Consider the following 57,435-nt stretch of genomic DNA (forward strand, 5'->3'; position numbering starts at 1 on the left):
CCAGAAGCACCGCAACGGCCGACGCGGCGCTCCGCAAGGGACGCACACCTGGAGCTTCTGCCCGATATTTCATGACAAGAGATCTCATGGCGGAAGGTGTATCGTCACGCCGCGCCGTCCGGCGGATCCTGCGCGTGCTCCGTCCCGGCCACGACATCCCCCTGCCCGCACCCGGCACCACCACACCCGTCAAAACCCCACCCGGCCTCTCCTTCAAACACATCACCCCACCACCCCCACAACAACAGATGCCACACCCACAAACCACCCCGGCACGCCCCGCCACCGACCTGCCCGGCCCGGTCGACCCGTCCCACTACCGACTCCCGGCACCGACCACCCACTGAACACCCCTCAGACCGGCGTCCGTGCGCCCCGCTTCGCCCTTTCTCGCCCCGCTTTCCCCTCACCCAGCCGATCCGGAGAAACTCTGGTGCCCGTACTGACCCGTCCTCGACGGACCGTCCCGTCGAAGAAGCTGCGCATCGTCCTGCTCGCCCTCGCCGGACTCGGCCTCATCGGTGCCACGGCGTTCATGGTCCTGTCGAAACAGGAAGGACCGCGCCCCGTCACCCTCGATGAGGCCCAGCGGCTGGCACTGGCCCGCTTCACCATGTACGAGGCCGGAACCGTGAAGGTCGATGCCACCGTCAAGGGCGGCGGGGGCACCACGACGGTGCACGGCCTGGTCGACTACCGCGCGCGGCACGCCGTCGGCCGGTACGCCGCGACCCGGGCCGGCGGCACGGAGTCCGGGATGATCGCCTGGGACGCCACCGGACTCGCTGTCCTCTCCGACCCCGACCCTGCTCCTGCCTCCGCCTCCGCGCACGGCGCCGACGGCGTGGCGGCGATCGTGAAGGCGGCCGCCGCCGCGAAACCGCGCTCCTGGTCGCCCCGCGCCTATACCGGGGACCCGCTCGACAGCGCGCTGCGCCTGATGATGTCGCTGGCGGCCGACCGCCCCGAAAACCCCCAACTGCTGACCCAGTCGGGCCCGCAGCACCTGCGCGAGGAGACTCTCGGCGGCACCGCCTACGCGGTCTTCTCCGGCCCCAGGCGCAGCGGCGGCGCCCGTGACAGCCGCTCACCACTGACGTACTGGGTCGACGGGGAAGGGCGGCTCGGCCGCATGGAGGCCCGCATCGCATCGTTGCCGGATCCGGCCCGCATGGACTTCGCCCCCGCGCCGGCCGGCCTGCGCGTCCCCACCCGGCCCTGGCCGGAAGGCCCCAGGCCCCCGCAGTCCTGAGCCGTCGCGGGATGCGGGCCGGCCCGTCGCGCGGGACCGGCCGACGGGCCACTGCGCGGGACCGGCCGAAAGACCGTCGCTCGGGGCCGGCCGAAAGACCACTGCACGGCCGTGAAGGGATCACGGCCGTGCGGTGACGAGTGGCGTCCGCACGCGACGGCGTCTGCGCGTGACGCGTTCTCCCACCGTGCGGCGGCCGGGAAGAGCCCGGCCCGGCCCCGGGGTCAGTCCAGTTGCTCCGGGCCGAGAGCCGGAATGCCGTCGGAGCCGAACCCTTCTCCCACCAACTGGTCGTCGTTCTTCGCGGCGGTGCTCTTCAAGGCGCGAATGGGCTGCTTGCGGCCGTAGATGTAGAGCCGGTCCCCGATCTCCAGCAGATCGAACAGCCGCTTCGCGTCCTTCACGTACATGTTGACGCAGCCGGCGGAGCCGGACTGGAACAGGTCCACTTCGGTGCCGTGGAGCGCCTGGCCGCCGTTGAAGAACTGGGAGTAGGGCATGGGCGCGTTGTCGTAGATCGTGGAGAAGAAGGTCTTGTTCTTCTGGTAGACGCGCTGCCATCCGGTGCGCGTCTCAAGTCCGGGCCGGCCGCTGCGGATGGGGACGGGCGCGAAGATCACCTTGTCCTCCTTCTGCACCCACAGGATCTGCCGCGACAGGTCGACGCAGGTCACGCGGTAGGACTTGACCGGGCACTCCTTGGCCGCGTTGGGGTTCTCGCGCACCTCGAACACCAGCAGCATCCGGTACGTGCGCAGGTCGGCCGCGCCGTTGACGGGCGTGGTGCCGATGCGCTCCTGCAGTTCCTTGATGGCGAGGCAGTCCTCCCCGGACATCCTGCCGTCCTGCGGGAGCCCGAGCTTCTTCTCCAACTGCCACTGGTAGGGGCCGGTCTCCGCGTCGCATTCGGCCGCGGGGGGTTCGCCCTCGGGTGCCGATGCGGCGTGCGACGCGGGGGCGGCGTACAGGCCGACCGCGGAGCCTCCGGTGGCGAGGACGAGGAGGGCGCACACGGAACGGAGTTCCGTTGCGAATCCAACGGTCACGTCATCTCCCTGATAGTCGGTTGCCGGTCGCGGTGGCACCGTGTCCGGATTCCCTTTTCAACTATCCGTGACGGTCCCTCATCCGCCACGCGGAGTACGCCGTTGGGGGCCCGATGAATTCCGGTCAAGGGGCGGCGGGAGGTCGGCGGTTGGCAAAGAGCCCCGCGAGGGGATGTCCGGCGGGCCCGTCTCCGGAACTCCGGACAATTACCGGATCATTGAGGGGCGGTCCGGGGTTCGCGATATCGAAATGCCCCGTCGCGGGGCGAAAACGCTCCGGGGTCGGGACCGGGCGTCCGAGTCGTGCGGCGGAGCGCGGGGTGGCACCCGAAATGCGAGGTGAGCCGTGCTGTGGACACCGGTGGCCGGAGGTGGAGAGAGGGCGCTCCTACCTCATGCGGCGAGGTGTCAGTACTCCGGGGCGCGGGGAAAAGCAGTCGTACGGTTTTCCGTCGCGTCACGGAACCCGGACTGATCTGCGACGCTTCGGCAACCGGTGGAACTTCGGAACTGTTTCGGTGCATCGGCCTATCGGGTTCTTCTCTCTCCTTCCCTCGGGGCTTGATTGAGTGGCGATTTATTTTCCGCTTATATACGGCACCTATCCGTTGTTTCGTGGAACCACAGAAGGGCTGACGTGTGACAACGAAGAAGGGCAGAGCGGCTGCCAGAGCCGGAGGGTTGGCAGCGCTGTCGGCGAGCGTCGCGGTCACCGCCGTGCTGCCCGCCGCCTCGGCGGCGGTCGCCGACGCCGGGGACGGCAGCCTGACGGTACGTGTCGTGCGCGAGGTGAACGCGAACGGCAAGTGGGACGACGTCCTGGAGCCCGGACTGGGCGGAGTGAAGGTGGTGCTCACCGACACCGCGGGCGCCTCCGTGACCGGCACCACCGAAGCGGACGGCACGGTCCGTCTGGTGCCGGGTGATCGGCTCGCGGGCGGCAAGTACCGTGTCGAGGTCAAGAACCCCGAGCCGGGAATCCTCTTCCCGGGGTTCGCGCTGCCCAAGGACGACCTGGGCGACCCGAGGACCCTGTCGTCCGATGTCGAGTTCGTCGACCTGGCCGGCGGCCGGAACGCCGAGGTGACCACCTCGTTCTGGAACCCCGGCGACTACTGCCAGAAGAACGCCGACCTGGTCACCGCCTGCATCAAGAGCGACGTACCGGGAATGAGCGACCCGGCGACGGCGCGGACCCTGGTCTCCCACCCCTACAACGCGCGCGGCAACGACGCGGAGACCACGGACCTCTCCACCAAGGCCCAGACCGGGTCGCTGTGGGGCATCGGCTACAGCAAGCAGAAGAAGTGGATCTTCTCGTCCGCCTTCGCCAAGCGCGGTGCGAACTACGGGCCCGGAGGCCCCGGCGCGATCTACCTGAGCGACCGGAGCACGGGAGAACTGAGCCGGTTCACCACCGTGCCGGACGCCGGCAGCACCCCGCACGACGCCGACACCGACATGGACCTCGCCTTCCGCACCGTGGTGGGCAAGGAGTCGCTGGGCGACGTCGACGTGAGCGAGGACGGCGAGGACCTGTACGTCGTCAACCTCAAGGACAAGAAGCTCTACCGCTACGACGCCACCGGGAAGACCGCGTCCGCGCCCAGGGCGTCGTACCCGATTCCCGACCCGGGGTGCTCCTCCGCGGGCGACTGGCGCCCCTTCGGCCTCGGCATCCAGGACGGCACCGTCTACGTCGGCGGTGTCTGCTCCGGTGAGTCCACGCAGAACCGTGACGACCTGCGGGCGGTCATCCAGACCTTCGCCCCGGCCTCCGGCAGCTTCACCGGCACGGTGATGAACGAGAAGCTCACCTACCCCCGCGGCCGGGCGAACCTCCCCGGCCCCTGCTACGGCGACAAGTGGTACCCGTGGCGCACCACCGTCCCGAACACCCAGGACGGAGCGGACTGCAAGTCGGCCCAGGAGATGGCCAGGGAGGTGCCGAACCCGACGCCGCTGCTGTCGGACATCGTGGTGGACACCGACGGCGAGCTGATCCTCGGCTTCCGCGACCGCTACGCCGACCAGTACGGCAGCTACATCGTGTACGAGGCGGGCAGCCCGCGCACCGTGCAGACCTTCGCGGGCGGTGACCTCAACCGCGCGTGCAAGAAGGGCGGCACGTTCGTCCTGGACGCCAACGGCGGCTGCGCCGACAACGCCACCCCCGCCAACAGCGGGAACCAGGCGGAGGACGTCAAGGAGTTCTACCCCGGTGAATTCCGGCTGGGCGGCTACCACCAGGAGGCGGCCCTCGGCGGTGTGACGCTGTCCAAGGTCGAGGAGACCGTCGCCGCCGCGGTGTACGACCCGGTCGACGTCGTCCACACCTCGGGCACGGGCTTCTTCGACCGTGCGGACGGCACCGTCGCCGCGGGCATGGGCAACCAGCTGACCAACTCGTTCGGCAAGGCCGGCGGCCTGGGCGACCTCGAAGTGCTGTGCGACGAGGCGCCGTTCCAGATCGGCAACCGCGTCTGGTACGACAACGGCAAGAACATGAAGGACGGCCGGCAGGACCCGGACGAGAAGCCGGTCGCGGGTGCCACGGTCAACCTCTACGACCGCGCGGGCAAGAAGATCGCGACGACGAAGACCAACGCGCGGGGCGAGTACTACTTCGACTCCACACTGGTCAAGAACGTCGAGCCCGAGGACTGGGGCGCCGGCCGCGAGTACGTGGTACGGATGGACAACCCGGCCGACTACGAGCCGGGAGGTCCGCTCGACGGCTGGATGCCCACCCAGTTCGACCAGGGCGACACGGCGGCCAACTCCAAGGGCAGGACCGGTCCGGGCGAGGACGCGTACCCCTTCTACGGCTTCTCCGCGGGCGGCCCCGGCGAGAACGACCACGACATCGACTTCGGTTTCGTCGAGCCGACGCGCATCGTCCTCACCAAGAAGGACAGCCGCACCGGTGAGGCGGTGCTCGGCGCCGTCTTCCAGCTGTGGCGGGAGAGCAACGGCAGGCCCGGCCTCCAGCGCACCGGCCCCGACCGCGACACCCGGGCCGACGCCGGCTGCGCGACCGACTCCCGCGGCACGTGCACGTTCACACGCATCCAGGTCGGCTCCTACTACCTGGTCGAGACCGATGTGCCCGAGGGGTACCTGAAGCCCGAGAACCCCGTCACCCCGCTGGAGGTCACCACGCGCAACTGCAAGAACAACCCGCTCGAGGTCACCCTCACCAACAAGCCCGGTGAGCCCGGAAAGAAGAACGGGCAGCGGTAGACCCACGCGGTCCGGAAGGCCCGGAGCACGACCCGACCCTCCCGGCAGGCACAACCCGCCGACGGACCGCAGGCACCGACGCCGGCCCCCGGAGCACGAGCTCCGGGGGCCGGCGCCGTCCGGGGACCGGGTGGTTCCCGCGCGTTTTCGGGGCAGCGCCCCTTCGGCCGGCCGTCACATCGCCCCGGAGCCGCGCCGCCCCTTCGCGGTACTCCTTCACGGGGCGGTGGGGGCGTCGTCGGGCGGGGTGTCCATCAAGGCCGGCGGAGCGGGTGCTCCGGAGCCCGCCCGTCACCGTTCGGCCCCCGACGCGGGGGAACGGTTCCAGTTGTTTCCCGCCTGCCTGCCCGCCCGCCCGCTCGTTCCGGACGGCGTGGTCGAACCCCCTTGAGGTGTGCCGCGGTTGAGGCGACCGCCGCTATTCTTCTACAGTTGTGTAGAAGGTGCGGGGAGGGGTGCGTGCGCGCTCTGGTTCCCCGTGCCCGTCCATTGCTTCTGGGAGGGTGTCATGGCTTCGATCGACCTGGACAAGGTGCTGGACAAGGCGTGGGCGGACAAGAGCCTGCCCGAGATCCTCGCGGCTCCGGTCGCCGCGCTCAAGGGGGTGTCCGACCGGGACGGCGAACTCCTCCAGGAGGCGTTCGGGGTCAAGACGGTCTCCGACCTCGCGGAACTGAAGTACGCGCGCTGGGCCCAGGCGCTCGCCGCGCTCGACGTCGCCCCGAAGTAGTCCGGCCGGCCGTCATCGGTGCCCTTCGCCTCCGCGGGGGCGTCGATGCGGTCGAGGGCCGGTCGGCGGACACGCGCCGGAAAGGCCACGATCCTTTTGTCCTCCGAGGTGTCGACCGTGCCGATCGATGAAACCGTGTGGGAAACCGCCCTGCTCGACGGCGGGCCCGCTGACGGCGTGCGCGTCCGTGTGGCGGGACGGCCCGATGTGATTCAGGTGACCCGTCCGTGCGAGGTGGAGCCCCCGCACGGTCATGTGCGTGCGGCTGCTTTCTATGTCTACCGGCGGAGCGGTCATGAGCCCGAGGGGCTGCGCTACGGCTTCGATCCGGCGAGCCCCTGAGACCGATGGGGCTGTCGCGCCGCGGTGCGGGCGCTCTGCGGTCAGGGGGCGCTCCGGCAGGGAGCGATTGCCGGGGCGGGCTGCGCGGAGAGCTGTTCGGCCACGAGCCGTATCACGGTGAGGGTGGCGGGGGCTTCGATGAAGTAGACCTGGCGCCGCCCGTCCCTGCGGGCACCGACGAGCCCGGCTCTCTTGAGGGCGGCAAGGTGCTGACTGATGGTGGAGGGTGCCCCGCCGACCTGGTCCAAGAGGTCCGTCACGTTGGTTTCCCCCTGTGCCAGGGCCTGAAGGATGCGCAGGCGCGCCGGGGAGGCCAGGAGTCCGAAGGTCGCGGCTGTCTGCTCCAGGGTCTTGTCGGGTGCACCCCCGAGAGCGCCTCTGTCGTCCGCCGTCACCTGCTCGTCCCCCTCTCCGGCCGACGGCGGCGCGCGCTGTCCGGATCTGCGCGCGCTGCTCGGCTCCGGCTCGTTCCGGGGCGGTCCTCCCGCCCCGTGCTTCTACATGAATGTAGATGACCTGAGGGTATACGGCCCGAAGTGCCGAACCGCACACGCGAGGTGAAGGGGCGGACGCAGGCGCCGGCCGCGCGAAGTGCGCCTTCCGTTTCGTGAGCGGGGCGGATCGGCGTGCTGTGGCCGATCGCCGCTTCGGAGCGGTTCACGGCCCGTTCCTGACCGGCCGGTCGGGGCGAGGGGGCGTTCCCCTCGCCCCGACGGGTCAGATGGGGGTGGCGGCCTGCAGGATGAGGACGAGGGTGAGCGCCGCGTTCGCCGACGACAGCGCCGACACGGCCGCGCCCGCCGCGGCTCCCCAGGCGGCCAGCCCGACGGTGGTGAACACCGGCGGCCAGATCCGCGTGGTGGGAGCCGGTCCGAGCAGGGCCGCCACCCGCCGCGGCACCGGCCCCGCGGCGGCGAAGTGGGCGAGCGTCGCCACGGGCGCGCCCTGGGAGAACAGGGCGGACTTGCCGACCGCCACGGCCACGGTTCGGCGGCTGCCGACCGCGAGTGCCGCCTCCTCGTCCGCCCATCGCTCCGCGGAGTAGGCGACGGCGGTGCGCAGCGGGCGCAGGAACGGGTTCGCGCGCGCCGCGAGTTGCACGGTGAGCAGGAAACGGTGGTGGCGGCGGGCCAGATGGGCCCGCTCGTGGGCGAACAGGGCCCGTCGCTCGGGTCCGTTCAGCCCGGCCAGCATCCCGGTGGTGACGACGATCCTGTTCCGCCTGCCGGGCAGGGCGTAGGCGTACGGGACGTGGTCGGGGAGCACCGCCACGGATGTGCTGGGCAGGCCGGACAGGGCGTGCTCGGCCCGTCGCCGCACCCGGTGGTGCCGCCACACGGCCTGCGCGCACGCGGCGAGCACGGCGAGCAGGGCCGGAATGGCGGCGCGGCCGGCCACCTCGTCGTAGGGAACGGCTTTGCGCACCTCCGGGTCCGACCAGCCGTCCGGGAGCGGGTTGCCGGGCAACTGCGCGGTGCCGACCACCATCAGCAGGGCCAGGCACAGCGTGCTGCACACCGCGAGCACGGCTGCGGCGCCCGTCAGCAACCAGGTCGCGGTCCTGGGGTGCAGGTGTTGCTCGGCGAGGCGCGCGATCGGCCATGCCGTCAAGGGCAGTACCAGAGGAAGGAAGACGAAGACCCCCATGCGGCTACTCTTCCTCCTCCGTCGACGGTTTCGCCAGCAGGTCTCGCAGCAGCCGCTCGTCGCCGGGCGAGAGCGCGGTCACGAAACTTGCCAGCACGGCTTCGCGGTCCGCCCCGGAGTCCAGGACCTTCCGCATCCGCAGGGCGGCGAGACCGGCCTCGTCGGCGACCGCCGTCCATTTGAAGGAGCGGCCGGCGCGCTCGCGCACCACCGCGCCCTTGACCTGCAGCCGGGTGAGGATGGTCATCACCGTGGTGTAGGCAAGACCCGCACCGAGGCGTTCCTGGACCCAGGCCGCGGTGACCGGCTCGGGTGCCTGGCGCAGCGCGGCAAGCACCTGCGTCTCCAGTTCCCCCTGGCCGCGTCGGCGCGTCGTGTGCTCGCTGTTGTGGTCCGTCATGCCGTCGGTCTCCCGCCTCCCTGCCCCGCCTGCCGCTGGGGCCGGTTCATCGTACTGACCTGCCACCTGCCCGTCCCCCGCCGTTTCCCCGGCCTCCACCACGGCCGTACGAACTCGGTCGGCGCCCACCGGGCCCGGTGCTCCGCCGGGTGCGCCCGACGCGCCTGCCCCCGAGCTCGTCGGGGCCCTGCGGGGGCGGACGTGCGGCGACGGCCCGTCCCGCTTCCCGCCCGCCCGTCATTCCTCGTCCGGCATCGGGGAGGGGCCGAGGCGTCGCGCGTCCTCGCGATTCCTTCCACTCCCATCATTATCTACATCGTTGTAGATTTCCCTCTTCGGTCCCGCCGCCCTCTCTCCGGGGCGCGGGTATGTCCCGCCCGGAACTTCTACAGTGTTGTAGATTTTGCGGGGACTGGTGATGCGGCATCGAGCCGGCACGCCTCGGCTCTGGAGGAGGAGCACGGTGGGAGTCACACTGACCAAGGGGCAGCGGATCGGCCTGGACAAGGGCGACGGCGGGAAGCTGGACGTGGTGCGCATGGGACTGGGCTGGCAGGCCGCGCCCCGCAAGGGTTTCCTCGCCAGGTTCGCCGCCAAGGAGATCGACCTCGACGCGTCCGCGGTGCTCTTCGCCGGCCGGGAGCCCGTGGACGTCGTCTTCTTCCAGCATCTGGTCAGCGACGACGGTTCGGTCCGCCACACCGGCGACAACCTCGTCGGGGGTGTGGGGCAGGGCGATGACGACGAGTCGATCCTCGTGGATCTGCCACGCCTTCCTGCCCACGTCGACCAGATCGTCTTCACGGTCAACTGCTTCACCGGCCAGACCTTCGCGGAGGTGGAGAACGCCTTCTGCCGCCTCGTCGACGAGAACAGCGGCCAGGAGCTCGCCCGCTACACCCTCTCCGGCGGAGGGGCCCACACCGCTCAGGTCATGGCCAAGGTCCACCGCGTGGGCGGCGGATGGGTCATGTCCGCCATCGGGGAATCGGTCAACGGCCGTACGTTCCAGGACTTGATGCCGGCCATCGCCGGTCACCTCTGACCTGACCGCCTCGTCACCTGCCATCCGGAAGGAAGAAGACGGACGCCCATGCTCGGCATCAGCGAACTCGCCATCCTGCTCATCGTCGTCATACTGATCTTCGGCGCCAAAAAGCTGCCCGAACTCGCCCGTTCCATGGGCAAGTCGGCCCGCATCCTCAAGAGCGAGGCCAAGGCGATGAAGTCCGATCAGGCATCGGACCCTTCTGCCGCGGCGGGTGCGCCGTCCCCCGGACCTGCCGGCCCGCAGGTCATCGGGGCCGCCCCCGGCGACATCACCGGCCCTCCCGCTCCGCGGCCCGACAGCGACATCCCCCGGACCTGAACCCGCTCGCGCCCCGCCCCGCGCACGCACCGGCGAGGATGCGGCGAAGGACGTGATTGACCCGGGCCGGGGCGCCGGGCGTCAGTCCTGGTCCGTCGCGGACAGGGCTTCGGTGACCATGCGGGTGGCGAAGTCGCGGTCGTCGGTGAGCCGGTTGATGTGCTCCGCGAGCAGCAGGGCCGTGGCCTCCAGCGGGCTCATCTCGCTTTCCGTCCAGTCCCCGTACTGCTTGCGCCACAGGTTGGGGCTCAGGCCGGTGCCGGCCGCGACGACCAGGCCGGTCATGGTGGGAATCGCTTCGGGAGGGATGCTCCTGGGCATCATGCGCATCGAGGCCACGAAGCCCGGCACCACGTACTCGATGGCATCCTTGTCGTGCTTCTCGTAGGTCACCCGCAACCACCGCATGAAGACGTAGACGAGGGTGCACATGCCGTCCACCACGTCATCGACTTCCTCGGGGCCCAGCGACGCGGCGAACCGGTCCGTCAATCGCTGCTGTTCCGAGTCGGTTCCGGCCCGGTTGTCGTGGACGGCTTTGAGCCGGGAGTCGATCGCCATGATCGCCATGCCCACATCGCCGACCGGGGCATGAGCGGGGTCGCAGGGTGATGGCATGGGTTCCTCCCGTGGTGACCGTGGGCGACGCGACGTGTCCTTACGGTAGCCGCCGATGGGGTGGAGCGGAGCGCTGCCCATGGGGCGGCCGTCGTGCAGAGGAGGGAGGAGGGGGCGGAAGCCGGTCGGCACGGTCGCCCCCGGCGGGACACCGCCGGAAGCCGGACAGCACGCCGCGGGGGGAAGCCGGGACCGTCGGTACCGGGCGCGAGGGCGTGTGCGAAGCCGGTGCGGCAGCCCGCCGTCACACGGTCCCGGAGCCGCGCCGCCCCTTGTAGTTGATCTTCATGGTGTCCATGTCCGTCACCGTGGAGCGCAGTTCGCCGTGACCGCAGCCGCGCTCCCGGAGGTGGGTCTCCGCACGGTCCTCGGCGATGGCCCCCGCCATCTCCTCGCCGTCCGCGGCGGCGGACACGACCACGTAGCGGAAGCTGAAGTGCTTGAGCACCCGGTCGTACGCGAGCGAGCCCTCCTCGGTGAACTGCATGGCGCTCAGCCCGTGCTCGTCCACCTCGGCCAGCAGCCGGGCACGCGCCTCGTCCGTCAGGCCGTCCCAGGTGCCCCGGACGATCACTCGGTAGGTGTGCTGCGCGCTCATCGTGTTCCGCCCCGCGTTCTTTTCCCGTACGTGCCGCATCGGCCACCGCTCGTGGACCGTGAAGGGCCAAGGGTACGGCGGCACGGGGCCGGGCGCGCCCGGATTGTCGCCGCGCGGGGCGGGCCGGGGCGGTGCGCCGCCCGTTCCCTTTGCGGAAGTCTGACGGTGGAGCCCCTGGCCGGGGCGTTGTCCAGCGTGTTCCATGGTCATCGGGGCGCCCGGACCCGCGGCGGCCCGCGCGAGGGAGCGAGGTTGCCTTGGCCACGACCGTACGACGTGCCGTACTGACTCTGCCCGCCGCACCACTGGGCCCGGAGAATCCGCTGCCCGCCCTGCGGCCGCTCGACCGGACACATGCCGTCGACGAACGCACCCGGGCCGCGCTGCCGCGCGACATGGCGCGCCAGATCGGCTGCGCGCAGCCGGCCACCGTGCTGCCGACGCGCGTCCTGGACGGTTACGGGCGCGAGCGCGTCCCCACCGACCTGGACGCGATCGTCATCGAGAACGACCGGCTGCGGGCCACCGTCCTGCCCGGCCTCGGCGGTCGCGTCCACTCCCTCCACCACAAGCCGACCGGTCGCGAACTCCTCTACACCAACCCCGTGCTGCAACCGGCCGACTTCGCGCTCAACGGCGCCTGGTTCTCCGGCGGCATCGAGTGGAACATCGGTGCCACGGGCCACAGCACCCTGTCCTGCGCCCCGCTGCACGCCGCCCGGGTGCCCGCGCCCGACGGCGGCGAGATGGTCCGCCTCTGGGAGTGGGAACGGCTGCGCGACCTGCCGTTCCAGGTGGACCTGTGGCTGCCCGACGACTCCGACTTCCTCCACGTCGGCGTACGGATACGCAATCCGCACGAGCACACCGCACCCGTCTACTGGTGGTCCAACACCGCCGTGCCCGAGGGCGGGCGCACCCGCGTCCTGGCCCCCGCCGACGAGGCGTGGCACTTCGGGTACGAGCGTGCCCTGACCCGGGTCCCGGTCCCGGTGTCCGGCTCCGTCGACCGTACGTACCCGACGCGCGGCGAGTTCCCCGCCGACTACTTCTACGAGGTGCCCGACGGGGCCCGCCGCTGGATCGCCTCCCTCGACGGGGACGGCCACGGACTCGTCCAGACGTCGACCGATCTGCTGCGCGGCCGGAAACTGTTCCTCTGGGGCGGCGGCACGGGCGGCCGGCGCTGGCAGGAATGGCTCACCGAACCCGGCACCGCCGGCTACGCCGAGATCCAGGCCGGCCTCGCCCGCACCCAGCTGGAACACGTCCCCCTCGAACCGGGGGAGGAGTTCAGCTGGCTGGAGGCGTACGGGCCGCTGTCCGCGGACCCCCGAGCCGTGCACGGCGACGACTGGGCGGCGGCCCGTACGGAGACGGAACGGCGGCTGGACCGGGCGCTGCCGCGCGCCGACGTCGATGCCGCGTACGCCGCCTGGCGCCCGTTCGCCGACACCGAACCCGGCGAGTCGCTCGCCACCGGTTCCGGCTGGGGCGCCCTGGAGGTCCGGCGCGGCGGGTACGAACTGCCCGGCACCCCGTTCGCCGACACCACCCTCGGCGAACCGCAGCGCCCCTGGCTGGAGTTGCTGGACCAGGGCGCCTTCCCCGAACCGCTCGGGGCGAGGCCGCCGGGCCCCTCCCTGGTCTCCCCGCACTGGCGCGACATGCTGGAGACGGCGCCCGCCGACCCCCTCACCGAGTACCACCTCGGCGTCGCCCAGTGGCACGCGGGCGACCGCGCCCAGGCCGTGCGCAGCTGGGAACGCGGTCTGGCGCTCGCCCCGTCCCGCTGGCCGCTGCTGCGGTGCCTGGCCGTCGCGGCCGGGGAGGGCGGCCAGCGGGACCGGGCCGCGGACCTCTGCGCCGAGGCCTTCGACGACCTGCGCGCGCGGCGCCACGGCGACGGGGAGGGGACGGCCGCCGAGGCGGCGCTGGGCCGCGAGGCGGTGGAGGCACTGCTGGCGGCCGGACGTCCCGGAGGGGCCAGGACCGTGTGGGCCGCGCTGAGCCCGGAGATCCGGCGGCGCGGCCGCTTCCGCCTGCTGGAGGCCCGGTTGCTGCTCGCCGAGGGGGACCGGGCGGGCGCCCGGTCCGTCTTCGAGGAGGGCTTCGAGGTCGCGGACCTGCGGGAGGGCGCGGAGATCCTCGGCGAGGTGTGGGCCCTGATCACGGACGACCCGCTGCCGGACAGGTACGACTACCGGATGCGTCCGACGAGTTGACGCCCCGTCCGGTCCGGCCCGGGGCCTCAGCCGACCGGGCCGGACGACAGGGCGCGGTCGACGTACTCGAAGACCGAACCGTCCGGGTGCACGGCGATCAGATTGCGGCCCACCGGCGTCGGCACCGGCCCGGCGAGAACACGGGCCCCGACGCGGGAGAGTGCGGCGTGGGCGGCGTCGACGTCCTTGACCGCGATCGTCGCCGTCACCTTGCGCAGGATCTCCAGCTCCGACTCCGGACCGCTCATCAGGAGGAAGCAACTGATCGCGGCGACCGAGACCCCGCCGCGCTCGAAGCGCAGCGCCGAACTGCCGGTGAGGTCCTCGTAGAAGGCCACGGCGGCCTCCAGGTCGTCGACGCAGATGCGCAGCGTGGTTCCCAGAATGTCCATGTGCACAAGGGTAGTTGGCGGTCCGTCAGCGCGTGATCGATTCAGGAACGCGTCCTTCCGGGGCGTACGGGGGCGGCTTCTTCCCCGTACGCCCCGCGGTTCGCGGGATCAGGCCCGGCAGAGCACCTCGCCGTGCGGAACCATGAACCAGGCGTCGTCCCGGGTGCCCCACTCGCGCCAGGCCGCGGCGATCGCGGACAGCTCGTCGGAGGTCGCGTGGCCGCCCTCGACGGCGAGTTCGGCGTAGACCGAGTCGACCGTGCGGTCCGCCCACAGGCCGCTCCACCAGTCCCGGCTCTCCGGAGTGGCGAAGCACCAACTGGCGGAGGTCGCGGTGACATCGGTGAAGCCCGCCCGGCGGGCCCAGGACAGCAGCCGGCGGCCCGCGTCCGGCTCGCCGCCGTTGGCGCGGGCGACCCGGCGGTACAGCTCCAGCCAGGTGTCCAGGACGGGGAGCTCGGGATACCAGGCCATCGCCGCGTAGTCGCTGTCGCGGGCCGCAACGATGCCGCCGGGGCGACAGACGCGCCGCATCTCGCGCAGGGCCCGCACCGGGTCGCCCACGTGCTGGAGCACCTGGTGGGCGTGGACGACGTCGAAGGAGTCGTCGGGGAAGTCCAGGTCGTGCACGTCGGCCACGGCGAACTCGACGTTCTCCAGGCCGCGTCCGGACGCCGTGCCGGCCGCCCGGGTCAGGATCTCGCCGGCGGTGTCGACGCCGGTCACCCGGCCGGGGGAGACCAGTTCGGCCAGATCCGCGGTGATGGTGCCCGGCCCGCAGCCGACGTCCAGCACGGTCATTCCCGGGCGGAGTTCACCGATCAGGTACGCGGCGGAGTTGGCGGCGGTGCGCCAGCTGTGCGAGCGCAGCACCGACTCGTGGTGTCCATGGGTGTAGACGGCGGTCTCGTTCGGCATGGCCGTGGATCCCTTCTCGGAACGCGGCCGGAAACCGGACCGCGAAGCGCTGATCGGTACGGCCACCGTACGCCGGTATGTCGCATCATGAGATGCGCGTCTTGATATCTGGGACGCCTTCTGTGGGGCGGCGGGTGACGGGAGTTGGGCGCGGACCGGTACGGCCCGCGCGGGGCCGGGGTGCGCTCGCGCCCCGGCCCCGCGCCGGGGAGAGTGGACCCATGACTTCTGTCTCCGCCGACGAGATCCTCGAACGCCACGGCGAGGCGCTCCGGCTCTTCACCGACCGGGTGCACGCGGTGCGCGACGACCAGTGGTCCGCGTCCACGCCGTGCACCGAATGGACCGTGCGCGACCTGGTGGCCCACCTCACCGCCGAACAGCTCTGGGTGCCGTCCCTGGTCACCGAGGGGCGCACCGTCGCCCAGGTCGGCGACGCCTTCGACGGCGACGTGCTGGGCGACGACCCCGTGGCCGCGTGGGACCGGGCGGCGGCCGGGGCGCGCGAGGCGTTCGGGGCACCGGGCGCCCTGGACCGGACGGTGAACCTGTCGTACGGGGACACCCCCGCCGACGCCTACTGCGCGCAGATGGTGACCGACGCGGTGGTGCACGCCTGGGACCTGTCCCGGGCGATCGGAGCCGACGAGCGGCTGCCCGCCCCGCTGGTCGGGTTCGCGCGCCGCGAGGTCGGGCCGTACGCGAAGGACCTCTCGGGCAGCGGCCTGTTCGCCCCGCCCGTCGGGACCCCGGCCGACGCCGACCCGCAGACCGAACTGCTCGCACTGCTCGGCCGACGGTCCTGACACATCGCCGGGTCGTTACCCTGTGCTCGTGATTCCGGTCGTCGGCCGGAGCGCCGGAGGCGGGAGGCGGCAGGACCGCGCTCCCCGGCCGGCCCGGACGCCACGAGAGGCAGAAGTGAGCACCGCACACCTGGACGTGGCCGTACCCGAGCGGGCCGAACTGGGCGAGGGCCCGACCTGGGACCCGGCGACCGGCCGCGTCGTCTGGGTCGACATCGTCGCCGCGCGCGTGCACACCTACGACCCGGTGACCGGCCGTCGTACGGTGATGGCGACCGAGCAGCACGTCGGGGCGGCCAAGCCGCGGGCCGGCGGCGGACTCGTCGTCAACCTGCGCGACGGCATCGGCCTGTACGACCCCGACGGGGCCTTCCGCTGGCTGGTCCACGACCCGGTGCCCGGCCGGCGCGGCAACGACGCGGCGGTCGCCCCGGACGGATCGCTGTGGGCGGGCACCATGCGGTACGACGGGGCCGAGGGCGGGGGCGGTCTCGCCCGCGTCGCGGCAGACGGCGCGGTGACCCCGGTGCCGACCCCCGTGTCCTGCGGCAACGGCGTCGGCTGGAGCCCCGACGGACGGTCGATGTACTTCGTCGACACGCCCACCCGCCGCATCGACGTCTTCGACTTCGACGGCGAGCACGCCGTGAACCGGCGCCCGTTCGCCACCGTCGAGGAAGGCGCCGGGTTCCCCGACGGGCTGACGGTCGACGCCGAGGGGGCGGTCTGGGTCGCGCTGTGGGACGGCGCCGCGGTGCGCCGCCACACACCGGACGGCGCCCTGGACCGGACCGTCGAACTGCCGGTGCGACGCCCCACCGCCTGCGCCTTCGGCGGCGCGGAGCTGCGCGACCTCTACATCTCCACGGCCCGCACGGGCCTCGTCGCCCCGCACCCGCTGTCCGGTTCGCTGCTGGTGCTGCCGGACGCGGGCCGGGGGATGCCCGGTACGGCCTTCGCCGGCTGACCCCCGTTCCGCCCCCGCGCCCGTTCCGTCCCGCGGCCGGTTCCCGCCGGAGCACCGCCCGGCCGACGGGCGCCGTCGGCCGAACCCTCGTATAAAGGCCCTGAGGGCGGGGCCCGAAGGACCCGGGGCGGACCGGAGCCCCGGTGCGGGACGGCGCGACAGGGTGACGGGCGGCGGCGAAGGAGTCCCGGATGGCGCGGCAGCAGACCGGACGGGCGGGGCGCGGGCACCGGGGCGTGCGGGAGGACCGGGGGCCCGTCCGCTACGGGCCGCCCGTACACGACCCCGGACTGCCGGTCCTGCCCGAGCTGGCCGAGGTGCTGGCCGCCGCGGCGGGCCGTGCCGGGCCCGAACCGGCCGGCGGCGGCGACGCCCTGCGCGAGGCCGCCGTCGGGTACTGGCAGCGGCGCGGACTGCGCGGCGGCCCGGAACGCGTCGCGGCCGCCCCGGGCGCCCCGGCGCTGCTGCTCGCCCTGCTCGCCGCGCACGGCGGCGACGTGCTCATGCCGCGTCCCTGCCCGGCCGCCTGGATCCCGCAGGCCCGGCTGCTGGGCAGGCCCGCCTACCACGTGCCGACCCCGGCGGAATGCGGCGGCGTGCCCGACCCGTACGCGCTGCTGGAGACCGTGCGCAGGGTCCGTGCCGAGGGCGGCAGGCCCCGGCTGCTGCTGATCTCCGTCGTCGACGACCCGACCGCCACCGTCGCCCCGCCGGAGCTGGTCCGCGAGGCGTGCGAGGCGGCGGTCGCCGAGGGGCTGCACGTCGTCAGCGACGAGACCTGGCGCGACACCCTGCACCGGCCGCGCGACACGGTCCTGCTCAGCCCGGCCGAGATGTGCCCCGACGACGTCACGGTCGTCTGCGACCTGGCCGGCGCGCTGACCCCGTCCGGCTGGCCGGTCGCGATCGCGCGATTTCCGGACACCGGACGGGCCGCGGTGCGCCACGCCCGTACGCTCGACGTCCTCACCGCGCTGGGCGCGCTCGTCGCGGAGCCGGTCGCCGCGGCCGCCGCCCACGCGCTGCGCGAACCGGAGGCCGTCACGGACCGGATCCGCCGGGCCGCCGCCCTCCAGTCGCGGATCGCCGCGGCGGCCCACCGGGCGGTCCTCGCGTCGGGCGCGCTGGCCAGGCCCCCGCAGGCGGGCCGCCACCTCTACGCGGACCTCGGACCGCTCAGGTCCCGGCTGGCCGACCGCGGCGTCACCGACTCGCTGGAGCTGGAGGAATACCTGACGGAACGCCTCGGCACGCCGACGCCGGGCGGGCACCGGTTCGGCGACGAGCTGGGGGCGCTGCGCGTGCGGCTGGGGACCGGGGCACTGCTGGGCGCGACGCCCGAGCAGCGGACGGAGTCCCTCACCGCTGTGGCGCCCCTGGAATTGCCGCACGTGGCCCGAGCCCTGAGCATTTTCGCAGCGGCCCTCGACGAACTGCGATGAACGCACTGCGAAGACGGGAGTCCCCCGATGGCGGAACAGACCGGGCACACCCTCCCCGGAACAGGGCGCCCGCAGCCGGTGCGCGGCGAGATAGTCGGGCCTCGCCCGCTCGGCGAGGTCCGGGACTGGCCCAAGAGCTTCGCCGACCGGCTCACCGCACCCCTTCCTGGTGTCATGGGCATGTCCCGGCTGGCGCGTGAACGGGCCCTGCGGCCCAATGCGGAGGGACTGCGCGGCGTCCAGCGGCTCCCGTACGCCCCCGAACCCCTGCCGGCCGTCCCCCCGGGGACCACGTCCGTCACCTGGGCCGGCCACGCCAGCTGGGTCGTCCGCACCGGCGGCCTCACCGTGCTCACCGACCCCGTCTGGTCCCGGCGCATCCTCGGCACCCCGGCCAGGATCACCCCGGTCGGCGTCCGCTGGGACGACCTGCCGCCCGTGGACGCCGTCGTCATCAGCCACAACCACTACGACCACCTCGACGCCCCCACCCTGCGCAGGCTCCCCAGGGACACCCCGCTGTTCGTCCCCGCCGGGCTCGGTCGCTGGTGCCGCCGCCGCCACTTCACCTGCGTCACCGAACTCGACTGGTGGGAATCGGCCGAACTGGACGGCGTCCGCCTCTCCTTCGTCCCCGCCCACCACTGGTCCAAGCGCACCCTCACCGACACCTGCCACTCCCTGTGGGGCGGCTGGATCATCGACGCCCCCGGGCCCGACGGGCGACGGATCCACTTCGCCGGGGACACCGGCTACGGGCACTGGTTCGGCGAGATCGGCAGCCGCTACCCCGGCATCGACCTGACCCTGCTGCCGATCGGGGCCTACGAACCGCGCTGGTGGCTCGGCGACGTGCACACCGACCCGGAGGAGGCCGTCCAGGCGTACGAGGACCTCGGCGCCCGCGCGATGGCGCCGATGCACTGGGCCACCTTCCTGCTCTCCGCGGAACCCGTGCTCGAACCGCTGACCCGGCTGCGCACCGCCTGGCAACGGGCCGGACACCCCCGGGACCGGCTCTGGGACCTGCCGATCGGCGGCTCCCGGCTGCTGGAACCGGCGCCCCGCACCCTCAGTGGCTGAACCGGGCCCGCGCCCTGCGCCACACCACGGGCACCCCGCTGACCAGCAGCGTCAGCCCCACCGCCGCGACCACGCCCTGCCACGGCTCGGGGAAGATCCAACCGCCCAGGACCCCGATCAGCTGGTACGTCGCCGCCCACGCCAGACACGCCGGCACGTCGCCGCGCGCGAACCGGCGCAACGGCATCCGCCCCAGCAGACAGGCCAGCATCACCGGAATCCGCCCCGCCGGAACCAGCCGGGACAGCACCAGCACCACCCCGCCGTGCTCGTCCAGCTTCTGCCGCGCCTGTGCCAGCCGCTCCGGGGCGGCCCGGTCGCTGAGCGCCCGGAGCCACTTCGAACCGTTCCGCGACCGCACCCCGCGCTGCCCGAGCCAGTACAGGCAGGTGTCGCCGAGGAACGCAGCGGTCGACGCCACCACGAAGACGGCCAGCAACGAGAACGGCGACGAATGGTGCAGCGCCACCACCGCGGCCGAACTCACCAGCGCGCCCGTCGGCACCACCGGCACCAGCGAACCCACCGCCACCAGCAGGAACAGGGACGGATAGCCGACCGCCTGCTGCGTCGACTCCGGGGGCAGCTGCCCCACCACCTCGTGGATCACCCGGCGGCCTCCGGCCGCACCCGCTCGCCGTGGGACAGCCGGTGCACGGCCACCTCCGGCGCCAGCAGCGCCGCCTTGCGGACGAACTCGTCGCCCGGCGCGTGGAACTCGTGCGGCCGGACCCCGTCCATGCCGATCGGCCAGTACGTGCCGTAGTGCACCGGCACGGCCGAGCGCGGCGCCAGCCGGGTCAGCGCCTGCGCGGCCCGGCCCGCGTCCAGATGGCCGTGGCCCAGGTACGGGCCCCAGCCGCCCACCGGAAGCAGCGCGACGTCCACCGGACCGACCGCCTCCGCCATGTCGTCGAAGAGCCCCGTGTCACCCGCGAAATACGTACGGGCCCCGCCCTCGACCACGTAGCCCAGCGCGGGGGAGCGGTGCGGCCCCATGGGCAGCCGCCTGCCGTCGTGCAGGGCCGGGACCGCCCGCACCCGCACCGCGCCGACCCGGACCTCGTCGCCCGCCGCCACCTCGGTGATCAGCAGCCCGTGCTCCGAGCGCAGCCCCCGCAGCCCCGGCACGGAACGCGAAGCACCCACCGGCACCACCAGCCGGGTGCCGGGGGCGAGCCGGGACAGGGACGGCAGGTGCAGGTGGTCGGAGTGCAGGTGCGAGACGAGCACGACATCGGCGACCGCGGCCTCGGGGCCGGGCAGCTCGCCGCGCCGGCGGCGCAGGTGCGCGAAGCGCCGTACGAAGAGGGGATCGGTCAGCACCCGGACCCCGGAGTCCTCGATCGTGCAGGTGGCATGACCCCACCAGGTGACTTCCACCGGCACGCGCCGCCTCCTCGTTCCCGGGCTTCTCGTTCCGGCCCCGCGTCGAGCCTAAGGGCTCCCCGCCCCCGCCGGGCCGGTCCGGTGGAGGAGGGGCGCACATGTGTTCCGGGATTCCGCCCCGCTCACTCCTCTCGCTCCCCCGTGCGCGGTGTGCGCCTTCTTGTACGCGGGCACGGAGGGTAAGGTCGCCGGTACGCCCAGGCAGCGCCCGGTGAATGCGCCCGGTGCGCGGGCGGACGACGGCATGTGCCGGACACGGCCTACGGGGGATTCGGTCATGGGGGACGTGAAGGACGTACGGGTGGCGGCCATCGCCAGTCTCACACCGCTCGAGGAGCTCGACGAGGACCCGTTCCTCGTCGACACCCGCAGCCAGCAGGACATGTGCGCCCGCTGGGCCGCCGACAAGGGCTACGTCGTCACCCGGCAGCTGCGCCTCTACGGGCTGCGCCCCGACCACCACGCCCTGTGGACCGATGTCGAGAACGGCGACGTCGAGGTGTTCGTCGCCGCCAACGACCGGGTGCTGGCCCGCGCCCTCACCTCCGTGCCGGAGTTCGCCGCCGAGTGCGAGCGGCGCGGCGTGCGCCTGGAGACCGCGGACCTCGTCGAGCCGCTGTACACCCCCCGTACGAAGGCGAGCGTGCACCGCAGACTCTCCATGCCGACCGCCGGTTACGACGGCTGCTGACCGGCCGCCCGCGGTCCCGCTGTGAAAGGCTGGGGACCGAGGCCCGGAACGGCGGGGGCCGGACGTGAGGTGGAACGGCGTGGGTGACGGGCGATGGCGAACGGTCGGCAGCGCCCTGTTGCGGGTGGTGCTGGTGTGGGCGGTGTCGACGTTCACGATGCTGGCGCTCGCCTGGATCCTGCCGGACTTCCAGCTCCAGTCGGACGACCACGACAGCATCACCAAGATCGCGTTCACCGCGGCCTGGGGCGCCGGCGCGTTCGGTCTGCTCTCCGCCCTGGTCTGGCCGGTCCTGGTCCGGGCGCTGCTCATCGTGCCCGCGCTCGTCCTCGGGCTGCTCGTCTTCTTCCTGAACGGCTCGCTGCTGCTGCTCGCCCTGCGGCTCATCCCGGACGGGCGCGGAGCGGTGGCACCCGAGACGGCGGTCGTCGTCGCGGCCGTGATGTCCGCCGTCGCCTCGGCGACCTCCACCGCGCTCGCCGTCCGCGACGACAACGCCTACCGGCGCCGGCTCTCCCGGCTCGCCGACCGCCGCCGCCGGCGCAGCGGCACGGACGCCGGACGCAGCGGCCCCCCGGGCACCGTCTTCATCCAGCTCGACGGCGTCGGCCACGACGCGCTCGCCCGCGCCGCCGGCCAGGGCCTGATGCCGACCGTCGCGGGCTGGCTGGCGGACGAGGAGGGGCACCGGCTCACCCCGTGGCGCACCGACTGGTCCAGCCAGACCGGGGCCAGCCAGCTCGGCATCCTGCACGGCAGCAACCACGACGTCCCCGCCTTCCGCTGGTACGAGAAGGAGACCGGCGACGTCATGGTCTCCAGCAGACCCGCGAGCGCCCTCGAACTCCAGCGCAGGGCCATCGCGCGCACCCGCGACGGCGGGCTGCTCACGGTGGACGGGGCCAGCCGCGGCAACCTCTTCAGCGGCGGCGCCGAACAACTGGCCCTGGTCCTGTCCATGGCGGCCCGGCGCGGCAAGGGCCGCCGCTCCAGGGCCGGGTACTTCGCCTACTTCTCCGATCCGGCCAACGCCGTCCGCACCGCGCTGTCCTTCGTCGCCGAGGTCTGCCGCGAGATCGGGCAGTCGATCGCCGCCCGGATCCGGAAGGACACCCCCCGGATCAAGCGCGGCGGGCTCTACCCCTTCATCCGGGCCTTCGCGACCGTCGTCGAACGCGACGTGGTGGTCTCCGCCGTCATCGGCGACATGTTCGCCGGACGCACCGCCGTCTACGCCGACCTGGTCGCCTACGACGAGGTGGCGCACCACTCCGGCCCCGACAGCCGCGACGCGGACAAGGTCCTCGCCCGGCTGGACCGCTCGCTCGCCCTGATCGCCAAGGTCGCCGAGCACACCCCGCGCACCTACCGGATCGTGCTCCTCTCCGACCACGGACAGAGCCCCGGGGAGACCTTCGCCGGGGCGTACGGGCTGACGCTCAAGGACCTGGTGCGGGCGGGCTGCGGGCTGCCCGTCTCCCGCCGGGCGCAGCGCACCCGCAGCGGCTCGGAGGCCCGCGACGCGGTACGGATCGCCCTGCACCGGCGGCCCGTCGAGGAGGGCGAGGCGGAGCACCGCACGAAACCGTCCGACCCGGTCGTCCTCGCCTCCGGCAACCTCGGACTCGTCTCCTTCCCCGACATCGAGGGGCGGGCCTCGCGCGAGCGGCTCGACCGGGAACGGCCCGCCCTGCTGGGCACCCTCGCCAACCACCCGGGCATCGGTTTCCTGCTGGTGCGCAGCGAGCGCCACGGATCGGTGGTGCTGGGCCGGGGCGGGGAGGAGATCCCGGTGGCGGAACTGGAGGACGGGAAGGGGCCGCTGGCGCCGTTCGGCCCCGGCGCGGCGGACGCGGTGCGCCGCACCGACACCTTCCCGCACGTCGCCGACATCATGGTCAACTCGATGTACGACGACGCCACGGGGCGGGTGCACGCCTTCGAGGAACAGATCGGCTCGCACGGCGGACTGGGCGGCTCGCAGTCCCGGCCCTTCCTGCTGTGGCCCGCGGATCTGTCCGCCCCGGTCGCGACGGGCGCGGAACTGGTGGGGGCCGAGCAGGTGCACGAGGTGCTGCGGCGCTGGCTGCGGGAGTGCTCCGGGCCGCAGGTCCCGATCGGGCGACCGGGCACGGAGAGCGGGGCGGACGGGGCCGACGGCACGATCGGGGCGGCCGGCTGACGGCCGCGAAGACCGCTCGCCGCCCCCGGCCGCCGGGCCGCGGGACGGCGTTGTCAGTGGTGGACGGCAGGATGGGGGCCATGACGAACTCAGCTGTTGTGCTCGCCGATGCCGCCGCCTACGCCGCCGCGGTCGAAGAGGCCGCGCAGGCCGCCGCCGCGTACTACGCCACCGGCGAGAGCACGCTCGACGACGACGCCTACGACCGGCTGGTGCGGGGGATCGCCGGGTACGAGCAGGAGCACCCGCAGGAGGTGCTGGCGAACTCGCCGACCGGCAAGGTGGCGGGCGGCGCCGCGACCGGGGACGTGCCGCACACGGTGCCGATGCTGTCCCTGGACAACGTCTTCTCGGCCGAGCAGTTCGTCACGTGGACGGCGTCGCTGGAGCGCCGGATAGGCCGCCCCGTCGCCGCCTGGAGCGTGGAGCCGAAGCTCGACGGACTGGCCGTCGCGGCGCGCTACCGGGCGGGCCGCCTGGAGCAGCTGATCACCCGGGGCGACGGCACCGCGGGCGAGGACGTGTCGCACGCGATCGGCACCGTGGTCGGCCTCCCCGGAGAGCTCGCCGAGCCGGTGACGATCGAGATGCGTGGCGAGATCCTCATGACGAACGAGCAGTTCGACCGGGCCAACACCGTGCGCACCGAGCACGGCGGCGCCCCCTTCGCCAATCCGAGGAACGGCGCGGCGGGCACCCTGCGCGCCAAGGACCGGGCGTACACGGTGGAGATGACGTTCTTCGCCTACGGGGCCCTGCCGCTGCCCGACTCCGGCGAGCTGACCGACACCCTCGCCGAACTCCCGCACAGCGAGGTCCTGGCGTACGTCGCCGGGCTCGGCGTGCACACCGCCGCGGACACGGACGTGGCCCCGCGCACGGTGACCACCGTCGAGGAGGTGCAGAGCCGGGTCGAGGAAGTCGCCGCCCTGCGCGCCTCGTTGCCGTTCGGCATCGACGGCATCGTGATCAAGGCCGATCTCGCCGCCGACCAGCGCGAGGCCGGTTCCGGGACCCGGGCGCCGCGCTGGGCCATCGCGTACAAGCTGCCCGCCGTCGAGAAGGTCACCCGGCTCCTCGGCGTCGAGTGGAACGTGGGCCGGACCGGCATCATCGCCCCGCGCGCCGTGCTGGAGCCGGTCGAGATCGACGGCTCGACCGTCAGCTACGCCACGCTGCACAACCCCGCCGACATCACCCGCCGCGACCTGCGCCTGGGCGACCGGGTGATGGTCTACAAGGCGGGCGACATCATCCCCCGGATCGAGGCGCCGGTCGCCCACCTGCGGACCGGCGACGAGAAGCCCATCGAGTTCCCCGAGGCCTGCCCGCAGTGCGGCTCCGAGATCGACACCAGCGAGCAGCGCTGGCGCTGTGTGCGGGGCCGCAGCTGCCGCCTGGTCGCCTCCGTCTCGTACGCGGCGGGCCGCGACCAGCTCGACATCGAGGGCCTCGGCGCGACCCGTGTCGTCCAGCTCGTCGACGCCGGTCTGGTGACCGACTTCGCCGACCTCTTCACCCTCGAACGCGACCAGCTGCTCGGCCTGGAGCGGATGGGCGAGACCAGCACCGACAACCTCCTGGCCGCCATCGAGACGGCCCGGACCCAGCCGCTCTCCCGGGTCTTCTGCGCGCTGGGCGTACGCGGCACCGGCCGCTCCATGTCCCGGCGGATCGCCCGGTACTTCGCGGACATGGACCGGATCAGGACCGCGGACGAGGAGGAGCTCCAGCGGGTCGACGGGATCGGCAAGGAGAAGGCCACCGGTGTCGTCGCCGAGCTGGTGGAGCTGGCCCCGCTGATCGAGAAGCTGGTGGCCGCCGGGGTCAACATGACGGAACCCGGCGCGACGCCCCCGCCCGCGCCCGGCGAGGAGGGCGAACGGACGGCGGACGCCGCCGCGGACGGGGCGGGCGGCCTGCCGCTGGACGGCATGACCGTGGTGGTCACCGGGGCCATGACCGGCGCGCTGGAGAAGCTCTCCCGCAACGAGATGAACGAGCTGATCGAGCGGGCGGGCGGCAAGTCCTCGTCCAGCGTCTCCAAGCGCACCACGCTCCTGGTCGCCGGGGAGAAGGCCGGGTCCAAGCGCACCAAGGCCGAGGACCTCGGCATCCGGATCGCCGCGCCGGACGAGTTCGCCGAACTGCTCGCCGGATTCCTGCCGTCGGAGGTGTGACGCACGGCGGGGACCCGGTGTGCCGCACGGCGGGGGCGTGGTGCGGCACACGGCGGGGGAGTGGTGCGCCGCACCGGGGCCGTGCTGCCCGAACCCTTTGATTTTGCCCGGGAGTGGCTTTCTTTGCCTCCCTATTGCATAGTGAGGGCTCGGCCATGCCTCGCTATCAGCGGGTCCATGGGTGGGTGAACGGCTGTGGTGACAGGCCGGAGGAGGGACGATGCGTTCTCTGCACTACGGACGCCGGCCCGATCGGCCGGCCCGCTCCGAGTACCGGGGCGTCACCCGCGGCCTCGCCATCGATCTCGGCAGTTCCCGTACCCGGGCCTGGATGCCCGGGCACGGTGTCATCACCGACGCCCGCAGCGATTTCGGCACCGGCGCCGGGCACGGCCACCCGGTCCGGCGCGGCCGCATCGTCGACTTCGAGTCCTGCGGCCGGATGCTCGGCCGCATCGCCGACATGGCCCTGGGCGAGGACCGCACGGGCGCCGTGATCGTCCTCAGCCATCCCGTCCTGGCCGGGGCCGGGCACCGAGCCGCGGCGAAGGAACTGGTCGCCGCGCTCGGACCGGTGGGCGTCATCGCGCTGGACAGCGCGCGGGCCGCCGCCGCGTACGCCGGACCGGGGGACGGAGGCCCGCTGCTCGTCGTCGACATCGGCGCCGAGCTCACCGAGGCGACCCTGCTCGTCGACGGCCGGGTCCGTGACGCCCGCCAGGCCGAATCGGGTCTGAGCGACCTCGCCCCGTCCCAGCCCGCCGCCCCCGTCGTCCGCACCGTCCTGGACATGGTCACGGAGATGTGGAAGCAGGACCGGCACGGTGCCGTCCTGGGCGCCCTGCGCAGGGGCCCGTTGCTCACCGGCGGCGGCGCGGCCCGGCGCGACGTCACCGACGCGATAGCGGCCCGCCTCGGGGTGCCGGTGCGCCCCGCCGACGACCCGGCGACCACGGTCGTACGGGGCGCGGGAATGGTCCTCAGCTCCGTGCTCCGCCACGCGGGCGCGGTACCCGCCCTGCCCGGCCGACCGAGGTGACCCCCCTCCCGGGGCCGCCCCCGGGAAACGCGCACCCGGGGCCGCGTCCGGCGCACGCCGCCGCCCAGCCGCAGGACGACGCGCGCGGCGCACGGCGTGCACGGCCGTTCGCCGGGGCGCCGTCCCCGTACCCGACGCACCCGGACGGCACCGACGATGCGGCGGCCGGGCCGCGCACCGGCCGCCGCACCCCGGACGACACGCGCCGCACCCGGCCGGGCACCCCGGCCGGTGGCACCGTGCGGGCCGCCCGGCAGACGTTGGTCGCCCTGCTCCTCGCCGTCCTCGCCGTGGTCGGCGGCGCCCCCGCGTCCACGTTCCCCGCCCGGCCGTTCGCCGGGGCACCGCCCTCCGAGGCGCACTCGCCGGGCGGCCACCGCCCCACCCCGCACACCGACCGGACCACCCGCACGGGCATCGTCGGCGACACCCGCCGCACCCGCGCGGGCACCGCCCCCGACACCCGTCGGGGCCGCACCGCCACGGCGACCGACCACCACCGGCCCGCATCGACGACCGGCCCGGGGCCGGGGGGGCCGGCGCCGACCAGGCCCGCCCCCCGCACCATCTCCCGCCGCCGGGCTCCCACTTCACGCTGCCCGGCGCCTTCGCCGTCCGCGCGCCCGACCGGGCCCGCCCGCGGGCCCCCGAAACCGTTTCCCCCACCGTCGACCGCTTCCGCGCCGCCCTTCCGGGCGTGCGCGGACCTCCGAGGACGGCCGTGCACCGGCCACCGGTCCTGCCACCGGTCCCGTTCCACGCAACCGCCGTACCGTCCTCGCCGAGGTGAGGACGCGCGGCGTCCCCTCGGAGGAAACCCATGACTCGCGCCACCACGGTGCGAGCGGTTCTGGCTGCGGCCGTCCTGCTCGTCTCCGTGTTCATCACGCTGACCATGTCACCCAGACTCGGCCTCGACCTTCAGGGCGGCACCAGAATGGTGCTCCAGGCCAAGGACTCGGACACCGCGAAGGCGGACCGGGAGAGCACCGAGCACACCCTCGAAGTACTGCGCCGGCGCATCGACTCGCTCGGTGTCACCGAACCCACCCTGACCCGCTCCGGCGAGGACCGGATCATCGTCGAACTCCCCGACGTCCAGGACCCGCGCAAGGCCGCCGAGGTCATCGGGAAAACCGCACAGCTCAGCTTCCACGCAGTCCAGGGGCCGGGCACCCCGGACGAACCGAAGCCCGGCGACAAGGACGCGCAGGACGGGAAGAAGCCCGGCGACAAGGACGGGCAGGACGGGAAGAAGCCCGGCGACAAGAGCACGCAGGACGGGAAGAAGTCCGACGGCGGGCTGACGCTTCCCGACGAGCAGGGCCGCCCCCTCGCCCTCGGCCCGTCCAGGCTCTCCGGCGCGGGCGTCAAGGACGCCACCGCCGCGTTCGACGGCCAGCAGGGCGCCGGGTGGACCGTGTCCCTCGACTTCCACAAGAAGGCGGGCCGGGACTGGACCGAGCTGACGGGCGAAGCCGCCTGCCACCCGGCCCAGGACGACCGCCGCCGTGTCGCCATCGTCCTCGACGAGCGGATCATCTCCTCCCCGCAGGTCTCCCCGTCGGTCGGCTGCGGGGTCGGCCTGCCGTCCGGATCCACCCAGATCACCGGCTCCTTCAGCGCGGACGAGGCCAGGGAACTGGCCCTGCTCATCAAGGGCGGCGCCCTGCCGCTGCCCGTCGAGATCGTCGAGCAGCGGACCGTGGGACCGACGCTCGGTGCCGCCGCCATCGACGCCAGCGCCCGCGCCGCCCTCATCGGAGCCGCGGCCACCGCGCTCTTCATCACCATCGTCTACCGGCTCTTCGGCGCGCTCGCGGCCGCCGCACTCGCCGCCTACGGGCTGATCTCCTACGCGGCCCTGGTCGGCCTCGGAGTCACCCTCACCCTGCCCGGCCTCGCCGGATTCGTCCTGGCCATCGGGATGGCGGTCGACGCCAACGTGCTGGTCTTCGAACGGGCCAGGGAGGAACACGCACAACATCCCGGCCGGACCCTGCGCTCCTCGCTGACCGCCGGGTTCCGCAATGCCTGGAGCGCCGTCGCGGACTCCAACGTGACGACACTGATCGCGGCCGGACTGCTGTTCTTCCTCGGCTCGGGACCGGTGAAGGGCTTCGGGGTCACGCTCGCCATCGGCGTCATCGCCTCGATGTTCTCCGCGCTCGTCATCGCCCGCGCGCTCACCGAGATCGCCGCGCGCTCCCGCTTCGTCAACGACTACCGGGGCGTCAACGGCATCGCCACCCCCGGCCGGGTGCGCACCTGGCTGAGCCGCCGCGATTTCCGGCCGATGCGGTACCCGCGCCGCTGGCTGCTGGTCTCCACCGCGCTGGTCGCCGTCGCCGTCCTCGGCATCGTCGTGCGCGGCGTCAACCTGGGCGTCGAGTTCACCGGCGGCCGGCTCGTCGAGTACTCGACCAGCAAGCCCGTCGACGTGGAGCGGGCCCGCACCGTCCTGGCCGACGCGGGCTTCGGCGACGCCGAGGTCACCACGGCGGGCGCGGGCGACCTCTCCGTACGGACCGGAAAGATCGACAACGACCAGGAACACGCCCTGCGTTCCGCGCTCGCGGCGGAGGGCGGCGAGACCACCAAGGTCCGCGACGAACTCATCGGCCCCAGCCTCGGCGACGAACTGCGGCGCAACGCCCTGATCGCGCTCGGCATCGCCGTCCTGGTGCAACTGGCGTACCTGGCGGTCCGGTTCCGCTGGACGTTCGCGGTGGGCTCGGTGGTGGCGCTCGTCCACGACGTCATCATCCTGGTCGGCGCCTTCGCCTGGCTCGGCCGCACCGTCGACGGGATCTTCCTGGCCGCGCTCCTCACCGTGATCGGGTACTCCGTCAACGACTCGGTGGTGGTCTTCGACCGGGTCCGGGAGCTGTGGGCGAAGGCCCGGCGGGTGCCCGTCGCCACGATCGCCGACCGGGCGATCCTCCAGACCGTCCCCAGAACGGTCAACACCGGAATGGGCGCGCTCTTCATCCTCGTCGCGCTCGCGGTCCTCGGCGGCGACTCCCTCGCGGACTTCGCGCTCGCCCTGCTGATCGGCATCTGCGTCGGTACGTACTCCTCGGTGCTGACCGCCGTACCGGCCGCGCTCGTCCTGGAGCGGAGCAGCAAGGCCCCGCCGCCCGCCCGGAAGCGGTCGCCGGGCCGCAAGTCCGGCACGGGCCGGGCCCGCCGGGACCCGCTGGACAACGGAGCACGGGTGTAGGGCCTCCGCCCGGTCCGGACCGGTCCGGACCGGGCGGGAGGTGCCGGTCACCGACTGACCGGTGACCGGCACCGTTGGGCGTGTGCCCGGCCGTCGTCCCCCGGCCGGGCACACGCACACGTACCTGCTCGCCGCCGGGGCCCGCAGAAAGGGGCCCCGGCGGCGAGCCGCACGTTCATGTCCCGGCCGTTCCCTCGGCGGACCGCTCGATCCCGCCCCGCCGCCGATCCGGGAACCCGAACGCGGACCCCTACGCGACCCAGCAGTAGACACCCTGGCCCCGGCGCCGGGCGCCGCCGACGAGGTCGGCCAGATCACCCAGGATCGCCTCGGCGACCTCCACGTCGATGGTCTCGCCGTCCTCCGCGCGCCGTGCGACCCACCCGGCGGCGACGGTCCGCAACCCGGACGGTCCGGCCCCGGCGAGCGCGGCGGACAGCCGGGGCGGGAGCGCGAGGACGACGCACCCGCCGTCGTCCGGGCCGGCGACGACACGGGGCCCGTCGGCCTCGACGAGCTCCTCGAAGCTTCCACCGGTGAGCAGGCACTCCCACTCGATCACGGCCTCCTCGGGGTCGAAGTTGCCGAAGGAGAGCGACTCGAACGCGCGTCGCGGCCCGGTCGGAAGGACCAGGGCCGCCGACGCGTCGTCCGGCGCCACGAAGAACTCCACGATGATGCTCACCCGGGCATCATGCCCGCCCGCCCATGACCGTGATCGCCGAGGTGGGTGCCCTGCCCCGCGGCTTCTTCCATCAGCCGGGCGGTGAACGGGTGCCGCGGAGCCGAGGAGAGCCGGTGGACGGGCCCCTCCTCGACGAGGGCGCCCGCCTCCAGCACGGCGACCCGGGTGGCCGACGCGGCCACGGCCGGGTCGTGGGTGATCAGGACCAGGGACAGCTCCCCCCGGTCGCGCACCAGCCCGGCGAGCGTGCCGAGGATGTCCCGCCGGGTGACCGTGTCGAGGCCGGAGGTGATCTCGTCGCAGATCAGCACCCGGGGCCGGGCCAGCAGGGCACGGGCCAGCGCGGCGCGCTGGAGCTCGCCGCCGGAGAGCCCGCCGGGGCGGCGGCGTACGAGGTCCTCGCCCAGACCGAGGCCGGTGAGAGCGGCGAGCGCCTCGGCCAGCGCGTCCGGCTCGGCCGCCCCGCGCAGCCGTACCGCCGTCCGGGCGACCTGCCGGAGGACCGGGCGGTGTTCGTCGAACGCGGCCCCGGCGTCCTGGAAGACGTACTGGACGGCGGCGAGTTGCCGACGCGTGCGGTCCCGCAGGCTGCGCGGGAGCGGGACGCCGTCGAGGAGGATGTCGGCGTCGTGGTTCCGGTGCAGGCCGGCCAGACAGCGGGCCAGGGTGGTCTTTCCGCTGCCCGAGCGGCCGACGACGGCCAGGCATTCACCGGCGCGGAGGGCGAGTCCGGGCACGCGGAGCACCGCCGTCCGGCCGTGCCGGGCGGTGAGGGGCCCGGTTCGGAGGACCACCTCGCCCCCGGACGCCGGCCCGATGCGGGCGGCGCCGGATCCGGACGACAGGAGTTCGGCCGTCCAGGGGTGCCGCGGCGCGCGCCACAGGCGCTCGGCCGGCCCGCACTCCACCACGCGCCCGTCGCGCATGACCACGACCTCGTCGGCGAGAGTACGTACGACGTCCAGGTCGTGGCTGAGCAGGACGACGGCGATCCCCTCCCGGGCCACGGCGGCGAGCCGCTCGACGATGCCCCGCTTCGTCAGCGGGTCCTGGCCCGTGGTCGGTTCGTCGGCCACCACCACCTCGGCACCGAGCAGCAGCGCCTGCGCGAGGACGACGCGTTGCTGCTGCCCGCCCGACAGCTGATGGGGGTGGCGCCGCAGCATCGCCCCGGGGTCGGGGAGCCGGACCGACGACAGGGCCCGCAGCACACGCTCGTGGACGGCGGCCCGGCGGGCCCGGTACGGCAGGTGCCGCACCTGCGCACGGGCGATGTCCCGCAGCAGGGCGCCGACGCGGCGCGCGGGATTGAGCACGGCGCCGGGGTGCTGGGGGACGTACCCGATCGGCCCGTCGGGCACGTGCACGTCGCCGGACACGCGGGCACCGGCCGGGTATTCGCCGAGCAGCGCGCGGCCCGTGGTCGTCTTGCCGCTGCCGGACGCGCCCACGACGGCCGTGATCCTGCCGGGGAGCACCCGGAGGGAGACCCCGTCGACGATCGCCCGGCCGCCGACCTCCACGCGCAGGTTCCTGATCTCCGCGACCGCGTTCACGGCGTTCAAGTCCGTTTCCTCTTCTCCAGCCCGGCGTCCACGAGCAGATTGGTGCCCATGGTCAGGGCGACGACGAGCAGGGCGGGCACGACCACGGCCCACGGCTGCACGAACAGTCCGGTGCGGTTGCGGTCCACCATCACCGCCCAGTCGGCGGCGTCCGGCTCGACGCCCACACCGAGGAACGCCGCGGTGGCGACGAGATACAGCACCCCGGTCAGCCGTACACCCGCGTCGGCGGCGAGCGTGCGGGCCATGGACCGGCCGACGTAGCCGACGGCCGTACGCCACCAGGTCTCGCCCTGCATCCGCAGTGCCTCGACCGCCGGGCGCGCCGCGGCCCCGGCCGCCGCGGCCCGGACGATGCGGGCGGCGTCCGGGATGTTGACGAGGGCCACCAGCAGGGCGAGACCGACAGGTCCCGGGGCGAGGACGGCGGCGACGAGCAGGATCATCAGCAGCGACGGCACGGCGAGCAGCACGTCCAACGGCCGCATCAACAGCTCTTCGAGCCAGGCGCGGTGGGTGAGGGCGCCGATGACCCCGACGGGGAACGCGACCAGATAGGTCGCGGCGGTCGCGGCCAGTGCCACCAGCACCACCGAGCGGCCGCCCAGCAGGACCTGGTGCCAGACGTCCCGGCCGACGAAGTCGGTACCGAGCCAGTGCCCGCCGCCGAGCGCGAACGAGGGGGCGCGGGGCCCGGGGGCGCCGACGAACAGCGGTCCCGCGAGGGCCAGGGCGAGGGGGACGCCCACGACGACGGAGCCGAGCACGGAACGGGACCTCACGCCGCCACCTCCGATCGTGGGGCGAAGCGGTGCGCGACCAGGTCGGCGCCGAGGTTGAGCACGACGGTGGTGACGCCGAAGACGACGGCGAGGCCCTGGACCACGGGTACGTCCCGTTCGGCGACGGCGTTCATCAGGACGGTGCCGAGGCCCGGGATCACGTACAGCGCTTCCACGACGATGACGCCGCACAGCAGCCAGTCGACGGTGCGGGCCAGTTGCTGGGCGGCCGGCGCCATGGCGTTGGGGAGGGCGTGTCCGTAGCGGACACGGATGCCCGGGACGCCGCAACGGCGGGCGTGCGCCGCGTACGGGGCGGCCAGCGCGTCGATCATGCCGGCGCGCACCAACCGGGCGAGGGAACACACCGGGCGGGAGAGCAGGACGAGGACGGGGAGCACCAGGGCGGCGGGATGGGCCGGGAGGTCGGTGCCGTAACCGACGGCGGTCGGCGGGACCCAGCCCAGACGCAGCGCGAAGACGGTGACCAGCAGCACGCCGAGGGCGAACTCGGGCACGGCGTACGCGCCGAGCGTCACCGAGCTGACCAGCCGGTCCACGAACCGGCCCTCGTGGCGGGCGGCGAGGACACCGAGGCCGACACCGACCGGGACGAGGAGAGCGACCGTCAGGGCGGCGAGCAGCAGCGTCGGTCCGTAGCCGTCGGCGAGGTACGTGCCGATGGGACGGCCGGAGGCCAGGGACGTGCCGAGGTCCCCGTGCGCCAGGCCGGACACCCAGTCCGCCAGGCGTTCGTGCGCGGGCCGGTCCAGGCCCATCGCTTCGCGGATGGCGGCGATGCGTTCCGGATCGGGCTGGTCGCCGGCGAGGGCGACGGCGGCGTCGCCCGGCAGTGCCTCGGTGAGGGCGAAGACGAGCAGCACGACGGCCGCCGTCTGCACCGCACCGAGCAGCAGCCGCCGGGCGATCCAGGGACGTGATCCGCTCACGCGAGCCACACCTTGTCGAAGCGCGCCCAGTCGAGGGAGTTGGCCGGTGCCTCCTTCGCCACGCCGTGGACGTTGCGGGCGGTGCCGAGGATCCAGTCGGCGAAGCCCCAGACCAGGAAACCGCCCTCGGCGTGCAGGCGCCGCTGCATGCGGTGGTAGACGGCGGTGCGGGCGGCCCTGTCCTCGGTGGACTGCGCCTGCCGGTAGAGGGCGTCGAAGTCCTCGTGGTGCCACTTGGTCGCGTTGGTGGTGGAACCGGTGAGCAGACGCTGGGAGATGTGGGCCTCGATGGGCATGGCGCCGGAGCGGTAGGAGCAGAGGGTGCCGGAGTCGAGGACGTCCTTCCAGTAGCTGTCCTTGCTGCCGGTCCTGACGGTGATGGTGACACCCGCCTTCGCGGCCTGGTCCCGGAAGATGGTGGCGGCCTCGGTGAATCCGGCGGCCACGGGCGAGGTGTCGAGGGTGACCTCCAACCCCTCGGCGCCCGCCCGCCTGAGGAGCCCCCTGGCCCGGTCGAGGTCCTGTTCCCGCTGGGGCAGGTCCGCGGCGTAGTACTCGTAGCCCCGGCCGAACAGGTCGTTGCCCACCTCGCCGGCACCGGACAGGGCGCCGTCCACCAGTTCCTCGCGGTCGGCGATCAGGAAGAACGCCTCCCGTACGCGCCTGTCGTCGAAGGGCGGGCGGTCGGTCTTCATCGCGAAGGACTGCATGGCGCTGTTGCGGAGCCGGACGATCTCGATCCGGCCCCCGCCCTCGTGGGCGCGGGCGGTGGTGGGGGCGAGCTCGTGGGCGTACTCGATCTGGCCGCCGAGGAGGGCGTTGACGCGGGCGGACTCCTCGTTGGCGACGACGAACTCCAGCTCGTCCAGGTACGGGGCGCCGTCCCAGTAGTCCTCGTTGCGCCGGAGGACGGCGGACTTCCCGGGGGCGAAGGAGACGAAGCGGAACGGTCCGCTGCCGACCGGCTCGCGGTCGAAGTCCTGCTCGCCCTCGGGCACGACGTACGCGCCGAAGGCGGCGAGCACGTTGGGGAACTCGGCGGTGGGGCGCCTGAGGACGAACTCGACGGTCCGCTCGTCCAGGGCTCGGCTGGCCTTGAGGTCGATGGGTTCCAGGGACGCCCGGGCACGGAACGCCCGCTTCGGGTCGGCGATGCGCCGGTAGCTGTACAGGACGTCGGCGGCGGTCACCGGCCTGCCGTCGTGGAAGACGGCCTCGCGCAGTGTGACCTTCCAGCGGTCCAGGCCGGCATTGGGCTCCCACCGCGTGGCGAGGCGCGGCCGGGCGGAGAGGTCGGGGCCGTGGTCGGCGAGCTTGTCGAAGAGGGCCTTGGCGCGGGCCACGTCCGCGAAGAGGTTGGCGAGATGCGGGTCGAGGGTCTCGCTCGCCCCGCCGCCGGCGAACGCGGCGCGCAGGCGTCCGCCGCGCCGGGGCCTTCCGCCGGCCTTCGCGGGGTCGGCGGCCGGTCCGGAACAGCCGGTGAGGCCGAGGGCGCCGAGGCCGACCACGCCCGTGGCGGCGAAGAGGAAGCCCCGGCGGCGGATACCGGGCAGGTGCGGGCCGGGGGCGGGGACGTCGCCCGCCGGGGCGTCGGGCAGGGGTATGTCGTTCATGGCGGTGTTCCTTGCTGCGGTGCGGGCGGACGGGGTACGGAGTTCAGGCACGGGCCGTGGCGGCGAGGCGGGCGACCAGGTGCAGCCGGTCGCCGTCGGTGGTCTCGGTGGGCGGGTCGCCCTCCTGCCACGGCGGCTCGGTGCGCGGTCCCGGCCCGTCGTGCAGGGCGAGTGCCTCGAAGCCGTGGACCGCGAGCAGGTGGCGCAGTTCCTGGGGGAGGAGCAGGCGCCACGCGGAGCGCTGCTCGACCGGCGGGGAACCGTCGTCGGCGCTCCACACCCGGACGCGGCGCAGCAACTGGGCGGTCCTGTCCACGGACAGGGTGGTGGTGGAGCGGTAGCCGGTGCCCCGCCAGGTGAAACCGTTGACGGACGGGGCGTCGAGGAGTTCCGTGCGGCCCAGGAAGAACGCGCCGTTGCGCATCTCCGCGACGAGCAGACCACCGGGCGCCAGCGCGCGGCGGCAGGACGCCAGGAACCCGTCGAGCTGGTCGTTGGTGTGGCAGTACAACAGGGCGCTGTCCAGGCAGACGACGGCGTCGAAGGCCCGTGCCCCGAGATCGAAACCGTGCAGGTCGGCCCGGACGTACGCGGGGCCCGGGTGGCGGTCGCCGGCGTACGCCAGCATCGCGGCGGACAGATCGGCGCCGGTGACCGTGCGACCGGCGCGGTGCAGATGGGCGGCGTCGCGGCCGGTGCCGCAGCCGATGTCCAGGACGCGGGGGCCGGGCGCCCCGTACCGGCGCAGGCAGTCCTCGGCCCAGCGTCCGGAGATCCGTCCGGGGTCGGGGAAGCGCGCCTCGTACAGGGCCGGGTTGTCGGTGAGCAGGTTCGCGGCGGTGGACATGGGGGTGCTCCTCACGCTGTCGCGGGATGGGCGGGCAGGATGCGGTGGCGGTGCAGCAGGGCGACGGCGGCGGCGGAGCCGAGTCCGAGGGCCAGGCAGCACGCCCATGGCAGCCATGGCGCGTCCGTGCGGTCCCCGGTGTCCATGGCCCAGCCGACGAGCGTGTTGCCGAGGGCGGCGGCGAGGCCGGAGACCATGTGGAACAGGCCGAAGCAGGTGCCGGTGAGTTCGGGCCGGCCGAAGCCGGCTATCAGCTCCATCACGAACGGCTGGGCCAGCATCAGACCCAGATGGAGCAGCAGGGAGCCGGCCAGGACGGGCAGCGCGCGCAGCGCCGCGTCCGCGAGGCCGCCGGGGGCCGTGCCGTCTCCCGGCACCGCCATCGGCGGTACGAAGGACAGCCCCATCAGCGCGAGTCCGGCGCCGACCCAGCGCGCCCTGCTCGCCCGCTCCTTCAGCGCGGCGGTGACGCGCATCTGGAGGCAGAGGTTGGCGAGGGCGCCGACGAGGAGGACGAGCCCGGCGGCGCCCTCCCAGCCGGTCGCCCGCCGGGCCCCGTCGGGCAGCAGCAGGTACAGCTGGTTCTGCAGGGTGAACATGCCGACCGTGGCCAGGGCGAAGGCGAGGAAGCCGCGGGTGCCGATCACCTCGCGCCAGTCGTCGACGACCCGGCCGCCGGTCGGCACGGCCCGGCGGGCCGGGAGCACCAGGGCCTGGGCGAGGGTGAGCAGCGCGAAGATCCCGGCCGCGGTGAGCGCGGAGGCACGGAAGTCGACCAGCAGCAGGGCGCTGCCGAGCAGCGGCCCGAGCAGGGCGCCGGTGGTGGCGAAGACGTTGAACAGGGCGAACGCATCGGCCTTGCGCTCCCCGGCCTCCAGGGCGAGGAAGGCCCGCACGGCCGGGTTGAACAGCGCCCCGGCCAGCCCGCTGAGCACGGAGGCGGCGAGGAGCACGGGCAGCCCGTCGCCGAGCGCGAACAGTCCGAAGCCGACGGTGCGCAGGGCGCATCCGGCGATGATGACGCCGCGTGCTCCGAACCGGTCCGACGCCGTCCCGCCGATGAGGAACAGCCCCTGCTGGCTGAGGGTGCGCACGCCGAGCACGGTGCCGACGACGGCCGCGGACATCCCCAGGTCCTCGCTCAGGTGCAGGGCGAGGTGGGGGACGAGCAGGTAGAAGCCGGTGTTGACGCCGAGTTGGTTCACCAGCAGGAGCCGGACGGCGAGCGGGAAGCCGCGTATCTCGTGCCAGGTCCTCACGCCCCGGCCTCCCCGGCGCCGCGCTCGCGCACGCCCAGGCCCGGATCCCCGCTCGCCCGGACGGTGCCGTCGGTGCCGCCGATGCCCGTCCACGGGTCGCCGGCGAGCAGCAGATGGCCGTCGAGGTCGACCCAGCGGGCGCGGTCGGCGAGGTGGACGGCCGGGGCGATGCCGAGGGTGCTGGCGGTCAGGCAACCGAGCATCAACCCGGTTCCGCTGCCCGCGACCAGTTCGGCGATCCGGAGCGCGGCGCCGACGCCGCCGCACTTGGCCAGCTTGACGTTGACGCCCTGGACCCGCCCGGCGAGCCGGCGGGCGTCCTCGACGTCGACCGCGTCCTCGTCGGCGACGACGGGGAGCGGTGAGCGCTCCGCGAGCCGTGCCAGCGCCTCCGGATCGCCCGGGGCCAGGGGCTGTTCGACGGCCTCGACCCCCAGCTCCGCGAAGAGCGGCAGCAGCCGCTCGGACTCCCGGACGGTCCACGCCCCGTTGGGGTCGAGCAGCAGCCGGGTGCCGGGCGCGGCGGTGCGGACGGCCCGGACCCGGGCCAGGTCCTCGCCCGGATCGGGCGCGCCGGCCTTGAGCTTGAGGACGCGGAACCCGTCGCGCGCGAAGCGGGCCGCCTGCGCCCCGGCCCGCTCCGGCGCGACGATGCCGATGGTGCGGGCGGTCGCGGCACGGGGCGGGGCTCCCCGGCCGCCCAGGAGCCGGTGGACCGGGACGCCCGCGCGCCTGCCCGCGAGGTCGAGCAGCGCGGACTCCACGGCCGCGGTCACGGCCGGCGGGGCGACGGCCCGTCCGGTACCGGTCCGCAGGGCCTCCAACGCGCTCTCGGGGTCGGGGAAACGGGCCAGCCACCGGGACTCCGTGTGCAGCAGCCGTCCCAGGGCGGTGGTGTCGAGCCCGTAGTACACGCTGGTGACGGCCTCCCCGTGACCGCGCAGCCCTTCGTGCTCGACGGTCAGCCAGACGGCCTCGCGGGCCGCCATGGTGGAACGGGAGATGCGCAGCGGCTCGGTGAGGTCGAGGCGCACGGTGCGCAGACCGGCCCTCACGGCCGCTGCTCCGGGGCAGTGGTGAGCGGGTCGGTGACGGTGCGGCAGCGGACCCAGCCGGTGGCCTCCACGGCCCGGGGGTGCGGGATCTCGACGGGGCGGACGGCGGCGGTGGCGGGGTCGATGCCGTGGGCGGTGGTGAAACCGTCGTCGAAGACGCTGCCGAGGTAGCGGTGCGGGCCGTCGGGGAAGACGGTGGCGACGACCGCGCCGGGGTGGACGCGGGCGGCCCAGGCGGAGACGAGGGCGACGGCTCCGGTGCTCCAGCCGCCGCTGACGAAGGCGCCGCGGGCCAGCCGGCGGCAGGCGTCGACGGCCTCGGCGGGGCCGACCCAGTGGACCTCGTCGAAGGCGCCGTGGGCGACGTTGCGCGGGTGGATGCTGCTGCCGAGGCCACGCATGAGACGGGGTCTGGCGGGCTGGCCGAAGATGGTGGAGCCGGTGGCGTCCACACCGATGAGCCGCAGGCCGGGCCAGTGGCGCCGCAGCGGCCCGACGAGCCCGGCGCTGTGGCCGCCGGTTCCGACGCTGCACACCAGCACGTCGAGGTGGTCGAGCTGGGCGGCCAGCTCGGCCGCCAGGGAGGTGTAACCCGCCGCGCTGTCCGGGTTGTTGTACTGGTCGGGCCAGTACGCGTCCGGGAGCAGTGCCAGCAGCTCGCGCAGCCGGGCGAGCCGGGCGGCCTGCCAGCCGCCCTCGGCGGCCGGACGGTCGACGAGCTCCAGGCGGACGCCGTACGCGCCCAGCAGCTGCCGCATCGACGGCTCCAGCTCGATGTCGCCGACCAGCACGACGGGATGGCCGAGGGCCTGCCCGGCGAAGGCCAGTCCGATGCCGAGCGTTCCCGAGGTGGACTCCACCACGGGCGCGCCCGGCCGCAGTTCGCCGCGTTCCCGGGCGCCCAGCAGCATGGCGACGGCGGCGCGCGCCTTCATGCCGCCGACGCCGAACCCTTCGAGCTTGGCCCAGAAGCCCGGTTGCGGGCACGGCAGGTCGACGGTGACGCGGGCGAGCGGGGTGCGGCCGAGCAGTCCGAGGAGCTCCCGGTTGCCCGCGGCGCGCGCGGTGTCGAGGACGGCGATGGTCACAGGGCGCCTCCGTAGCGGTGAAGGGTTCCCGGGCCGCCGTCCAGCCAGAAGAAGGGGTACGGCTCCGCGCACACCGCGGTGACGCCCGAGCCGATCAGGCGCGGCAGGACCGCGCTGCCGGTCTGCGCGAACAACACCAGGGGGATGCCGCGGCGCCGCGCCCCTTCGCGCAGCGGCTCGAAGCTGCCGTTGCCGAGGGTCATGCCGGAGGCGAGGACCGCGTCGCAGCGCTCCAGCTCGGCCAGGGCGTCGGTGCGCACCACCTCGCCCCACTCGGTCGTGCCGCCCTTGAGGTCGCAGGGGACGTACCCGAGGCCGCGCGCCCGCAGGGCCTCCAGCAGCGAGTTGACCACGCCCACGACGAGCACGGTCGCCCCGGGCGCGACGTCGACCAGCTCCACCACGGACCGGGCCCTGGCCCGGGACTTCTCCAACGAGGTGCCGGCGGGCAGCGGGCAGGGCCGGGCCCCGTTCCCGGGACCGTGCGGCAGTACGTGCATGAGGTACGCGTCGAGGGCGGCGATCCGGACGGGCGGCAGCTCGTGCTCCAGGAGGCGCGCGATGTCGGCGCCGACGCAGTCCTCGACGGCGCCGTCGGGCAGTTCGCCCGGTTCGACGGCGCAGGACCCCACCGCTTCGGCGAGGCGCAGGCTCAGCACCTCGTTGCGGTAGCCGGAGCCGCGCCCTTCGTGGCGCACCGCCTGCCGGGTGGTGAAGGCCACCGCGATCCGCCGGGTGCGCGGGTCGGGGCCGAGGCCGCCGGCCAGTACGCGCCCGACGAGGTCGTCGTACGAACGGGCCGTGACGGGCATGCCGGTGAGGGCGGTCATCCGGCCACCACCCGGGGACGCAGCCGGGCGAGGAGCGCTTCGACGCGGGCCCGGGCGGCCGGGCCCCGCGCGTCGCCGGCCATGACGTGGCCGAGGTAGTCGTTGTTGCTGCCCGCGGCCCGGACGACGCTGCCGGGATCGGTGAGCCGCAGTTCCAGCACGTCGTCCGCGGCACGGACGGTGTCGGCGCCGTCGACGGCCTCCAGCACCCCGTCCTCGTCCGGCACCAGGAAACCGATCGCGGCGCTGGTCAGCCCGGTGGCACGACGGCGCAGGTCCGGCGTACGGCCGAGGGCGACGTCCACGCAGGCGCCGGCGAGGTCGATGCCGGTCACATGGCGCACGAGTTCGGTGATGCGGTTGCCGGCGGGCCGGGGGTTGACCTCGATCAGACGGGGCCCGTCGGCCGTCAGCTTGAGCTCGGTGTGGGCGACGACCCCGTCCAGGCCCAGCGCCCGGAGCGCCCGGCACGCGGTCTCCCCGGCGGCCGCGGTGTCCGCCGGGTCCAGGGCGGCGGGGAACATGTGACCGGTCTCGATGAAGGCCGGGGCACCGCCGACGCTCTTGTCCGTGACGCCGACGACCTCCACGGTCCCGTCGTACGACACGGTCTCCACGCTCACCTCCGGCCCTTCGAGGAGTTCCTCGAGCAGCACCACGGGGTCGCGGCGCTGTCCGCGGGCGTTGACGGGGAAGGCGGCGAGCGCGCGGTGGGCGCGGGCCAGTGCGGCCTCGTCGTCGACGCGGCGCACGAACATTCCCGCGCACAGGTCCACGGGTTTGAGCACCAGCGGGTAGCCGATGTCGCGGGCCGCGGCGGCGGCCCGCGTCCAGTCCTCGCACACGGCGAACCGCGGCCCCGGGAGGCCCGCCCCGGCCAGGACCCGGCGGGTCGCGTCCTTGCGGCACGCGTTCTCGACCGCCTCGGGCGCGGGGCCGGGCAGTCCCAGCCGCCCCGCGATCCGCGCGGCCGTCGGGAGGTAGTAGTCGCAGGAGGTGATCACCCCGTCGAAGCGCAGGGCCGCATGGGCCCGTTCGACGAAGGGCAGCAGCGCGTCGGTGTCATTGGTCTCCGCGGTGAGCACGTGACGGGCCGAGAGGAGGGGGTGCGCGGTGCCCTCCGGGGCGGAACGCAGGTAGTGGTGCAGGTCGCGGGTCAGCAGGGTGAACTCGTCCCCCGCCTCGCGGACGGCCCTTGGCAGCAGTCTGCTCATGGACCCGACCCAGCTCTCGACCATCAGCAGATGAGCCACGACTTCCCCTTCTCACGGCGCGGTTGAGGTGTGATCCGGTCACGGCGGCAGCGCCGGCCAGGGCGTGCTCGCTTGACCGAGAGGGACCTTATCGGCAATCGTTTTCATTGTCATCTGATGGGGGCACAGCTTCTCCGCCCGTGAGACGCGCGCCCGCCGTCGTACGCCCTCGCCCGGTGCGAGGGCTTCGCGCCCCTCGGGCATCCTCAGGAGAACGTGATGAACCACCCCCCGAAGCCGCCCTACACCGTGCGCCCCGCCGGTCCGGCCGATGTGGAAGGCGCCCGCCGGGTCATGCTCGACACCTTCTACCGGGACTTCGGCTACGGCTACGTGCCCGAGTGGCACCGCGACGTCGTCGAGATCGAGAGCACCTACCTGGACGACCCGCGCCACCTGCTGCTGGTCGCCGCGCACGGCGACCGGGTGGTGGCCACCACCGGAATCCGCTCGACGGGTCCGGTCCATCCGCCGCATCCGCGCTGGCTCGCCGAGCGCTACCCCCCGGGCAGCACCGCACAGCTCGTACGGGTCTACGTGAGCCCGGAGCACCGGCGGCACGGCCTGGCCCGCACCCTCGTGGAGCAGGCGTGCGCCTTCGCCGCCGGGACGCCCGGGTACGACAGCGTCTACCTGCACACCAATGTCGACGTCGAGGGCGCCGAGGCGTTCTGGCGCGGCATGGCCAAGGAGATCTTCGACGCCCGTACGACGGGGGAGCACGGGCCCGGCGTCGGCACCGTGCACTTCGAGATCCCGTTGCCGTGACGCGGCCGGCCCGGGCGCGGCGGGCGATCGGGCGGGGCGGAACGGGCGCATGACGCGGCGGGGCGCGGCCGACGGCCGCGCCCCGGACCCGCGCCCCGGCTGCCCGCGCGGCGTACCGGCCGTCAGGCGGTGAGCGAGCGCAGCAGGTCCGCGGTGTCCCGGTCGGCGGGGAGGAACGTCTCGATCGCCAGCTCGGCCACCGTCACGTCCATCGGCGTGTTGAACGTCGCGATGGAGGAGACGAACGAGAGCACGTGCCCGTCGTGCTCGATCAGCATGGGCAGTGCGAAGGGCAGGGACGCGCCGGACCCGTCGTCCGCGGTGTCCTCGGGGCCTTCGGGGCTCCCCTCTCCCTCCGGTACGGGGTAGGCGGCGACCTCCTCGTACAGTTCGCGCAGTTCCACCGAACGGGCCAGGGCGATCTGACGCCGCATCTGCGCCAGCAGGTCGGCCCGCCACGCCCGCAGGTTCCGGATGCGCGGGGCCAGGCCCTCCGGGTGCAGGGTGATCCGCATGACGTTCAACGGCGGCACGAGCAGGTGCTCGGCCACGCCGTCCAGCAGCATCGTGACGCCCCGGTTGGCCGCCACCACGTCGTACCTGCCGTCGAGGACGAGCGCCGGATACGGTTCGTATCCCTCCAGCAGCCGCTCCACCCCCTCGCGCAGCGCGCCCATGGCCGGGTCGTCGAGCGGGGTGTGGGCGTAGCGCGGGGCGTAACCGGCCATCACCAGGAGGGCGTTGCGTTCCCTGACGGGGACCTCCAGGTGCTCGGCGAGGCGCAGGATCATCTCCTCGCTGGGCCGGGAGCGGCCCGTTTCGATGAAGGAGATGTGCCGGGCGGAGGAGTCCGCGCGCAGCGCCAGCTCCAGCTGGCTGATCCTGCGCTGTTCCCGCCAGCTGCGCAGCAGCGGCCCTACCCCCGTGTCGAGCGCGACAGTAGTCATGCCCAGACCGTAACGTCACCGGCACCGCAGACCGGAATCGACCGTTGACGAGGGAGTCGCCGCATGCCCGCCGCACCGCTGTCGCAGGAGGAGATCGAGGACCGTCTGGGCGATCTGCCCGGCTGGTCGCTGGAGGGGGACCGGATCACCCGCACCTACCGGCTGCCCACCCACTTCGCGGCCGCCGGACTGACCGTGCACGTCGCCGCGATCCAGGACGAGCTGAACCACCACTCCGACCTGACCCTCGGATACAACACCGTCACCCTCTCCGTGAACACGCACGATGCCGGTGGCGTGGTCACGGGGAAGGACCTGGAACTGGCCGCGCGGGTGACGGCGGTCGCCGCCGGGCACGGCGCGAGGTAGTCGCGGGGCGGTACGGGCCGACGGGTCACAGTGCCGCGCCGAACCGCGGATGCGCGGTGAGCCAGCGGGTGTAGCTCTCGCTGCGCTCCACCGCCTCCGCGTACGCCGCCCGGGTGTGCCCGCTCACGGCTTCGGCGGCCGTCCCGGCCGCCGCCGACCGGGGGTGCCAGCCCAGCAGGTGGCGCCAGTTCAGCGGCGAACCGGCGATCGGCCGGGTCACCACCCCCGGCGTCGGCGGGAAGGTCGCCCGGCACAGCCCGACCGCCCGCCCCACCTGGACCAGGTGGACGACGGACGTCGTGTCCGTCTCGTACACCGAGACCGGACTGAAACCGGCCCGGGCGCAGGCCCCGACGAAACAGTCGGCGAAACAGCCGTCGCCCGGCACGTCCGCCCAGCACTCGTCGGCCAGCGCGGAGAGGTCGAGCTCCTGCTCGCCGGCGAGCGGATGGGAGTCCGGCAGCATCACGAAGACCGGATCGACGCCGATCACCTGCCACGCCAGCCGGTCGTTCGCCGGCGGCGGGCTCTCCCCGCAGGTGCCGATCAGGGCGAAGTCGAGCCGTCCGTCCACCAGCTGGGAGGCGATCTCGGCCACCGACCAGGAGGTGTACGTCGAGACCGGCGCGGTCGGATGCGCCGTGACCAGGCGGTCCACGAGACCGCCCAGCAGCGGCCCGTGCGTGCCGCCCAGCCGGAAGCGCTCCATCGTGCCCCAGGCGTTGGCGAACCGGACCGCCTCCTCCTGGAGCTCGCTCACCGCGGGCAGCACCACCCGGGCCCGTTCGAGCACCAGCTCGCCGAGGAGCGTGGGCCGGGCACCGGTGTGGTCCCGGTCGAAGAGCGGACCACCGAGCGCTTTCTCGATCCGGCGCAGCTGTGCGCTCAGCGCGGGCTGGGCGAGCCCGAGGGTCGCGGCCGCCTTGGTCAGGCTTCCGGTGTCGGCAATGGCACGTACGGTTCGCAGATGGCGCAACTCCAGCTCCATAAACGCAAGTTATGGGCCCATGGGCCCACCGGCAATATCCCGGTGACGATTCGGTGGGATGTGTCCCGTAGCCATCGGTCGCAGTGACGCGGCCTCTTTCCGCCGCCCGGTGGGCCGGGAAGCCGCGAGGCGGGCGGCTTGCCGAACCGGCAACAAATCTGGCCGGGGAGCCGGGCGGCGGTGAGGCTGGATCCATGAGTCAGCACACCCACGGCCACCACGGCCACTCCGCCCGCGCCGGTCACGCCGCCCATACCGGTCACTCCGTCCACGCCGGCCACTCCGCCCATGCCGGCCACGGGACTCCCGACGGCATCGGCTGGGACGCCATGGGGCCGCTGCTGGAGCAGAACGCCGAGATCAGCCGCCCGCAGTACGAGGAGGCGGCCCGCTGGATCGCCGGGCTCCCCACGGCCCCGCAGGTGCGCCGGGTGCTCGACATCGGCAGCGGCCCCGGAGTGGTCACCTGCCTGCTCGCCGAGATGTTCCCCGGGGCGGAGGTCGTCGCCGTCGACGGCACCCCGGCACTCCTGGAACGCGCCGGGGAGCGGGCCGAACGGCTCGGCCTCGGGGGCCGGGTCCGGGTACGGCAGGCCGACCTCCCCGACGACCTCGGCGAGCTGGGCGAGGCGGACCTGATCTGGATGGGCAACACCCTGCACCACATGGGCGACCAGCGCGCCGCGCTGGCCGGGTTCGCCGGACTGCTGCGCCCCGGAGGGACCGTGGCCCTGGTCGAGGGCGGGCTGCAGCCCCGTCGGCTCCCGCGCGACATCGGCTTCGGGCGGCCGGGCCTGGAGGCCAGGCTCGATGCGATCAACACGGACCGGTTCGAGGACATGCGGGCGGCACTGCCCGACACCAAGCGGGAGTCCGAGGACTGGAGCGCCCTGTTCGCCGCGGTGGGGCTGGAACCGCAGGGCACCCGCAGTTTCCTGCTGGACGTCCCGGCGCCGGTCCCCGAGCCGGTCCGCGACGACGCCGTCATCGAGTTCGGCCGGTGGCGCGAGGCCTTCGCGGAGTACCTCACGGCCGAGGACACCGCCGCGCTCGACCGACTGCTCGACCCCGACGACCCGGCCGGGCTGCGCCGCCGCCCCGACCTCTTCCTGCTCTCGGCGCGCACCGTTCACCTGGGGCGACGGGCCTGATGGGAGCCCTGTCGCGGCATGTCCGAGGGCCGTTCCCCGGCGGCCCCGGGCGGGGGCGGAAGGCGGTTTTCCCGCAGGTCCGGACGGTGTCAAGGGAAGACACGCTTCCGCCGGGGTGAGCGGGCATCAGAAAGTCCCCTGAGCAGACTAATGGCGCATCAACTCCCGCTATTTTTTGGTGAGTTGATGCGCGGTCTAATGATATGAAAATAGCATATGGCGTATTTTCGTACCTCGATCAGAGGGTGGGCGTCGATCTCCGTCGTGTCCGATATGACACATATGAGAATCGTTCAGTACGTTCATTCACAGATCGACTGCCCGGTCGATCTCTCTGAGACAGGAGAAGCAAAATGATCACCCGTTCCACCATCGTCACGGCCGCCGTCGCGGCCGCCGCCGCCCTGGCCGCCACCGGCATCACCTACGCCTCGGCTGCCGGCACCGCGCCGGTCGAGGTGGCCCGCCCCGTTCAGCAGGCCGTTCCCGGCTCGGCTCTCGGTGGCGGCGACGTCGGCAAGGGCAACGAGGGCAAGGGCAACGAGCGGGGTGGCCACGACGAGGGTCGTGACCACTACGAGGGTCGCATTCACATCAACGAGCGGACGTACAGCGACGACCCGGGCGGCTGTGTGACCGTGGTCAGCGGCCTCGGCTCCAAGACCCTCAACATCCGTAACGACAGCCGCCGGACCGTCGAGGTCTTCCGCGGGGTCACCTGCGACAACGGCGCTCCCATCGCCACCGTCGGACCGCACAGCGACAGCAACGGGGTGCACCCGGGCCACGTCGATGGCGGTGTGTGGGTCAAGCACGGTGTCGTGGGCAGCTTCCGCGTGCTCGAGCGCCACCACGACGACGGCGGCAAGAACTGGTAATCGGGTCGACCGGATGACGTAGAACCCCGGCCCGCCGGAATCGGGCCGGGGTTCCAGTCAGGGTATCCGGGCGGGGGAACCCGGTCGGATACCCGCACCCGAAGGACGACTGACACGTCCGAAAACCTGTCAGGCCATACTAAAACCGGACGGCGGGGTACTGCCAGCCGACCGGAACGGCCGTGCGGCACACGGCCGCCGGGCTCCGGTTCCTTCCCGGTTCCGGAGTCCGGCTCCTGGACCCGTTCCCGGTCCGCGGCCCCCGGCGGGGCCCGGTGACCGGTCGGCGGAACGTGGTGACGGCGTGGCAGACGCCGCCCATGTCCCGGCCGCCGGGGGACCGGCGGGCCGCCCTGGTCCAGTCGGGTGACGGCCCGGCCGGCACGATCCCGAGGGGCCGCCCGGCCCCCGGTCCGCGGGCGTCCGCGCACATTCCCGGGCCGGCCCGAGTCCGGCTATGCCCCGGAGGTCTCGTCCCGCACCGGCTCCAGCCGCCACCACTGGCCGGGGGAGTCGGTGTCCTCCCACTGCTGGACCCGGGCGCCGTCCGCGGTGCTGCCGTCGGCCACCTCGAGGACGAGTCCGCTGACGAAGCTGACCAGCGTCACCACCCCCGGCGCCTCCAGGTGCCGCTCGATCAGCCACTCCTGGGCGCCGTAGTTGTTGGCCCGCCACTGCTGGATCACGGCGCCGTTCTCGGTGGAGGCGTTGGCCACGTCCAGGCGCTTCCCGCTGTGGACGTTGACCAGGTGGTACAGCGCCGCGCCCTCGTGCACCGGCGAGAGCTGCCAGAGCTGGTCCGGCGAGCCGTTCTCCTCGACCTGCCGGACCGGGGCGCCGCCGCCCTTGGCGGCGCCGTGCACCCCCAGCAGCAGCCCGCTTCCCACGTTGCGCAGCCGGTAGCGGCCGGCTGCGACGACGGGCGCGCCGTCCCCGTTCATGTTGTTCCGGTCCTTCCCGCGTGGCGGACCGCCGCCCGGCTCGAAGGTGGGACGGCGGTCCGTTCCGTGTGCCGCGCCGGGCGTGCCCGGCGCCGTTGTGCCGCGTCGTGCGGAAGGGGCGTCAGGCCCCGACGTTGAAGTCGGCGGGGTCCGGGCCGAGGCGCTTGCCCTCGTCGAGCGCGGCGAGTGCGGCCAGGTCGTCCGCGTCCAGCTCGAAGTCGAACACGTCGATGTTCTCCGCGATCCGGGACGGCGTCACGGACTTCGGGATCACCACGTTGCCGATCTGGAGGTGCCAGCGGAGCACCACCTGGGCGGGGGTGCGGTCGTGCTTCCGGGCGATCGCGACGATCGTCGGGACCTCCAGGAGGCCCTTGCCCTGGCCCAGCGGCGACCATGCCTCGGTCCGGATGCCGTGCTCGGCGTGGAAGGCGCGCGACTCGGCCTGCTGGAGCTGCGGGTGGAGCTCGATCTGGTTGAGCACCGGGACCACGGAGGTCTCGCCGAGCAGGCGCTCCAGGTGCTCGGGCAGGAAGTTCGAGACGCCGATGGCCTTCGCGCGGCCCTCGGAGTGGATCTTCTCGAAGGCCCGGTACGTGTCGACGTACGCGTCCTTGGCGGGCACCGGCCAGTGGATCAGGTACAGGTCGACGTAGTCGAGACCCAGCCGGTCGAGCGAGGCGTCGAAGGCGCGCAGGGTCGCGTCGTGGCCCTGGTCGCCGTTCCACAGCTTGGTGGTGACGAAGAGCTCCTCGCGGGGGACGCCGGAGGCGGCCACGGCCTTGCCCGTGCCCCGCTCGTTCTCGTAGATCGCGGCGGTGTCGATGCTCCGGTACCCGGACTCGATGGCCGTCGCGACCGCCTTCTCGGCCTCGGCGTCCGGCACCTGCCAGACGCCGTAACCGAGCTGCGGCATCTCGACGCCGTTGTTGAGGGTGATGGAGGGGACCTGGCTCACGAGCGGTCGATCCTTACGTCGTCGGGTGGTACGTCCAATGGAGAACGACCGGGACGCGCCACGCATTCCCCGTCGCCCGATCTTCCTCGGCCGATCCGTCCGGCCCGGCGCCGCTCGTCGGTCAACCTTCTTGATCCTCTTGGTATTTGGGCCCACGAGGGGCATTGACAGAAGGCCCCGCAGGGAATCCCATGCAGTATCGGTTAGGAACCTTTCCTAACACCGAGAACGGAAGGGAACACCCGTGCACCCTGCCGCACCCCCACGCCGCTCGGCGGCAGTCCTCACCGGCATCGGCTGTCTGCTCCTGCCCCTGCTCGCCGTGCCGTCCGCCGAGGCGATGACCACCCCGCCGTCCACCACCTCGACGGCCACCCGGTACGAGGCCGAGGACGCCCGGCTGACCCGGGCGGCCGTGGCGACGAACCACACCGGCTACTCGGGCACCGGCTTCGTCGACTACACCAACGCGACCGGGTCGTCCGTGGAATTCACGGTCGACACCGCCGCCGGCGGCGACTCCCTCGCCGTCCGCTACGCCAACGGGACCACCACCGACCGCCCGATGGACATCAGCGTCAACGGCACCGTCGTCGCGTCCGGCGTCCCGTTCGGCTCCACCGGCTCCTGGGACACCTGGGCGACCAGGACCCTCGCCGTCCGCCTCGACGCCGGGACCAGCACCGTCCGGGCCACCGCGACCACGGCGAACGGCGGCCCCAACCTCGACCGCCTCGACATCGGCGCCCCCGCCACCGGCGGCCCCGCGGTGCCCTTCGGCAGTCACCTGTTCCCCTACGCGGCGGGGACGCTGAAGCCGTCCGGCGCGCAGTCCGCGCTCGACCGGGCCGTGATCGATGCGTACGACGCCTGGAAGGCCGCGTTCGTCCGGCAGAACTGCGGCAACGGCTGGTACCAGGTCATCTCGCCGGACGCCGACCACCTCTACGTCGCCGAGGCCCAGGGCTACGGCATGGTCGTCACCGCCACGATGGCGGGCGCCGACCCGCAGGCGAGGACCGTCTTCGACGGCATGGTCAAGTACATGCTGGACCACCCCTCGGTGAACAACCCCGACCTCCTCGCCGCCGAACAGGACACCTCCTGCCGGAGCGTCGACGGCTCCGACTCCGCGACCGACGGGGACCTCGACGTCGCCTACGGCCTGCTCCTCGCCGACAAGCAGTGGGGCTCCACCGGCACGTACGACTACAAGGACCTCGCGATCAAGCACATCGACGCCATCAAGGAGAGCGAGGTCAACCCGACCACGCACCTGATGCTGTTCGGCGACTGGTCGGACTCCGGGGAGTCCCACTACTGGATGACCCGATCCTCGGACTGGATGATCGACCACTTCCGCGCCTTCGAGGCCGCCACCGGCGACCGCACCTGGGGCACCGTGCGCACGGCCCATCAGAAGCTGATCGCCTCCCAGCAGGCCGAGTACGCCCCCGACACGGGGCTGCTGGCGGACTTCGTCGTCAATACCGACGGCACGCCCGAGCCCGCGCCGGGCGAGGTGCTCGAATCGCCCAACGACGGCGACTACTCCTGGAACGCCTGCCGCGACCCGTGGCGCATCGGCACCGACGCCGTCACCAGCGGGGACACCGCCTCGCTCGCCGCGGCCCGCAAGCTCAACTCCTGGATCAAGGCCGAGACCGGCGGCGACCCGGACCGGATCGGCAGCGGCTACCACCTGGACGGCTCGGCGTTCGAGAACGGCGAGGACATGGCGTTCACCGCCCCGTTCGTCGTGACCGCGCTGACCGATCCCGGTTCCCAGGTCTGGCTCGACGCGCTGTGGGACAAGCTCGCCACCACCCCGATCGACCCCGACCTCTACTACGGCGCGAGCGTCCAGCTCCAGACCATGATCGTCGCGTCCGGCAACTACTGGGTCCCCTGACGGAGGTGTCGAAGATGCGTACCACAACGCTCACCGCGGCACGGGGCACAGCAGCGGCCCTCACGGCGGTGCTGCTCTGCGCGGCCCCGGTGCAGGCGGCCCCGCGGTCGGCGGCCGCGGCCGCCACCCGGTACGAGGCGGAGTCCGCGACGATCGTCGAGGGCGCGGCCGAGTCCAACCACTCCGGCTACTCGGGGACGGGCTTCGTCAACGGCGACAACGTCGTGGGCAGTTACGTGGAGTTCACCGTCACCGCGGCCACCGCGGGAACCGGCAGGATCGCCATCCGCCACTCCAACGGCACGACGGCCGACCGGTCCGCGGACATCGCCGTCGGCGGCACGGTCGTCTCGGCGGCCCGCACCTTCGCCACCACCGCCGACTGGGACACCTGGGCCACCTCCACCCTCACCACCCCGCTGAAGGCGGGCACCAACAAGATCCGGCTGACGTCCACGACGGCCGACGGGCTGCCCAACCTCGACTACCTCGACGTCACGGTCACCCCCTCGGACACCGAGGCGCCCACCGCCCCCGGACAGCCCACCTGCACCGGAGTCACCGAGAACAGCATCACGCTGAACTGGACCGCGTCCACGGACGACGTGGGCGTCGCCGCGTACGACATCTACGAACACGGCAACAAGTTCGGCGAGGCGCCGGGCACCGCCACGACGAAGAACCTGACCGGGCTCGCCCCCGGCACCACGTACAACCTCACGCTGTTCGCCCGGGACGCGGCCGGCAACGTGTCCTCGGTCAGCCCGATCGTGGACTGCACCACCCTGCGCAGCGACGACACCACCGCCCCCTCGGCCCCCGGCACCCTGTCGGCCTCGGACCTCACCGCGAACGGCGTCGTCCTGAAGTGGGGCGCGGCCACGGACGACAAGGGCGTCACCGCCTACGAGGTGCGCAGCGGCAGCACCGTCTACAAGACCGTGACCGGCACCCCGCCGGCCACCACGACCACCCTCACCGGGCTCGCCTGCGCCAGCCCGTACACCCTGGACATCGTCGCCGAGGACGCGGCGGGCAACGTCTCCCCGCCGAGCAACGCGGTCACCTTCACCACCCCGGCCTGCGCCACCGACGGCGGCGTCCCGTCCGGCATCACCACCGTCTCCACCGGCTGGTCCATCCCCTGGGGCACCTACTGGATGCCCGACGGAAAGACCGCCCTGGTCACCGAGCGGGACAGCTTCAAGGTCTTCCGGGCCACGGCCGACGGCGCCCGCACCGAGGTCGGGTCGGTGCCCGAGGCCGTCATGACCAATGGCGAGGGCGGCCTGCTCGGCGTCGCCGTCGACCCGAAGTGGTCCACCAACCACCGCGTGTACTTCATGCACACCGCGTCGGAGGGCAACCGGATCGCCCGGATGACCTACGACGGCAGCTCGCTGGGCGGGTACGAGGTCCTGCTCCGGGGCATCAAGAAGAGCCGGTACCACAACGGCGGACGGCTCGCCTTCGGCCCCGACGGCTACCTGTACGCGTCGACCGGCGAGGCCCAGACCCCCGACCTCGCCCAGGACAAGGACTCGCTGAACGGCAAGATCCTGCGGATGACCACGGACGGCGGGCCCGCCCCCGGAAACCCGTTCGGCAACCACGTCTACAGCTACGGCCACCGCAACCCGCAGGGGCTCGCCTTCGACCGCAACGGTCGCCTGTGGGAAGCGGAGTTCGGCGACAGCAAGAAGGACGAACTCAACCTCATCGAACCGGGGAAGAACTACGGCTGGCCCATCTGCGAGGGCAGCTGCACCACGTCCGGCATGACCAACCCGAAGAAGACCTGGAACATCTCCGAGGCGTCGCCCAGCGGAATCGCCATCGTCCGCAACGTCATCTACATGGCCGCCCTGAAGGGCGAACGGCTGTGGCGGGTGCCGATCACCGGTGACACCGAGAACCTCGGCACACCGAGCGCCTACTACGTCGGCACGTACGGCCGGCTGCGCACCGTCACCGAGGTGCCCGGCCGGGACCAGCTGTGGCTGTCCACCACCAACTGCGACAACAAGGGGAACGAACCGGACGGCTCGGACAAGCTGTTCCGCGTCTCGATCACATAGCCCGGCACCGCGCGGCACGTCGCACGCGCCGTACCGCCGGGGCGCCGGGGCGCCCCGGTGCCTCAGTGGTACAGCGCGTCGACCTCCGTCGCGTACGCCGTCTCGATCGCCCGGCGTTTCAGCTTCAGCGACGGGGTGAGCAGACCGTGCTCCTCGCTGAACGGATGCGCCAGGATCCGGAACGTACGGATCGACTCGGCCTGCGAGACCGCCGTGTTGGCGGCCACCACCGCCCGCCGGATCTCCATCTCCAGGTCCGGGTCGCGCACCAGCTCCCGCGGCTCCAGCGGCGACCGCCCCTGCATAGACAGCCAGTGGTCCACCGCTTCCTGGTCGACCGTGACCAGTGCCGCGATGTAGGGCCGGTCGTTGCCCACCACGATGCACTGCGCGACCAGCGGATGCGCCCGCACCCGCTCCTCCAGGCCGGTCGGCGACACGCTCTTGCCGCCCGAGGTCACCAGGATCTCCTTCTTCCGCCCGGTGATCGTCAGATAGCCGTCCCCGTCGAGCGAGCCCAGGTCGCCGGTGGCCAGCCAGCCGTCGCGCAGCACCGTTCCGGTGGCGTCGGGATCGCCGAGGTAACCGGAGAACACGTGGTCGCCGTGCACCCACACCTCGCCGTCCTCGGCGATGTGCACGGTCGTGCCGGGAATCGGCTGCCCGACCGTCCCGTACCGGGGACGCTCCGGAGGGTTGGCGGTGGCCGCGGCGGACGTCTCGGTCAGCCCGTACCCCTCGAAGATCCGGACGCCCGCGCCCTCGAAGAACAGCCCGAGCCGCCGGTCCATGCCCGAACCGCCGGACATGGCGTGCCGGATCCGGCCGCCCATCGCCTCGCGCACCCTCCGGTACACGACCTTGTCGAAGAACTGGTGCTGCACCCGCAGCCCGGCGGAAGGCCCGGGGCCGGTCCCGAAGGCCCGCTCCTCCATCGCCTCGGCGTACTTCACGGCGACGTCCACCGCCTTGTCGAACGGCCCCGCCCGGCCCTCCGCCTCGGCCCTGCGCCGGGCGACACCGAAGACCTTCTCGAACACGTACGGCACCGCCAGGACGAACGTCGGCCGGAACGACACCAGGTCCGGCAGCAGCGCCTTGGCCGACATCTCCGGCTGGTGGCCCAGCCGCACCCGGCCGCGGAGCGCCGCGATCTCGACCATCCGGCCGAAGACGTGGGACAGCGGGAGGAAGAGCAGGGTGGCCGCCTCGTCGCCGGGCGCGGAGCGGAACACCTCCTGCCAGCGGGAGACCATGGTGTCCGTCTCGAACATGAAGTTGGCGTGCGTGATCACGCAGCCCTTGGGGCGGCCCGTCGTCCCCGACGTGTAGATGACGGTCGCCACCGACTCGGGCGTCACCGCGCGCCGATGACGGTGCACCACCTCGTCCTCGATCCGCGTGCCCGCGGCGACCAGGTCGGCCACCGCGTCGGCGTCCAGCTGCCACAGCCGTTCGAGCCGGGGCAGCTGGTCGATCACCGACGCGACGGTCATCGCGTGGTCCTCGTGCTCGACCACGACGGCGGACACATCGGCGTCGTGCAGCATCCACCGGACCTGCTCGGCCGAGGACGTCGGATAGACCGGCACGGACTGCGCGCCGACCGACCACAGGGCGAAGTCGAGGAGCGTCCACTCGTAGCGCGTGCGCGACATCAGGGCCACCCGGTCGCCGAATCTGACGCCCTGGGCGATCAGCCCCTTGGCCAGCGCCAGCACCTCGTCGCGGAACGCGGCGGCGGTGACATCCCGCCAGTTTCCGCTCGCGTCCTTGCGGCCGAGCGCGACCCGGTGCGGGTCCTCCTCGGCCCGGTCGAACACCACGTCGGCCAACCCGCCCACGAGGGGCGCGGCCGTCATGGGCGGGACAGTGAACTCGCGCAATGACCTGCTCCTCATGGGCTCAGCACGGCGCCGTGACGCTACCCCACGGAGCGGCGCGACGGGAGGGCTCCGTATCGGCCGACACCATGGCATATGCACAGCTCAGCCACCGAAATCCGGCCAGATGGGCAAGGCTCGGGCGCGGTCGGGGCCGCGGAGCGGCCGACGGGCACCGGAATCTCCACCGAATCTGTACGCCGCTGCCACTCCCGATATCGAGGGGTGAGGGGTGGTTCATCCGCACTTGCCCGGTCGAGGGCGGGCCGGTGTCCGCAGCCGCCCGGCCCCGCGGTCAGGCGCCGTCCCGCGCGGTGGCCGCCCCGGCCTCCCGGACCAGCCGGTCGCCGCCCGCGAGGATCGCCGCCGCCAGCGCGTCGGCGGCCTCGCGCGACCCCTCGCGCCGGTGCCCGTGCGACAGGACGAAATCCACCCCGCCCAGCTCCGGCAGCCCCGCCCTGGCCAAAACCGGCACCAGCCCCGGCGGGATCAGCCCCCGGCTGTGGGCCATCACGCCCAGCCCCGCCCGGGCCGCCGCGACCAGCCCGCTCAGGCTGGTGCTGGTGCAGGCGATCCGCCAGGACCGGCCGTGCTCCTCCAGGACCTCCAAAGCGCGGGCCCGGGTGATGCCCGGCGGCGGGAACAGCACCAGCGGGACCGGCCGGTCCGGATCGATCCGCAGCCGCGGCGCGCCGATCCAGGCCAGCGTGTCCCGCCGGACCAGCTCGCCGTGCGTGTCCCCGGTGCGCCGCTTGGCCAGGACGAGGTCGAGCCGGCCGGCCGCGAGGCGCTGGTGCAGCGTCCCGGACAGCTCCACCGTCAGCTCCAGCTCGACCTCCGGGTGATCGTGGCGGAACGACTCCAGGATCTCCGGGAGTTGGGTCAGCACGAAGTCCTCGGAGGCCCCGAACCGCAGCCGCCCGCGCAGCCGGGTGCCGGTGAAGAAGGCCGCGGCCCGCTCGTGGGCGTCGAGTATCGTCCGGGCGAAACCGAGCATCGCCTCACCGTCCACGGTGAGGTCCACCCGGTGCGTGTCCCGGGCGAACAACTGCCGCCCCGCCGCCTCCTCCAGCCGCCGCACGTGCTGGCTCACCGTGGACTGCCGCACCCCCAGCCGCCGGGCCGCCTGGGTGAAACTCAGCGTCTGGGCGACGGCGAGGAAGGTGCGCAACTGCGCCGGGTCGTACATGCCCCCAGGCTATCGCCGAACGTGATGACAGTCAGAGCGGTGTACGGGATTCCCGATCGCGCGGATCGGGAGCAGCATGGTGCGGGCACGACCTGAACCAAGAGGACACGTGGAGCACATGAGCCGCCGCACCCCGAAGCTGCCGTCCTGGCTGCCGATCGACCCGTACATCCTGGCCCTGATCGGCACGGTGGCGCTCGCGGCGATACTGCCCGCCTCGGGAACCGCGGCGGAGGTGGCGAAGGGCGCCTCGACCGGAGCCGTCGCCCTGCTCTTCTTCCTGTACGGGGCCCGGCTCTCCACCGCCGAGACCCTGGAGGGGCTCAGGCACTGGCGGCTCCACCTCACCGTGCTGATCTGCACCTTCGTCGCGTTCCCGCTGCTCGGGCTGGCGGCCGGGGGACTGGTCCCGTACGTCCTGACGCCGCAGCTGCACAGCGGTCTGCTCTTCCTCTGCCTCGTCCCGTCGACCATCCAGTCGTCCATCGCCTTCACCTCGATCGCCCGCGGCAACGTGTCCGCCGCGATCTGCGCGGGCTCCTTCTCCTCGATCGCCGGGATCTTCCTCACCCCGCTGTTCGCCGCCGTCCTGCTCGGTGAGGAGGGCGGCGGGTTCTCGGCGGACGCGCTGCTGAGGATCGCGGTCCAGCTGCTGCTGCCGTTCGTCGCCGGGCAGCTGCTGCGCCGCTGGATCGGCGGCTTCCTCACCCGCCGCAAGAAGATCCTCGGCCGGGTCGACCGGGGCTCGATCCTGCTCGTCGTCTACACGGCCTTCAGCGCGGGCATGGTCACCGGAGTCTGGCACCAGGTCACCCCGGCCAGGCTCGGCGCGCTGCTCGGCGTCGAGGCGCTGCTGCTCGCGCTGATGCTCACGATCAGCTGGTACGGGGCGAAGCGGCTCGGCTTCGGCCGGGAGGACCGCGTCGCCATCCAGTTCGCCGGCGCGAACAAGAGCCTGGCCGCCGGGCTGCCGATGGCCAGCGTCCTGTTCGGGGCGCAGGCGTCCCTCGCGGTACTGCCGCTCATGCTCTTCCACCAGATGCAGCTGATGGTGTGCGCGGTGATCGCCAAGCGCCGCTCGCACGACCCGCAGGAGGCGCACGCGACGGGCGCGGCGACGGCGCGGGAGCCCGCCGTCGCGGGCTGACCGTACGGCCCGGAGGCCCGGAGGCCCGGAGGCCCGTGGGCCCTGCGGTCCGTGCGGCCCGAAGGCCCGTACGGGGACCGGGTCCGCACGGCGGGCGGGCGTCCTCAGCCCCCGGTGACCTCGGCCGGCAGGGCGATGCGGTGCTCGCCCGCGTACACGTTCATGGAGGGGCCCCGCAGGAAGCCCACCAGGGTCAGCCCGGTCTCGTCCGCCAGGTCGACGGCGAGCGACGACGGCGCCGAGACCGCGGCGAGCACCGGGATCCCGGCCATCACCGCCTTCTGGGCCAGCTCGAACGAGGCCCGCCCCGACACCAGCAGGATCGCCCGGGACAGCGGCAGCCGGTGGTCGGTCAGCGCCCGGCCGACCAGCTTGTCCACCGCGTTGTGCCGGCCGACGTCCTCCCGGACGTCGAGCAGTTCGCCCGTCTCGGAGAACAGCGCCGCCGCGTGCAGCCCGCCGGTCCGGTCGAAGACCCGCTGCGCGGCGCGCAACCGGTCGGGGAGGGCGGAGAGCA

51 protein-coding genes (1 of these 51 only partly in view) are annotated in these 57,435 nt (G+C 73.2%); 23 read left to right on the forward strand and 28 right to left on the reverse strand.

All coding sequences use genetic code 11. The features are described 5' to 3' along the window. Positions 1-433 precede the first annotated feature (433 nt). Positions 434-1,252, forward strand: coding sequence for a hypothetical protein (locus EAO76_RS36035; RefSeq protein WP_148840268.1), 819 nt, complete (start codon positions 434-436; stop codon positions 1,250-1,252). Positions 1,253-1,476: 224 nt separating this feature from the next. On the opposite strand, the gene EAO76_RS36040 is transcribed toward EAO76_RS36035, so the two are convergent. Then, positions 1,477-2,298, reverse strand: coding sequence for a L,D-transpeptidase (locus EAO76_RS36040; protein WP_262375972.1), 822 nt, complete (start codon positions 2,296-2,298; stop codon positions 1,477-1,479). A gap of 681 nt (positions 2,299-2,979) precedes the next feature. Here EAO76_RS36040 and EAO76_RS36045 point away from each other — a divergent pair. The 3 genes from EAO76_RS36045 to EAO76_RS36055 all read left to right on the forward strand — a co-directional run bounded on the left by EAO76_RS36045 (position 2,980) and on the right by EAO76_RS36055 (position 6,613). Next, positions 2,980-5,541 (forward strand): SdrD B-like domain-containing protein, encoded by a 2,562-nt coding sequence (locus EAO76_RS36045; RefSeq protein ID WP_148840269.1) that lies wholly within the window; start codon positions 2,980-2,982, stop codon positions 5,539-5,541. Between the two features lie 508 nt (positions 5,542-6,049). Next, positions 6,050-6,271 (forward strand): hypothetical protein, encoded by a 222-nt coding sequence (locus EAO76_RS36050; RefSeq protein ID WP_148840270.1) that lies wholly within the window; start codon positions 6,050-6,052, stop codon positions 6,269-6,271. A 117-nt stretch (positions 6,272-6,388) separates the two neighbouring features. Then, positions 6,389-6,613, forward strand: coding sequence for a hypothetical protein (locus EAO76_RS36055; protein ID WP_262375973.1), 225 nt, complete (start codon positions 6,389-6,391; stop codon positions 6,611-6,613). A 41-nt stretch (positions 6,614-6,654) separates the two neighbouring features. On the opposite strand, the gene EAO76_RS36060 is transcribed toward EAO76_RS36055, so the two are convergent. From EAO76_RS36060 to EAO76_RS36070, 3 genes are all read right to left on the reverse strand, one after another. Then, positions 6,655-7,008 carry a helix-turn-helix transcriptional regulator gene (locus tag EAO76_RS36060; RefSeq protein ID WP_148840271.1) on the reverse strand — a complete coding sequence of 118 codons (354 nt, stop codon included), beginning with the start codon at positions 7,006-7,008 and terminating at the stop codon, positions 6,655-6,657. Between the two features lie 322 nt (positions 7,009-7,330). Then, the gene (locus EAO76_RS36065; protein ID WP_148840272.1) at positions 7,331-8,260 is read right to left on the reverse strand and encodes a M56 family metallopeptidase; all 930 of its coding nucleotides are present in this window, start codon (positions 8,258-8,260) and stop codon (positions 7,331-7,333) included. 4 nt (positions 8,261-8,264) lie between these two features. Next, a complete protein-coding gene (locus EAO76_RS36070) occupies positions 8,265-8,660 on the reverse strand; it encodes a BlaI/MecI/CopY family transcriptional regulator (RefSeq protein WP_148840273.1) in 396 nt (131 codons plus the stop codon). A gap of 463 nt (positions 8,661-9,123) precedes the next feature. Here EAO76_RS36070 and EAO76_RS36075 point away from each other — a divergent pair, with 463 nt between their 5' ends. Then, positions 9,124-9,705: a TerD family protein gene (locus tag EAO76_RS36075; protein ID WP_148840274.1), complete on the forward strand. Its 582-nt coding sequence runs from the start codon at positions 9,124-9,126 to the stop codon at positions 9,703-9,705. Between the two features lie 48 nt (positions 9,706-9,753). Continuing rightward, the gene (tatA, locus tag EAO76_RS36080; protein ID WP_148840275.1) at positions 9,754-10,029 is read left to right on the forward strand and encodes a Sec-independent protein translocase subunit TatA; all 276 of its coding nucleotides are present in this window, start codon (positions 9,754-9,756) and stop codon (positions 10,027-10,029) included. A gap of 81 nt (positions 10,030-10,110) precedes the next feature. Here tatA and EAO76_RS36085 read toward each other — a convergent pair whose 3' ends face one another. After that, entirely contained in the window at positions 10,111-10,647 is a 537-nt protein-coding gene (locus tag EAO76_RS36085; protein ID WP_148840276.1) for a hypothetical protein, read from the reverse strand. A gap of 244 nt (positions 10,648-10,891) precedes the next feature. Continuing rightward, positions 10,892-11,245: a DUF6204 family protein gene (locus EAO76_RS36090; RefSeq protein ID WP_148840277.1), complete on the reverse strand. Its 354-nt coding sequence runs from the start codon at positions 11,243-11,245 to the stop codon at positions 10,892-10,894. Positions 11,246-11,502: 257 nt separating this feature from the next. Here EAO76_RS36090 and EAO76_RS36095 point away from each other — a divergent pair, with 257 nt between their 5' ends. Continuing rightward, the gene (locus tag EAO76_RS36095) at positions 11,503-13,470 is read left to right on the forward strand and encodes a DUF5107 domain-containing protein (RefSeq protein WP_148840278.1); all 1,968 of its coding nucleotides are present in this window, start codon (positions 11,503-11,505) and stop codon (positions 13,468-13,470) included. 26 nt (positions 13,471-13,496) lie between these two features. On the opposite strand, the gene EAO76_RS36100 is transcribed toward EAO76_RS36095, so the two are convergent. Both EAO76_RS36100 and EAO76_RS36105 read right to left on the reverse strand, forming a co-directional pair. Then, on the reverse strand, positions 13,497-13,862 hold the full coding sequence (locus tag EAO76_RS36100; RefSeq protein WP_148840279.1) for a VOC family protein: 366 nt from the start codon (positions 13,860-13,862) through the stop codon (positions 13,497-13,499). A 108-nt stretch (positions 13,863-13,970) separates the two neighbouring features. Continuing rightward, positions 13,971-14,780, reverse strand: a complete 810-nt coding sequence (locus EAO76_RS36105) for a class I SAM-dependent methyltransferase (protein ID WP_148840280.1) — start codon at positions 14,778-14,780, stop codon at positions 13,971-13,973. Between the two features lie 221 nt (positions 14,781-15,001). Between EAO76_RS36105 and EAO76_RS36110 the strand changes: the two genes are divergently transcribed. The 4 genes from EAO76_RS36110 to EAO76_RS36125 all read left to right on the forward strand — a co-directional run bounded on the left by EAO76_RS36110 (position 15,002) and on the right by EAO76_RS36125 (position 19,078). Further along, a complete protein-coding gene (locus EAO76_RS36110; RefSeq protein WP_148840281.1) occupies positions 15,002-15,586 on the forward strand; it encodes a TIGR03086 family metal-binding protein in 585 nt (194 codons plus the stop codon). A 115-nt stretch (positions 15,587-15,701) separates the two neighbouring features. Then, positions 15,702-16,553 (forward strand): SMP-30/gluconolactonase/LRE family protein, encoded by an 852-nt coding sequence (locus EAO76_RS36115; protein ID WP_148840282.1) that lies wholly within the window; start codon positions 15,702-15,704, stop codon positions 16,551-16,553. Between the two features lie 191 nt (positions 16,554-16,744). After that, complete coding sequence (locus tag EAO76_RS36120) at positions 16,745-17,995, forward strand: aminotransferase class I/II-fold pyridoxal phosphate-dependent enzyme (RefSeq protein ID WP_148840283.1); 1,251 nt, start codon at positions 16,745-16,747, stop codon at positions 17,993-17,995. Positions 17,996-18,022: 27 nt separating this feature from the next. After that, positions 18,023-19,078, forward strand: a complete 1,056-nt coding sequence (locus EAO76_RS36125; RefSeq protein ID WP_148840284.1) for an MBL fold metallo-hydrolase — start codon at positions 18,023-18,025, stop codon at positions 19,076-19,078. Here EAO76_RS36125 and EAO76_RS36130 read toward each other — a convergent pair. Continuing rightward, positions 19,068-19,688 (reverse strand): DedA family protein, encoded by a 621-nt coding sequence (locus EAO76_RS36130; RefSeq protein ID WP_148840285.1) that lies wholly within the window; start codon positions 19,686-19,688, stop codon positions 19,068-19,070. The two genes, EAO76_RS36125 and EAO76_RS36130, sit on opposite strands and share 11 nt — an antisense overlap. Next, positions 19,685-20,467 (reverse strand): MBL fold metallo-hydrolase, encoded by a 783-nt coding sequence (locus EAO76_RS36135; protein WP_187438900.1) that lies wholly within the window; start codon positions 20,465-20,467, stop codon positions 19,685-19,687. Before EAO76_RS36135 ends, EAO76_RS36130 begins: the two co-directional genes overlap by 4 nt. A 277-nt stretch (positions 20,468-20,744) precedes the next feature. Here EAO76_RS36135 and EAO76_RS36140 point away from each other — a divergent pair, with 277 nt between their 5' ends. The 5 genes from EAO76_RS36140 to secD all read left to right on the forward strand — a co-directional run bounded on the left by EAO76_RS36140 (position 20,745) and on the right by secD (position 29,782). Further along, positions 20,745-21,158 (forward strand): hypothetical protein, encoded by a 414-nt coding sequence (locus EAO76_RS36140; protein WP_148840286.1) that lies wholly within the window; start codon positions 20,745-20,747, stop codon positions 21,156-21,158. 79 nt (positions 21,159-21,237) lie between these two features. Further along, positions 21,238-23,340 (forward strand): alkaline phosphatase family protein, encoded by a 2,103-nt coding sequence (locus tag EAO76_RS36145; RefSeq protein ID WP_148840287.1) that lies wholly within the window; start codon positions 21,238-21,240, stop codon positions 23,338-23,340. A 71-nt stretch (positions 23,341-23,411) separates the two neighbouring features. After that, a complete protein-coding gene (gene ligA, locus EAO76_RS36150) occupies positions 23,412-25,520 on the forward strand; it encodes an NAD-dependent DNA ligase LigA (RefSeq protein ID WP_148840288.1) in 2,109 nt (702 codons plus the stop codon). A 220-nt stretch (positions 25,521-25,740) separates the two neighbouring features. Further along, positions 25,741-26,559 (forward strand): rod shape-determining protein, encoded by an 819-nt coding sequence (locus tag EAO76_RS36155; RefSeq protein WP_148840289.1) that lies wholly within the window; start codon positions 25,741-25,743, stop codon positions 26,557-26,559. An 820-nt stretch (positions 26,560-27,379) separates the two neighbouring features. Next, complete coding sequence (gene secD, locus EAO76_RS36160; protein ID WP_148840290.1) at positions 27,380-29,782, forward strand: protein translocase subunit SecD; 2,403 nt, start codon at positions 27,380-27,382, stop codon at positions 29,780-29,782. A 250-nt stretch (positions 29,783-30,032) separates the two neighbouring features. On the opposite strand, the gene EAO76_RS36165 is transcribed toward secD, so the two are convergent. From EAO76_RS36165 to EAO76_RS36215, 11 genes are read right to left on the reverse strand one after another with little or no spacing between them, the layout of a single operon-like run. Further along, positions 30,033-30,467 (reverse strand): hypothetical protein, encoded by a 435-nt coding sequence (locus EAO76_RS36165; RefSeq protein WP_148840291.1) that lies wholly within the window; start codon positions 30,465-30,467, stop codon positions 30,033-30,035. Further along, positions 30,464-32,023: an ABC transporter ATP-binding protein gene (locus tag EAO76_RS36170; RefSeq protein WP_262376056.1), complete on the reverse strand. Its 1,560-nt coding sequence runs from the start codon at positions 32,021-32,023 to the stop codon at positions 30,464-30,466. The genes EAO76_RS36165 and EAO76_RS36170 overlap by 4 nt, the downstream gene beginning before the upstream one ends. 5 nt (positions 32,024-32,028) lie before the next feature. After that, positions 32,029-32,814: an ABC transporter permease subunit gene (locus EAO76_RS36175; RefSeq protein WP_262375974.1), complete on the reverse strand. Its 786-nt coding sequence runs from the start codon at positions 32,812-32,814 to the stop codon at positions 32,029-32,031. Next, positions 32,811-33,764, reverse strand: coding sequence for an ABC transporter permease (locus tag EAO76_RS36180; protein WP_148840292.1), 954 nt, complete (start codon positions 33,762-33,764; stop codon positions 32,811-32,813). The genes EAO76_RS36175 and EAO76_RS36180 overlap by 4 nt, the downstream gene beginning before the upstream one ends. After that, positions 33,761-35,377: an ABC transporter substrate-binding protein gene (locus EAO76_RS36185; protein ID WP_148840293.1), complete on the reverse strand. Its 1,617-nt coding sequence runs from the start codon at positions 35,375-35,377 to the stop codon at positions 33,761-33,763. Before EAO76_RS36185 ends, EAO76_RS36180 begins: the two co-directional genes overlap by 4 nt. Positions 35,378-35,420: 43 nt before the next feature. Then, positions 35,421-36,224, reverse strand: a complete 804-nt coding sequence (locus EAO76_RS36190) for a bifunctional 2-polyprenyl-6-hydroxyphenol methylase/3-demethylubiquinol 3-O-methyltransferase UbiG (protein ID WP_148840294.1) — start codon at positions 36,222-36,224, stop codon at positions 35,421-35,423. Positions 36,225-36,235: 11 nt separating this feature from the next. Beyond that, complete coding sequence (locus EAO76_RS36195) at positions 36,236-37,483, reverse strand: MFS transporter (RefSeq protein WP_148840295.1); 1,248 nt, start codon at positions 37,481-37,483, stop codon at positions 36,236-36,238. After that, positions 37,480-38,538, reverse strand: a complete 1,059-nt coding sequence (locus EAO76_RS36200; protein WP_148840296.1) for a dipeptide epimerase — start codon at positions 38,536-38,538, stop codon at positions 37,480-37,482. The genes EAO76_RS36195 and EAO76_RS36200 overlap by 4 nt, the downstream gene beginning before the upstream one ends. Next, the gene (locus EAO76_RS36205; protein ID WP_148840297.1) at positions 38,535-39,626 is read right to left on the reverse strand and encodes a PLP-dependent cysteine synthase family protein; all 1,092 of its coding nucleotides are present in this window, start codon (positions 39,624-39,626) and stop codon (positions 38,535-38,537) included. Before EAO76_RS36205 ends, EAO76_RS36200 begins: the two co-directional genes overlap by 4 nt. Next, a complete protein-coding gene (locus tag EAO76_RS36210) occupies positions 39,623-40,456 on the reverse strand; it encodes a Rossmann-like domain-containing protein (protein WP_148840298.1) in 834 nt (277 codons plus the stop codon). Before EAO76_RS36210 ends, EAO76_RS36205 begins: the two co-directional genes overlap by 4 nt. Further along, on the reverse strand, positions 40,453-41,709 hold the full coding sequence (locus tag EAO76_RS36215; RefSeq protein ID WP_148840299.1) for an ATP-grasp domain-containing protein: 1,257 nt from the start codon (positions 41,707-41,709) through the stop codon (positions 40,453-40,455). Before EAO76_RS36215 ends, EAO76_RS36210 begins: the two co-directional genes overlap by 4 nt. 219 nt (positions 41,710-41,928) lie before the next feature. Between EAO76_RS36215 and EAO76_RS36220 the strand changes: the two genes are divergently transcribed. Further along, a complete protein-coding gene (locus tag EAO76_RS36220) occupies positions 41,929-42,477 on the forward strand; it encodes a GNAT family N-acetyltransferase (RefSeq protein WP_148840300.1) in 549 nt (182 codons plus the stop codon). Positions 42,478-42,599: 122 nt separating this feature from the next. On the opposite strand, the gene EAO76_RS36225 is transcribed toward EAO76_RS36220, so the two are convergent. After that, positions 42,600-43,424 (reverse strand): helix-turn-helix domain-containing protein, encoded by an 825-nt coding sequence (locus EAO76_RS36225; RefSeq protein ID WP_148840301.1) that lies wholly within the window; start codon positions 43,422-43,424, stop codon positions 42,600-42,602. A gap of 63 nt (positions 43,425-43,487) precedes the next feature. On the opposite strand from EAO76_RS36225, the gene EAO76_RS36230 reads away from it, so the two are divergent. Then, positions 43,488-43,793 (forward strand): 4a-hydroxytetrahydrobiopterin dehydratase, encoded by a 306-nt coding sequence (locus EAO76_RS36230; RefSeq protein ID WP_148840302.1) that lies wholly within the window; start codon positions 43,488-43,490, stop codon positions 43,791-43,793. Positions 43,794-43,818: 25 nt separating this feature from the next. On the opposite strand, the gene EAO76_RS36235 is transcribed toward EAO76_RS36230, so the two are convergent. Beyond that, positions 43,819-44,781, reverse strand: a complete 963-nt coding sequence (locus tag EAO76_RS36235) for a LysR family transcriptional regulator (protein ID WP_148840303.1) — start codon at positions 44,779-44,781, stop codon at positions 43,819-43,821. 194 nt (positions 44,782-44,975) lie between these two features. Between EAO76_RS36235 and EAO76_RS36240 the strand changes: the two genes are divergently transcribed. Further along, positions 44,976-45,932 carry a trans-aconitate 2-methyltransferase gene (locus tag EAO76_RS36240; protein WP_148840304.1) on the forward strand — a complete coding sequence of 319 codons (957 nt, stop codon included), beginning with the start codon at positions 44,976-44,978 and terminating at the stop codon, positions 45,930-45,932. Between the two features lie 353 nt (positions 45,933-46,285). Further along, positions 46,286-46,810, forward strand: a complete 525-nt coding sequence (locus EAO76_RS36245) for a hypothetical protein (protein WP_148840305.1) — start codon at positions 46,286-46,288, stop codon at positions 46,808-46,810. 455 nt (positions 46,811-47,265) lie between these two features. Here the strand turns inward: EAO76_RS36245 and EAO76_RS36250 are convergent, their stop codons facing one another. Together EAO76_RS36250 and EAO76_RS36255 are read right to left on the reverse strand one after the other, a co-directional pair. After that, positions 47,266-47,751 (reverse strand): RICIN domain-containing protein, encoded by a 486-nt coding sequence (locus EAO76_RS36250; RefSeq protein WP_148840306.1) that lies wholly within the window; start codon positions 47,749-47,751, stop codon positions 47,266-47,268. Positions 47,752-47,872: 121 nt separating this feature from the next. Further along, the gene (locus EAO76_RS36255) at positions 47,873-48,709 is read right to left on the reverse strand and encodes an aldo/keto reductase (protein WP_148840307.1); all 837 of its coding nucleotides are present in this window, start codon (positions 48,707-48,709) and stop codon (positions 47,873-47,875) included. Positions 48,710-48,953: 244 nt separating this feature from the next. Between EAO76_RS36255 and EAO76_RS36260 the strand changes: the two genes are divergently transcribed. Both EAO76_RS36260 and EAO76_RS36265 read left to right on the forward strand, forming a co-directional pair. Further along, entirely contained in the window at positions 48,954-50,621 is a 1,668-nt protein-coding gene (locus tag EAO76_RS36260; protein ID WP_399463355.1) for a glycosyl hydrolase family 8, read from the forward strand. Positions 50,622-50,635: 14 nt separating this feature from the next. Continuing rightward, complete coding sequence (locus EAO76_RS36265) at positions 50,636-52,699, forward strand: PQQ-dependent sugar dehydrogenase (protein ID WP_148840308.1); 2,064 nt, start codon at positions 50,636-50,638, stop codon at positions 52,697-52,699. A 62-nt stretch (positions 52,700-52,761) separates the two neighbouring features. On the opposite strand, the gene EAO76_RS36270 is transcribed toward EAO76_RS36265, so the two are convergent. Continuing rightward, complete coding sequence (locus EAO76_RS36270; protein ID WP_148840309.1) at positions 52,762-54,561, reverse strand: long-chain fatty acid--CoA ligase; 1,800 nt, start codon at positions 54,559-54,561, stop codon at positions 52,762-52,764. Positions 54,562-54,877: 316 nt separating this feature from the next. Next, positions 54,878-55,771, reverse strand: coding sequence for a LysR substrate-binding domain-containing protein (locus tag EAO76_RS36275; protein WP_148840310.1), 894 nt, complete (start codon positions 55,769-55,771; stop codon positions 54,878-54,880). A 118-nt stretch (positions 55,772-55,889) separates the two neighbouring features. Here EAO76_RS36275 and EAO76_RS36280 point away from each other — a divergent pair, with 118 nt between their 5' ends. Beyond that, positions 55,890-56,918 carry a bile acid:sodium symporter family protein gene (locus tag EAO76_RS36280; protein ID WP_187438901.1) on the forward strand — a complete coding sequence of 343 codons (1,029 nt, stop codon included), beginning with the start codon at positions 55,890-55,892 and terminating at the stop codon, positions 56,916-56,918. Positions 56,919-57,022: 104 nt separating this feature from the next. Here EAO76_RS36280 and fdhD read toward each other — a convergent pair whose 3' ends face one another. Further along, positions 57,023-57,435: the end of a formate dehydrogenase accessory sulfurtransferase FdhD gene (gene fdhD, locus EAO76_RS36285; protein ID WP_148840312.1), read on the reverse strand. It continues 436 nt past the right edge of the window; the window shows 413 of its 849 coding nt (coding positions 437-849); its start codon lies off the right edge, out of view; its stop codon occupies positions 57,023-57,025.

Source organism: Streptomyces sp. sk2.1 (assembly GCF_008120935.1).
Taxonomy (GTDB): Bacteria; Actinomycetota; Actinomycetes; order Streptomycetales; family Streptomycetaceae; genus Streptomyces.

What these genes read in the sequence shown, in the direction of transcription:
- EAO76_RS36050 (WP_148840270.1), top strand. Translation starts at nt 6,050, where the DNA reads ATGGCTTCGATCGACCTGGACAAGGTGCTGGACAAGGCGTGGGCGGAC.
- EAO76_RS36065 (WP_148840272.1), bottom strand. Translation starts at nt 8,260, where the DNA reads ATGGGGGTCTTCGTCTTCCTTCCTCTGGTACTGCCCTTGACGGCATGG.
- EAO76_RS36070 (WP_148840273.1), bottom strand. Translation starts at nt 8,660, where the DNA reads ATGACGGACCACAACAGCGAGCACACGACGCGCCGACGCGGCCAGGGG.
- tatA (WP_148840275.1), top strand. Translation starts at nt 9,754, where the DNA reads ATGCTCGGCATCAGCGAACTCGCCATCCTGCTCATCGTCGTCATACTG.
- EAO76_RS36085 (WP_148840276.1), bottom strand. Translation starts at nt 10,647, where the DNA reads ATGCCATCACCCTGCGACCCCGCTCATGCCCCGGTCGGCGATGTGGGC.
- EAO76_RS36090 (WP_148840277.1), bottom strand. Translation starts at nt 11,245, where the DNA reads ATGAGCGCGCAGCACACCTACCGAGTGATCGTCCGGGGCACCTGGGAC.
- EAO76_RS36100 (WP_148840279.1), bottom strand. Translation starts at nt 13,862, where the DNA reads ATGGACATTCTGGGAACCACGCTGCGCATCTGCGTCGACGACCTGGAG.
- EAO76_RS36105 (WP_148840280.1), bottom strand. Translation starts at nt 14,780, where the DNA reads ATGCCGAACGAGACCGCCGTCTACACCCATGGACACCACGAGTCGGTG.
- EAO76_RS36110 (WP_148840281.1), top strand. Translation starts at nt 15,002, where the DNA reads ATGACTTCTGTCTCCGCCGACGAGATCCTCGAACGCCACGGCGAGGCG.
- EAO76_RS36120 (WP_148840283.1), top strand. Translation starts at nt 16,745, where the DNA reads ATGGCGCGGCAGCAGACCGGACGGGCGGGGCGCGGGCACCGGGGCGTG.
- EAO76_RS36125 (WP_148840284.1), top strand. Translation starts at nt 18,023, where the DNA reads ATGGCGGAACAGACCGGGCACACCCTCCCCGGAACAGGGCGCCCGCAG.
- EAO76_RS36140 (WP_148840286.1), top strand. Translation starts at nt 20,745, where the DNA reads ATGGGGGACGTGAAGGACGTACGGGTGGCGGCCATCGCCAGTCTCACA.
- ligA (WP_148840288.1), top strand. Translation starts at nt 23,412, where the DNA reads ATGGGGGCCATGACGAACTCAGCTGTTGTGCTCGCCGATGCCGCCGCC.
- EAO76_RS36155 (WP_148840289.1), top strand. Translation starts at nt 25,741, where the DNA reads ATGCGTTCTCTGCACTACGGACGCCGGCCCGATCGGCCGGCCCGCTCC.
- secD (WP_148840290.1), top strand. Translation starts at nt 27,380, where the DNA reads ATGACTCGCGCCACCACGGTGCGAGCGGTTCTGGCTGCGGCCGTCCTG.
- EAO76_RS36185 (WP_148840293.1), bottom strand. Translation starts at nt 35,377, where the DNA reads ATGAACGACATACCCCTGCCCGACGCCCCGGCGGGCGACGTCCCCGCC.
- EAO76_RS36190 (WP_148840294.1), bottom strand. Translation starts at nt 36,224, where the DNA reads ATGTCCACCGCCGCGAACCTGCTCACCGACAACCCGGCCCTGTACGAG.
- EAO76_RS36210 (WP_148840298.1), bottom strand. Translation starts at nt 40,456, where the DNA reads ATGACCGCCCTCACCGGCATGCCCGTCACGGCCCGTTCGTACGACGAC.
- EAO76_RS36220 (WP_148840300.1), top strand. Translation starts at nt 41,929, where the DNA reads ATGAACCACCCCCCGAAGCCGCCCTACACCGTGCGCCCCGCCGGTCCG.
- EAO76_RS36225 (WP_148840301.1), bottom strand. Translation starts at nt 43,424, where the DNA reads ATGACTACTGTCGCGCTCGACACGGGGGTAGGGCCGCTGCTGCGCAGC.
- EAO76_RS36230 (WP_148840302.1), top strand. Translation starts at nt 43,488, where the DNA reads ATGCCCGCCGCACCGCTGTCGCAGGAGGAGATCGAGGACCGTCTGGGC.
- EAO76_RS36235 (WP_148840303.1), bottom strand. Translation starts at nt 44,781, where the DNA reads ATGGAGCTGGAGTTGCGCCATCTGCGAACCGTACGTGCCATTGCCGAC.
- EAO76_RS36240 (WP_148840304.1), top strand. Translation starts at nt 44,976, where the DNA reads ATGAGTCAGCACACCCACGGCCACCACGGCCACTCCGCCCGCGCCGGT.
- EAO76_RS36245 (WP_148840305.1), top strand. Translation starts at nt 46,286, where the DNA reads ATGATCACCCGTTCCACCATCGTCACGGCCGCCGTCGCGGCCGCCGCC.
- EAO76_RS36250 (WP_148840306.1), bottom strand. Translation starts at nt 47,751, where the DNA reads ATGAACGGGGACGGCGCGCCCGTCGTCGCAGCCGGCCGCTACCGGCTG.
- EAO76_RS36265 (WP_148840308.1), top strand. Translation starts at nt 50,636, where the DNA reads ATGCGTACCACAACGCTCACCGCGGCACGGGGCACAGCAGCGGCCCTC.
- EAO76_RS36270 (WP_148840309.1), bottom strand. Translation starts at nt 54,561, where the DNA reads ATGACGGCCGCGCCCCTCGTGGGCGGGTTGGCCGACGTGGTGTTCGAC.
- EAO76_RS36275 (WP_148840310.1), bottom strand. Translation starts at nt 55,771, where the DNA reads ATGTACGACCCGGCGCAGTTGCGCACCTTCCTCGCCGTCGCCCAGACG.
- EAO76_RS36280 (WP_187438901.1), top strand. Translation starts at nt 55,890, where the DNA reads ATGAGCCGCCGCACCCCGAAGCTGCCGTCCTGGCTGCCGATCGACCCG.